This window comes from Pseudomonas sp. GW822-FHT03F08 (assembly GCF_058801265.1).
In genome coordinates, this window is sequence record NZ_JBXANC010000002.1 from 507,580 (window position 1) to 564,782 (window position 57,203).

At 61.9% G+C, this 57,203-nt stretch carries 54 protein-coding genes (2 of these 54 only partly in view); 26 read left to right on the plus strand and 28 right to left on the minus strand.

From position 1 onward, the window contains the following. Positions 1–526 carry the 3' portion of a LysR family transcriptional regulator gene (locus AC1RME_RS06090; RefSeq protein WP_176504868.1) on the plus strand. The gene continues 368 nt to the left of window position 1, outside the view, so only the last 526 of its 894 coding nucleotides appear in the window; its start codon lies off the left edge, out of view; its stop codon occupies positions 524–526. 5 nt (positions 527–531) lie between these two features. Here AC1RME_RS06090 and AC1RME_RS06095 read toward each other — a convergent pair whose 3' ends face one another. The 13 genes from AC1RME_RS06095 to AC1RME_RS06155 form a co-directional block, all read right to left on the minus strand. After that, on the minus strand, positions 532–1,137 hold the full coding sequence (locus AC1RME_RS06095; RefSeq protein WP_255261934.1) for a hypothetical protein: 606 nt from the start codon (positions 1,135–1,137) through the stop codon (positions 532–534). Continuing rightward, positions 1,127–2,002, minus strand: a complete 876-nt coding sequence (locus tag AC1RME_RS06100; protein ID WP_096821391.1) for an SDR family oxidoreductase — start codon at positions 2,000–2,002, stop codon at positions 1,127–1,129. The genes AC1RME_RS06095 and AC1RME_RS06100 overlap by 11 nt, the downstream gene beginning before the upstream one ends. A gap of 25 nt (positions 2,003–2,027) precedes the next feature. Beyond that, a complete protein-coding gene (locus tag AC1RME_RS06105) occupies positions 2,028–3,176 on the minus strand; it encodes an acetyl-CoA C-acetyltransferase (RefSeq protein WP_493090753.1) in 1,149 nt (382 codons plus the stop codon). Positions 3,177–3,200: 24 nt separating this feature from the next. Next, complete coding sequence (locus tag AC1RME_RS06110) at positions 3,201–4,256, minus strand: acyl-CoA dehydrogenase family protein (protein WP_493090755.1); 1,056 nt, start codon at positions 4,254–4,256, stop codon at positions 3,201–3,203. Positions 4,257–4,266: 10 nt separating this feature from the next. After that, positions 4,267–5,433: an acyl-CoA dehydrogenase family protein gene (locus AC1RME_RS06115; protein WP_493090760.1), complete on the minus strand. Its 1,167-nt coding sequence runs from the start codon at positions 5,431–5,433 to the stop codon at positions 4,267–4,269. Between the two features lie 10 nt (positions 5,434–5,443). Beyond that, the gene (locus AC1RME_RS06120; RefSeq protein ID WP_493070933.1) at positions 5,444–6,199 is read right to left on the minus strand and encodes an enoyl-CoA hydratase family protein; all 756 of its coding nucleotides are present in this window, start codon (positions 6,197–6,199) and stop codon (positions 5,444–5,446) included. A gap of 11 nt (positions 6,200–6,210) precedes the next feature. Beyond that, positions 6,211–7,278, minus strand: coding sequence for an NAD(P)H-dependent flavin oxidoreductase (locus tag AC1RME_RS06125; RefSeq protein ID WP_493090765.1), 1,068 nt, complete (start codon positions 7,276–7,278; stop codon positions 6,211–6,213). Between the two features lie 2 nt (positions 7,279–7,280). Then, entirely contained in the window at positions 7,281–8,153 is an 873-nt protein-coding gene (locus AC1RME_RS06130) for an enoyl-CoA hydratase (protein WP_192558007.1), read from the minus strand. A 24-nt stretch (positions 8,154–8,177) separates the two neighbouring features. Then, positions 8,178–8,972 carry a CoA-transferase subunit beta gene (locus AC1RME_RS06135; RefSeq protein WP_493090767.1) on the minus strand — a complete coding sequence of 265 codons (795 nt, stop codon included), beginning with the start codon at positions 8,970–8,972 and terminating at the stop codon, positions 8,178–8,180. Between the two features lie 12 nt (positions 8,973–8,984). Then, a complete protein-coding gene (locus AC1RME_RS06140) occupies positions 8,985–9,866 on the minus strand; it encodes a CoA transferase subunit A (RefSeq protein WP_493090769.1) in 882 nt (293 codons plus the stop codon). Between the two features lie 11 nt (positions 9,867–9,877). Continuing rightward, positions 9,878–10,774, minus strand: a complete 897-nt coding sequence (locus AC1RME_RS06145) for a VOC family protein (protein WP_192558010.1) — start codon at positions 10,772–10,774, stop codon at positions 9,878–9,880. Between the two features lie 225 nt (positions 10,775–10,999). After that, a complete protein-coding gene (locus tag AC1RME_RS06150; RefSeq protein ID WP_007951369.1) occupies positions 11,000–12,121 on the minus strand; it encodes an LLM class flavin-dependent oxidoreductase in 1,122 nt (373 codons plus the stop codon). A gap of 124 nt (positions 12,122–12,245) precedes the next feature. Further along, complete coding sequence (locus tag AC1RME_RS06155) at positions 12,246–13,430, minus strand: acyl-CoA dehydrogenase family protein (protein WP_493090772.1); 1,185 nt, start codon at positions 13,428–13,430, stop codon at positions 12,246–12,248. A gap of 257 nt (positions 13,431–13,687) precedes the next feature. On the opposite strand from AC1RME_RS06155, the gene AC1RME_RS06160 reads away from it, so the two are divergent. From AC1RME_RS06160 to AC1RME_RS06185, 6 genes are all read left to right on the plus strand, one after another. Then, positions 13,688–14,203 (plus strand): flavin reductase family protein, encoded by a 516-nt coding sequence (locus AC1RME_RS06160; protein WP_096821402.1) that lies wholly within the window; start codon positions 13,688–13,690, stop codon positions 14,201–14,203. 9 nt (positions 14,204–14,212) lie between these two features. After that, positions 14,213–15,892: an FAD-binding protein gene (locus tag AC1RME_RS06165; protein WP_493090774.1), complete on the plus strand. Its 1,680-nt coding sequence runs from the start codon at positions 14,213–14,215 to the stop codon at positions 15,890–15,892. After that, a complete protein-coding gene (locus tag AC1RME_RS06170; protein WP_085709911.1) occupies positions 15,880–16,635 on the plus strand; it encodes a glucose 1-dehydrogenase in 756 nt (251 codons plus the stop codon). Before AC1RME_RS06165 ends, AC1RME_RS06170 begins: the two co-directional genes overlap by 13 nt. A 13-nt stretch (positions 16,636–16,648) precedes the next feature. Next, entirely contained in the window at positions 16,649–17,734 is a 1,086-nt protein-coding gene (locus AC1RME_RS06175) for a ferredoxin--NADP reductase (protein ID WP_096821404.1), read from the plus strand. A gap of 100 nt (positions 17,735–17,834) precedes the next feature. Next, positions 17,835–18,581 carry an SDR family NAD(P)-dependent oxidoreductase gene (locus AC1RME_RS06180; RefSeq protein ID WP_096821405.1) on the plus strand — a complete coding sequence of 249 codons (747 nt, stop codon included), beginning with the start codon at positions 17,835–17,837 and terminating at the stop codon, positions 18,579–18,581. A 69-nt stretch (positions 18,582–18,650) separates the two neighbouring features. Next, positions 18,651–20,222: a FadD3 family acyl-CoA ligase gene (locus AC1RME_RS06185; protein WP_493090777.1), complete on the plus strand. Its 1,572-nt coding sequence runs from the start codon at positions 18,651–18,653 to the stop codon at positions 20,220–20,222. Positions 20,223–20,261: 39 nt separating this feature from the next. Here the strand turns inward: AC1RME_RS06185 and AC1RME_RS06190 are convergent, their stop codons facing one another. Both AC1RME_RS06190 and AC1RME_RS06195 read right to left on the minus strand, forming a co-directional pair. Then, a complete protein-coding gene (locus AC1RME_RS06190; RefSeq protein ID WP_096821407.1) occupies positions 20,262–21,131 on the minus strand; it encodes an SDR family NAD(P)-dependent oxidoreductase in 870 nt (289 codons plus the stop codon). Next, the gene (locus AC1RME_RS06195) at positions 21,128–22,873 is read right to left on the minus strand and encodes an FAD-dependent oxidoreductase (RefSeq protein ID WP_096821408.1); all 1,746 of its coding nucleotides are present in this window, start codon (positions 22,871–22,873) and stop codon (positions 21,128–21,130) included. The genes AC1RME_RS06190 and AC1RME_RS06195 overlap by 4 nt, the downstream gene beginning before the upstream one ends. A 261-nt stretch (positions 22,874–23,134) precedes the next feature. On the opposite strand from AC1RME_RS06195, the gene AC1RME_RS06200 reads away from it, so the two are divergent. The 3 genes from AC1RME_RS06200 (at position 23,135) to surE (ending at position 27,142) form a co-directional block, all read left to right on the plus strand. Further along, positions 23,135–24,712 carry a DUF1302 domain-containing protein gene (locus tag AC1RME_RS06200; RefSeq protein ID WP_493090780.1) on the plus strand — a complete coding sequence of 526 codons (1,578 nt, stop codon included), beginning with the start codon at positions 23,135–23,137 and terminating at the stop codon, positions 24,710–24,712. A gap of 23 nt (positions 24,713–24,735) precedes the next feature. Beyond that, complete coding sequence (locus AC1RME_RS06205; protein WP_493070952.1) at positions 24,736–26,115, plus strand: DUF1329 domain-containing protein; 1,380 nt, start codon at positions 24,736–24,738, stop codon at positions 26,113–26,115. 76 nt (positions 26,116–26,191) lie between these two features. Beyond that, positions 26,192–27,142 (plus strand): 5'/3'-nucleotidase SurE, encoded by a 951-nt coding sequence (surE, locus tag AC1RME_RS06210; RefSeq protein WP_096821411.1) that lies wholly within the window; start codon positions 26,192–26,194, stop codon positions 27,140–27,142. A gap of 47 nt (positions 27,143–27,189) precedes the next feature. On the opposite strand, the gene ribB is transcribed toward surE, so the two are convergent. From ribB to AC1RME_RS06225, 3 genes are read right to left on the minus strand one after another with little or no spacing between them, the layout of a single operon-like run. Next, complete coding sequence (gene ribB / locus AC1RME_RS06215; RefSeq protein ID WP_096821412.1) at positions 27,190–28,302, minus strand: 3,4-dihydroxy-2-butanone-4-phosphate synthase; 1,113 nt, start codon at positions 28,300–28,302, stop codon at positions 27,190–27,192. After that, a complete protein-coding gene (gene lipP1 / locus AC1RME_RS06220; RefSeq protein WP_096821413.1) occupies positions 28,299–29,225 on the minus strand; it encodes a LipP1 family hormone-sensitive lipase in 927 nt (308 codons plus the stop codon). Before lipP1 ends, ribB begins: the two co-directional genes overlap by 4 nt. Further along, positions 29,212–30,051, minus strand: coding sequence for an SDR family NAD(P)-dependent oxidoreductase (locus tag AC1RME_RS06225; RefSeq protein WP_493090783.1), 840 nt, complete (start codon positions 30,049–30,051; stop codon positions 29,212–29,214). Before AC1RME_RS06225 ends, lipP1 begins: the two co-directional genes overlap by 14 nt. Before the next feature lie 144 nt (positions 30,052–30,195). Here AC1RME_RS06225 and AC1RME_RS06230 point away from each other — a divergent pair, with 144 nt between their 5' ends. From AC1RME_RS06230 to AC1RME_RS06240, 3 genes are all read left to right on the plus strand, one after another. Further along, entirely contained in the window at positions 30,196–31,239 is a 1,044-nt protein-coding gene (locus AC1RME_RS06230) for a 3-ketosteroid-9-alpha-monooxygenase, oxygenase component (RefSeq protein WP_096821415.1), read from the plus strand. A gap of 132 nt (positions 31,240–31,371) precedes the next feature. Next, entirely contained in the window at positions 31,372–32,502 is a 1,131-nt protein-coding gene (locus tag AC1RME_RS06235; RefSeq protein WP_007951349.1) for a helix-turn-helix transcriptional regulator, read from the plus strand. A gap of 129 nt (positions 32,503–32,631) precedes the next feature. Then, a complete protein-coding gene (locus AC1RME_RS06240) occupies positions 32,632–32,799 on the plus strand; it encodes a hypothetical protein (RefSeq protein WP_176504869.1) in 168 nt (55 codons plus the stop codon). A 67-nt stretch (positions 32,800–32,866) separates the two neighbouring features. Here the strand turns inward: AC1RME_RS06240 and dmpG are convergent, their stop codons facing one another. The 4 genes from dmpG to AC1RME_RS06260 are packed head-to-tail and all read right to left on the minus strand — an operon-like array spanning position 32,867 to position 36,472. After that, entirely contained in the window at positions 32,867–33,901 is a 1,035-nt protein-coding gene (dmpG, locus tag AC1RME_RS06245; protein WP_096821416.1) for a 4-hydroxy-2-oxovalerate aldolase, read from the minus strand. Continuing rightward, positions 33,885–34,823 carry an acetaldehyde dehydrogenase (acetylating) gene (locus AC1RME_RS06250; protein ID WP_096821417.1) on the minus strand — a complete coding sequence of 313 codons (939 nt, stop codon included), beginning with the start codon at positions 34,821–34,823 and terminating at the stop codon, positions 33,885–33,887. The genes dmpG and AC1RME_RS06250 overlap by 17 nt, the downstream gene beginning before the upstream one ends. Positions 34,824–34,841: 18 nt before the next feature. Continuing rightward, positions 34,842–35,633: a fumarylacetoacetate hydrolase family protein gene (locus AC1RME_RS06255; protein ID WP_096821418.1), complete on the minus strand. Its 792-nt coding sequence runs from the start codon at positions 35,631–35,633 to the stop codon at positions 34,842–34,844. Then, positions 35,630–36,472, minus strand: a complete 843-nt coding sequence (locus AC1RME_RS06260) for an alpha/beta fold hydrolase (RefSeq protein ID WP_096821419.1) — start codon at positions 36,470–36,472, stop codon at positions 35,630–35,632. Before AC1RME_RS06260 ends, AC1RME_RS06255 begins: the two co-directional genes overlap by 4 nt. 162 nt (positions 36,473–36,634) lie before the next feature. Here AC1RME_RS06260 and AC1RME_RS06265 point away from each other — a divergent pair, with 162 nt between their 5' ends. Further along, a complete protein-coding gene (locus AC1RME_RS06265) occupies positions 36,635–37,408 on the plus strand; it encodes an SDR family oxidoreductase (RefSeq protein WP_096821420.1) in 774 nt (257 codons plus the stop codon). A 24-nt stretch (positions 37,409–37,432) separates the two neighbouring features. Next, positions 37,433–37,888, plus strand: a complete 456-nt coding sequence (locus AC1RME_RS06270) for an SRPBCC family protein (RefSeq protein ID WP_096821421.1) — start codon at positions 37,433–37,435, stop codon at positions 37,886–37,888. Between the two features lie 42 nt (positions 37,889–37,930). On the opposite strand, the gene AC1RME_RS06275 is transcribed toward AC1RME_RS06270, so the two are convergent. Genes AC1RME_RS06275 through AC1RME_RS06300 form a run of 6 tightly spaced genes read right to left on the minus strand, consistent with a single transcriptional unit; the run spans position 37,931 to position 43,163 of the window. Further along, the gene (locus AC1RME_RS06275) at positions 37,931–38,314 is read right to left on the minus strand and encodes a steroid Delta-isomerase (RefSeq protein ID WP_096821422.1); all 384 of its coding nucleotides are present in this window, start codon (positions 38,312–38,314) and stop codon (positions 37,931–37,933) included. Then, complete coding sequence (locus AC1RME_RS06280; RefSeq protein ID WP_096821423.1) at positions 38,315–39,517, minus strand: acetyl-CoA C-acyltransferase; 1,203 nt, start codon at positions 39,515–39,517, stop codon at positions 38,315–38,317. Continuing rightward, on the minus strand, positions 39,514–40,002 hold the full coding sequence (locus AC1RME_RS06285; RefSeq protein WP_096821424.1) for a MaoC family dehydratase: 489 nt from the start codon (positions 40,000–40,002) through the stop codon (positions 39,514–39,516). Before AC1RME_RS06285 ends, AC1RME_RS06280 begins: the two co-directional genes overlap by 4 nt. A gap of 1 nt (position 40,003) precedes the next feature. Beyond that, positions 40,004–40,786 (minus strand): SDR family oxidoreductase, encoded by a 783-nt coding sequence (locus tag AC1RME_RS06290; RefSeq protein WP_096821425.1) that lies wholly within the window; start codon positions 40,784–40,786, stop codon positions 40,004–40,006. A gap of 14 nt (positions 40,787–40,800) precedes the next feature. Continuing rightward, the gene (locus AC1RME_RS06295) at positions 40,801–41,994 is read right to left on the minus strand and encodes an acyl-CoA dehydrogenase family protein (protein WP_096821426.1); all 1,194 of its coding nucleotides are present in this window, start codon (positions 41,992–41,994) and stop codon (positions 40,801–40,803) included. Further along, positions 41,991–43,163 carry an acyl-CoA dehydrogenase family protein gene (locus tag AC1RME_RS06300; protein ID WP_096821427.1) on the minus strand — a complete coding sequence of 391 codons (1,173 nt, stop codon included), beginning with the start codon at positions 43,161–43,163 and terminating at the stop codon, positions 41,991–41,993. The genes AC1RME_RS06295 and AC1RME_RS06300 overlap by 4 nt, the downstream gene beginning before the upstream one ends. 636 nt (positions 43,164–43,799) lie before the next feature. On the opposite strand from AC1RME_RS06300, the gene AC1RME_RS06305 reads away from it, so the two are divergent. From AC1RME_RS06305 to AC1RME_RS06355, 11 genes are all read left to right on the plus strand, one after another. Beyond that, positions 43,800–45,674, plus strand: a complete 1,875-nt coding sequence (locus AC1RME_RS06305; protein ID WP_096821428.1) for a 3-dehydroquinate synthase — start codon at positions 43,800–43,802, stop codon at positions 45,672–45,674. After that, complete coding sequence (locus AC1RME_RS06310) at positions 45,671–46,561, plus strand: UbiA family prenyltransferase (RefSeq protein WP_096821429.1); 891 nt, start codon at positions 45,671–45,673, stop codon at positions 46,559–46,561. Before AC1RME_RS06305 ends, AC1RME_RS06310 begins: the two co-directional genes overlap by 4 nt. Beyond that, positions 46,558–47,313, plus strand: coding sequence for an EboA domain-containing protein (locus AC1RME_RS06315; RefSeq protein WP_096821430.1), 756 nt, complete (start codon positions 46,558–46,560; stop codon positions 47,311–47,313). Before AC1RME_RS06310 ends, AC1RME_RS06315 begins: the two co-directional genes overlap by 4 nt. 36 nt (positions 47,314–47,349) lie before the next feature. Further along, positions 47,350–48,234: a TatD family hydrolase gene (locus tag AC1RME_RS06320; protein WP_096821431.1), complete on the plus strand. Its 885-nt coding sequence runs from the start codon at positions 47,350–47,352 to the stop codon at positions 48,232–48,234. Beyond that, entirely contained in the window at positions 48,231–49,463 is a 1,233-nt protein-coding gene (gene eboE, locus AC1RME_RS06325) for a metabolite traffic protein EboE (protein WP_096821432.1), read from the plus strand. Before AC1RME_RS06320 ends, eboE begins: the two co-directional genes overlap by 4 nt. Then, positions 49,453–50,898, plus strand: coding sequence for an alkaline phosphatase family protein (locus tag AC1RME_RS06330; protein WP_096821433.1), 1,446 nt, complete (start codon positions 49,453–49,455; stop codon positions 50,896–50,898). The genes eboE and AC1RME_RS06330 overlap by 11 nt, the downstream gene beginning before the upstream one ends. Continuing rightward, the gene (locus tag AC1RME_RS06335; protein WP_096821434.1) at positions 50,877–52,019 is read left to right on the plus strand and encodes a hypothetical protein; all 1,143 of its coding nucleotides are present in this window, start codon (positions 50,877–50,879) and stop codon (positions 52,017–52,019) included. Before AC1RME_RS06330 ends, AC1RME_RS06335 begins: the two co-directional genes overlap by 22 nt. A gap of 10 nt (positions 52,020–52,029) precedes the next feature. After that, entirely contained in the window at positions 52,030–54,399 is a 2,370-nt protein-coding gene (locus AC1RME_RS06340; protein WP_493070986.1) for a hypothetical protein, read from the plus strand. 76 nt (positions 54,400–54,475) lie between these two features. After that, positions 54,476–55,396, plus strand: coding sequence for a hypothetical protein (locus AC1RME_RS06345; RefSeq protein ID WP_096821436.1), 921 nt, complete (start codon positions 54,476–54,478; stop codon positions 55,394–55,396). Positions 55,397–55,415: 19 nt separating this feature from the next. Further along, a complete protein-coding gene (locus AC1RME_RS06350; protein WP_096821437.1) occupies positions 55,416–56,708 on the plus strand; it encodes a hypothetical protein in 1,293 nt (430 codons plus the stop codon). 3 nt (positions 56,709–56,711) lie between these two features. Next, positions 56,712–57,203, plus strand: the 5' end (the start) of a protein-coding gene (locus AC1RME_RS06355; RefSeq protein ID WP_096821438.1) for a hypothetical protein. It continues 1,326 nt past the right edge of the window; the window shows 492 of its 1,818 coding nt (coding positions 1–492); the start codon lies at positions 56,712–56,714; its stop codon lies beyond the right edge, outside the window.

The following is a 57,203-nucleotide window of genomic DNA, read 5'->3' on the forward strand; positions in this document are numbered from 1 at the left end:
ACTGCAATTGCGTGAGCAAGGAGGCCAGGCTCTGGAAGAGGCCGTTCGCAAGGGCGAGATAGAACTGGCGATCAGTCTGCGACCCGACGGAGACGACCTGGCCTGGCTGCCGATTTGTGAGGAACCACTGGTTGTCGTCCTGCCACCTCGCCACCCACTCGCCAACCGCCATCGACTGACACTGCCGGATTTGGCGCATCACCCATGGGTGCAGTTGCAGGGCGCCTCGATTCTCAATCACCGCATCAAGCTCTGCTGCCCTGCTGTAGACGTCAGTTGCCTACAGGCAGCCAAAAGCGACAACCTGGCTTTTTGCTTGTCATTGGTGGCCGCGAACGCAGGCCTGCTGGTATTGCCCCGACTATTGGCGCAACACCACATCCCGCCCGGTGTGGAAATCGTTCCGCTCGAATGCGCGGAACTGGAATGGCAACTCGTCGCCATCTGGCGCAAGAACGCGCAGCTGTCGGTCGCGGCACAGCAATGGCTTGAATTGTTGGCCCCCACTGACGCACAGAAGTCGTAACCTTCTTATTTCAGCTTTCTTCCAGCGTAATGAAAGATCGCCACGGAGAAATCCTTCAGCGCCAACGTCCACACGCCCAAAAGCGCGCTGAGCACCAAAAAAGTGAAGTACTGATGAAAATCGGTATACGGCGCTTTTTTGGTGGTCAGTCCTACCAATCCCGCCGTCACTACGGCCATCGCAAAATAGCCGATGCAACTGAAAAATAGATACCAAACGTCTTTGGTTCTTACCGTGGGCGTCCAACTGTCGGAAGATTCGGAAAAGAAAGCTGCCCAGACCAGATCGAACAAGCTCGCGTAGATAAAGCACACACCCAGACGCCCCCACAAATCGGCGCCCAAGTTGATCGAGGCCCAGGAATAGAAGCGATCGAACGAAACACCCACCCCGTGCAAAACATCGAGGTAGGGATACAGCGCAAGCCCTCCTGCGAGATACAAAACCAGATAGGCGATAGTCCGCATGCCAATTCCTTTCTGCTGGGTCTCCATTGAACAACCGGCGGCATCAAGAACCTCGCAGGGATACGACCCTGCTGCATGCACAACGATAGCAGCTGAAAAGTGCCCCACACTTAGCCTTCCTGCCGCCCGAATCTCAGCTGCCATATACCTTCGCGGCAGGCACCGCCCGATTCAGCAATTGCTCGACAGCCCCGCCGACCTCGTCTACCGCCCAACGACCTTGTCTGTCCAGCTCCGGCCCCCGACGCCAGCCATCGGCAATCGACAACTTGCCACCCTCCACTTCAAACATCTGCCCATTCACCGCTGTGGATTCCTGTGAACCCAGCCAGACCACCAATGGCGCTACGTTCTCCGGCGCAAAGTAGTCGAACCCCTCCTCCGGTTTCTTCATGACGTCGGCAAACACTCCCTCGGTCATGCCGGTGCGCGCCGCCGGGGCCAGGGCGTTGACGGTAATGCCATAGCGCCCGAGCTCTGCTGCTTGCACCAGCGTCAGCGCGGCAATCCCGGCCTTGGCTGCCGCGTAGTTGGACTGGCCGATAGACCCCTGCAACCCGGCACCAGAGCTGGTATTGATGATCCGCGCACTCACGGTCTGGCCACCCTTTACCTGCTCACGCCAGTAACGCGCCGCGTGGCTTGAGATGCAAAAATGCCCTTTGAGGTGCACGGCCATCACGGCATCCCAATCGGCTTCAGTCAGGCTGGTGAACATACGATCACGACAGATGCCGGCGTTGTTGACCACCACATCCAGCCCACCAAAAGTCTCGATCGCCTGGCGCACGATCAGCGCCGCATCGTCATAGCGGGTGATGTCGTTGCTGTTGGCCACCGCCATGCCGCCCTGCGACTCGATGGCATTCACCACCGCCAGTGCGGCCTCACGATTGATGTCGTTGACCACCACTTTCGCGCCCTCGGCGGCGAACGCCAGCGCATACGCCCTTCCCAGCCCGCCCCCGGCACCGCTGATGATCACGACGCGGTTTTTACAGATCTGCATGGTCCTGCTCCCGTCAAAACTTCATTCACAACCGTTCGATGATCGTCACGTTGGCCTGCCCGCCGCCTTCGCACATGGTCTGCAAACCGAAGCGACCACCGCTGCGTTCCAGCTCATGCAACAGGCTGCACATCAAGCGAGTGCCGGTGGCGCCCAATGGATGGCCGAGGGCAATCGCGCCGCCGTTGACGTTGGTCTGTTCGTGGGGATAGCCGGTCTCTTTCAGCCAGGCCATGGCGACGGAGGCAAAGGCTTCGTTGATCTCGACTCGATCGATGTCCTCCAGCTTCATGCCCGCTCGCTTCAACGCATAAGCAGTGGCCGGAATCGGCGCCGTCAGCATCCAGATCGGGTCCTCGGCGCGTACGCTGAGGTGATGGATACGCGCGCGCGGTGTTAGCCCGTAGCGCTTGAGCGCCGCTTCGGAAACGATCAGCATCGCGCTCGCCGCATCACAGGTCTGGCTGGACACCGCAGCCGTCACCCGGTCGCAGCCAAACAGAAACTCCAGCTCGGCCATTTTCTCGAGACTGGTGTGGCGCGGCGTTTCGTCGTGAACAACGTCGGCCAGGGGTACGATTTCCCGCAGGAATCGCCCCTGCTCGATGGCGCGCAATGCCCGCTGATGAGACTCCAGTGAATACGCTTCCAGCTGCTCGCGGGACAATCCCCACTTTTCGGCAATCATCTGCGCCGAACGAAATTGCGTCGGCGGTTGCGCACCGTAGCGCCGTACCCAGCCTTCAGAGCCGCTGAACGGGTCACTGAAACCCAAAGGCTCAGCCGCGATCATGGCCGAAGAAATCGGGATCTGCGTCATGGTCTGCACGCCGCCGGCGATAACCACGTCCTGGGTGCCGCTCATCACCGCTTGCGCGGCAAAGTGCACCGCTTGCTGGGACGAGCCGCACTGGCGATCAATCGTGGTGCCGGGGACGGACTGCGACAACCCGGCAGCCAGCCAACTGGTCCGCGCAATGTCCCCGGCCAACGGGCCGATCGTATCAACGCAGCCAAAGATCACGTCGTCGTAATCCTCATCGGGGATGCCGTTGCGTTCGACCAGCGTACGCAACACGTGGGCGCCCAGATCGGCCGCATGAATATGACTCAAACCACCCTTGCGCCGGCCCGTAGGCGTACGCAGGGCGTCGACAATATAAGCTTCAGGCATGATTTTTCTCGGTAAGTGTTGCCGTCAGAACGTCTGGCCGGCACCCAGTGCGCAACGACCGTTGAACAAGGCTGCGCGGATGCGTTCTTTGTGGAAACCGCGATCGCCCCAGACCTTGTCCAGCGCCCAGGCGCGTTTCATGAACAGGTGCAGATCGACTTCCCACGTGTAACCCATGGCGCCGTGGGCCTGAATGGTGTTTTTCGCCGCCAGCATGGCGGCTTCCGAGGTCGCCAGTTTGGCGTGGGAAACCAGCACCGAGCGGTTCGGCTGTTGCTCGGCGACGGCATAGGCAGCGCGATACAACGGCCCCTTGGCGAATTCAATCTGCACCGCGACATTCGCCATCAGATGCTTGACCGCCTGAAACGAGCCCACCGGTTTGCCGAACTGTTTGCGCTCGAAGGTGTAGTCCACCGCAAGATCGACCATGCGTTTGGCCAGCCCCAACAGCTGTGCGGCACTGCCCAGCGCGCCGCGATCAACCGCCTCCGCCCACAGTCGCTGCCCCTGTTCTCCGGAGGCCACGCAGGTCGCAGGTGACGGACTCCAAGAGACCTGAAATAACTGGCGAGCCGGGTCGACCGACACATTGCGGGTCAACTGCACCGCGCCCGGTTCGACCGCATGCACCTCATCGCCATGGGCCAGCAACAGCAGATCGGCGACATGGGCATCGCTGACCAGCGGGTTGCCCGGTTCGGCGACTGCCAGTCGTGCGCGGCCTTCTGCGATACGTCCGAGCCAGTCCTGCTTGAGCGCCGCGTGGTGCTCATCCAGAGCGGCAAGCAATGGCACACCGATCAGCATCGTCTCCACCAGCGGCTCGGGCAGTCCGGCATACCCGCATTCCTGGGCGAGCAGCACGAAGTCCAGCTCGTTCATGCCCATTCCGCCATTTGCTTCGGGAACGGTCAGTGCAGTCAGCCCCAGCTCGACCAATTGCGCCCACAGCTCATCGCTGCGCCCGCTCTCGGTCTGCCAGAGTTCGCGAATGCATTCCGGTGTCACCTCGTTGATCAGAAAATGCCTGACGTTGTCCTGGAACAGCAGTTGGTCGCGGCTGAAATTAAAGTCCATGGTCTCTTCCTCAAGCACGCGGCATGCCGAGCATGCGTTCGGCAATGATGTTGCGCTGGATCTCGTTGGTGCCGGCGTAGATCGGCCCGGCCTGGGCAAACAGAAAACCTTCCAGCCAGTGGCCGGCATCGCCCGCCGCCGGGGCTTCGGGCAACAGCTCGCCACGCAGGCCGAGAATGCTCATGGCGGTGTCATGCATGCGCTGATCGAGTTCCGACCAGAAGATTTTGTTGGTCGAGGATTCCGGCCCGATCTTGCTGCCCTGTACCAGTTGCGACGCGGTCCGATAGGTGTTGAGGGTGTAGGCCTCGGCGTCCAGCCAGGCGCGCATCACCGCCTCGCCAATCGCCGGGTCGCGGTCGGCCTGCTCGCGATTGGCCTGATACAACTGCACCAGACGCCGGGCGGTTTCCTGAAAGCGTGCGGGCGAGCGCAGCAGCAAACCGCGCTCGAAACCGGCGGTGGACATCGCCACGTGCCAGCCCATGCCCTCGCCGCCCAGTGCGTTTTCCACCGGTACCCTGACGTCGTCGAAGAAGATTTCGGCGAACCCGGGCAAGCCGTTGAGCTGAGGAATCGGCCGCACCGTGATTCCCGGCATGTCCAGCGGCAGAAGAATGAACGTCAGGCCCTGATGACGTTGCGAGTTCGGGTCAGTGCGGAAGATCCCGAACACCCAATCGGCCCACACGGCGCGGGTCGACCAGGTCTTCTGGCCGTTGATGACGTAGTGGTCGCCAACCCGTTCGGCCCGTGAGCGGATCGCCGCCATGTCGGAGCCCGCCCCCGGCTCGGACCACGCCTGGGCCCAGATATCTTCACCGGTGGCCATGCGCGGCAGAAAGCGCGCTTTCTGTACGTCGCTGCCGTACTCCATCAGCGTCGGGCCGAGCAGGAAGATGCCGTTCTGGTTGACCCGTGCAGGCGCTTCGGCGCGGTAATACTCCTCCTCGAAAATCAACCACTCGATCAAGTCGCAACCGCGACCGCCCAACTCGACCGGCCAGGTGACCATGCCCCAGCGCCCGTCGTTGAGGCGGTTTTCCCAGGCCCGGTGTTGAGCAAAACCTTGTTCGGTGTCGAATGATTGCAGCGGCTCGCGAGGCACGTTGGCCGTCAGCCACGCCCGCGCTTCGGCGCGAAAGGCCTGTTGGGCCAGGGTATAGGTCAGATCCATGAGAGAGCCTTCAGCCGTTGAAGTGAGCATCACGTTTCTCGATGAACGAGTCGCGTGCTTCCTGTGAGTCCAGTGAGCGATAGGCCTCAAGCGTGAAGCCCTGCTCCCAGCGATACTTGTCTTCCAGATTGCCGTCCTCGATGCCGTTCAGCGCTTCCTTGGCGAGGCTGATCATGGCCGGGCTCTTGGCGGCGATGGTGCGGGCGATCTGCAACGCGGCTTCGCGCAAGTCTTCGCGCTTGACCACGCGCTCCACCGCTCCGAGACGCCAGGCTTCCGCCGCATTGATGGCTTCGCCGGTGAAATACATGTGCCGAACCTTCTGCACCGGGAACAGGCGCTGCAAATGCGCACCACCACCCATGGCGCCGCGATCGACTTCGGGCACGCCGAAAGTGGCGCATTCGGAGGCCAGGACAATGTCGGCGGCGCCGCACAGACCGATGCCCCCGCCAAGTACAAAGCCGTGCACCGCCACGATCACCGGTTTCGGGTTGCGGTGAATGGCCTTGAAGCTGTCGTAGTTGCCCTTGTTGACCGCCACGATCAGGTTGCCGTTGGCAGCCAGTTCCTTGATGTCGACCCCGGCGCAGAAGCCGCGACCTTCGGCGCGAATCACGATGACCCGCACGCGCTTGTCGCTCCCAAGCCCTTCGATTTCTCGGGCGATTTCGGCCCAGGTACTGCAATTGAAGGCGTTGACCGGCGGCTGGTTGAACACCAGTTCGGCAATGCCGTTATCGATATTGACGCTGAATGGATGCATGTTTTTTCCTTTCACGACACGCGACGACAGAGTTCGTCCAGACGCAATTCCGCGTCACGAACGATCTGCTCGATCAATTGGGCACAGCTGGGCAGGCTGTCGATGGAGGCCGCGACCTGACCCGAAGGCAACACGCCTTCGGCCGGCAGCCCGTCGACCATGGCTTTCTGGATGACCATCGGCGCGTTGGCGGCCATGATGCTTTGCGCAGCGGTCAGGTCTCCGCTGCTGCGCATCTTCAGTGCACTGGAGAACAACTGACTCAAGCTCATGCCGCTGAGGCGGCGGTAAGCCAGACCGCTGCGCACCGCCAGCCACCAGCGCTTGAACACGCCGCTGGTTTCCAGTTGGTCGAGCAATTCGTTGCGGATCATGCGTTGCGGCATGCCGTCGATGGCGCGGCTGACGATGATCGCCGCCGGGTCTTTGATCGCCAGGTAACGCGCCAGGGTCTGCGCCGGCACCGGGCTTTCGGCACACATCAGAAACCGCGTCCCCATGGCGATGCCTTCGGCGCCGTAGGCCAGGGCCGACACCAGTCCTCTGCCGTCCTTGAATCCACCGGCCGCCACCACCGGGACCGACACTGCATTGACCACTTGATCGAGCAGCAACGCCGTCGGCACCGAGCCGGTATGCCCCCCGCCCTCGCCGCCCTGTACGGTGACGGCATCCGCGCCCATTTCCACGGCTTTCTGCGCGTGTTTCAAGGCGCCAACCGTGGGAATGCACACGACACCGGCATTCTTCAGGCGCTGGATCATCTGTTTGCCCGGGGAACGGCTGTAACTGACCGCTCGCACCTTATGGCGCAGCACCAACTCGACGATGTCGTCGGCGTTGGGCTGGTACATATGGAAATTGACCCCGAACGGCTGGTCCGTCAGGCGCCGGGTTTCGAGGATCGCGGCCTCCATGTGCTGCGGTTCGATGGTGGCGCCGGCCAGAAAACCGAAGGCGCCGGCGTTGCTCGTGGCCGCGACCAGTTTCGGGTCAGCCACCCAGCCCATCGCGGTCTGGATGATCGGATAACGGCAACCGAGCAACTCGGTCAGCCGGGTATTCAATGAGATCGCCATGTTCACGCCCCACCCGTCGAGCGTTGCGAACTGGCCATGGCCTTGGCGTCGTAGCCGCCGAGCCGGTCGCCGGACACCAGTTCATTGTGGGCATGGGCGAAGTGGTGCAGGCCGAAGACCATGTCCATGGTCGCGCGCTTGCCCATCAGGTCTTCGGCGTTGTTGACCGCCTGCTTGCTCAATTGCAGGCCCAGGCGCGGCATCTGGGCGATGCGCCCGGCGATATCGAGGGTTTCCTGTTCCAGGGATTCGCGAGCCACCACCCGGTTGAGCATGCCCATCTGATAGGCGCGCGGCGCCGGCATGCGTTCGCCGAGGAACAGAAACTCCTTGGCGATGCGCGGGTTGAGTTCATGCGCGTGGGCAAAATACTCGACCCCGGGAATGCCCATGCGCACCACCGGATCGGCAAAGTACGCATCCTCACTGGCGACAATCAGGTCGCAGACCCAGGCCAGCATCAGTCCGCCGGCAATGCACGCGCCCTGCACCATGGCGATGGTCGGCTTGGGCATTTCGCGCCAGCGCCGGCACATGCCCAGATAGACTTCCTGCTCCCGGGCGTAGAGAAACTCGCCACCGGGCTTGTTGGTGTGGTCATACCAGAGGCTCGCGCGGTCGAACGTCTTATCGACGTCCCGCCCCGGCGTGCCGATGTCATGCCCGGCGGAAAAGTGCTTGCCGGCCCCGCGCAGCACGATGACTTTCACCTCGTCATCATCGCAGGCACGGCGAAACGCCGCGTCCAGCGCGTAGGTCATCTGCGAGTTCTGGGCATTGTGATACTCGGGGCGATTCATGGTGACCAGCGCCACCGCCCCGCGCACTTCGTAGAGCACCACGTCGGCGGCATTATTATCGTTATGTTCAGCCATCACTTTTCTCCGAAACGGTGCGACTCAGCGCTGGCCCGGCGGGTTGTCTTTGAGCTGGCTGGCGCGCAGGTTGTGCGGGTCCAGACGCTCGATCAGTTGCAACTGCGCGGCGGTGGGCGACGTTGTGGTCGGGCAATCCTGTGGCACATGCAGCTCGAATCCGGTGTTGTCCTGTACCTGTTCCACGGTCACGCCGGGGTGCAGCGAACGAATCCGCACTTGTCGTTGCGGGCCGAGAAAATCCAGCACGCACAGATCCGTGACGATCAGGCGGATATCGATTTCATCCAGCGACCAGCCCCGGGCCAGGCGCGCCGGGTTGTAGCCGACCGAGGCGACCATATCGACCTCGCCTTCGACGAACACCCGACGGTTATGGCTGGGCACGCAAAAGGAGTTGGCATGGCTGATCGAGTTGCCGGGAAAGCCCCGCACACCGAGCATTTGCGCCTTGGGTTTGGCGTAGTCACCGATGCAGGAAATGTTGGCCTGACCGAAGCGATCGATTTGCGTCGGGCCCACCAGGGCATGGCGCTTGCCGCTCCAGACGTTGTCGAAAATCCGCGAGAAGCCCATCCAGCTGTCGCGCTTTGGTTCGTAGCCGTTGCGTGCACCCAACGGCACTGGCTCGGCGACCATGTACGCCTCGGAATCGGTCATCAGCAGCTGAGGATTGCTGGTCAGCATGCTCAATGAAGCGGCCAGGCGCGGAATCACCCCGATCCCGGTGGCGAGCACTTCGCCGTCATCGCGCCAGGCTTCGGAAGCCGCGCAGATCATCAGCTCGGCGAGGCTGTAAGTCGTTGCAGAAGTCGTCATATCAAGGCTCGCTTAGTAGACCGGCAGAGGGAGCTGGCGGATGGCGTCCAGGCCGCCGACCTTGTCCAGATACTGTTCGTGGGTGCAGTCGACATAGTCGCGGACGTAGTCCTGCCAACCTTCGCCGGCCTGGGCCGAAGCGTTGTAGGCCTTGAAATGCGCGACATCGAAGCCGTACAGCGGCGCACAGGAAGACGGGTGCGCACCGCCCGGCACGTGCGCCACGGCAGTGGTCAGGTTGCGTTCCCAGAACACTTGATGCGCCCGCGCCGGATCGGCATGGAAGTAGTCGCTGTCGACCAGTTCGTCGCACGTCACATAGCTGTGGGTCGCCGCCCGGACGAGCAAGTCGTCCATGTAGTGATCGGGGCCGCTGATCTGGCAGACACCGCGTACATCGGCGCGGTCGACGTGAATCAGCGCCGCATCGAGCTTGAGTGCCGGCATGGCGACCCATTGCTTGTTGTCGGCATAGGGCGAGTCGATCAACTTGATCTGCGGGTTGTGCCGCAGCACGTCGGTGCCCAGCCCCACGGCCGTGGGAATGAACGGCACTTTCATGGCGGCAGCACGCAGGCCGAGCAACAGCATGCCTTCGTCGATTTCCATCACTTGCAGCGCCGCGTCCTGACGCGCCTTGCGGAAGTACGGTTCGAGTGGAATGAAATCCAGCGACACGAAGGCAAACACCAGTTTGCGGACCTTGCCGGTCGCGCAGAGCATGCCGACATCCGCGCCGCCGTAGGCGACCACGGTCAGGTCTTTGAGGTCGGAGCGCAGGATCTCGCGCACCAGCGCCATGGGTTTGCGCCGGGGGCCCCAGCCGCCGATGCCTATGGTCATGCCGTCACGCAGTTGGCCGACCATTTCGGCCGTGGTCATTCGCTTGTCCATCGTCATAGTCCTCATTGGCGACCGACACTGAAGTCATGGCCCCAGTGGCTGACCACGGTGCTTTCGAACGGGGTGTGCAGCTCCCAGTCGACCACCAGGCCATCGCAGCCGTACTCCAGGTCAAACCCGGACGGGGTCTTGATATAGAACGAGATCATCTGGTCGTTGGTGTGCTGACCGAGGGTGGCGGACATCTTCACGCCGTTGGCCTGCACTCGGTCGAGGGCCCGGCCGACTTCATCCAGGGCGTTGACCTCGACCATCATGTGCACGCAGCCGTGGGGCATCGGGCACTCGAAAATCGCCAGTGAATGGTGGCGACCGTTATTGCAATGCAGGAAGTGAATGCGTTTTTGCGGTTCGGCCGGGTCCGGTGTGAAGCGGACTTTCATCAGGTCCGACAGGCCGAAGCCGAGCACCTGCTCATAGAAATCCCGGCAACGGTCGAAGCTCGGCGCCGGCAGTACTACATGGCCCATGCCCAGTTCGTTGGTGACGAAGCCCTTTACGCCGACCGGCGAAACGAAGCGCGCGAAGTCCTGCAACGGGCCCCAGAACAATTCGTGGCGGTTGCCATCCGGATCGCTGAAGTGCACCAGTTCCTGGACTTTGCGGTCCCGAGCCTGAGCCTCTGTGCCACGGGTGACTTGCACATCGGCGCGCTCCAGCTCGCTGACAGCCTGCTCGAGCGCCGCTTTGCCTGACACTTCCCAACCACAGGCGCCGAAGCCGTTTTCGGTGCTTTTCTCCACCAGAATCCGGTGGTGGCGCTCGTCCATTTTCAGGTACAGGCGCTCATCGTCATCGCTGCCGGCGACCATCATGCCGAGCACCTGACTTGCGTACTGCCGCCACTGCGCCAGATCGCTGGATAACAGGGTGACGTAACCCAGACCACGGATATCCATGGATGCACTCCTCGTTGTTCTCAGGCCGAGCCGCCCGGCGGCGATGGCCGGGAAGACTGTATTGGGGCCTATTCAAACGGGTTCGCCGGGGGGAAACATCGTCCAATGGGACTAGCGCAGACCCGGAATACAGGCATAAAAAAACGGGCCTTGGGGACCCGTTGGAAATGGGGACTGGATTCCGTTCCAGGCCTTAAGTGCGATCAACAGCAGGTATCAGCCCACTTACTTTTTGCGGAAATGCGGAATCACCTTCTCGCCAATGTTCTTCAACGTCTCCAGCTGCGCCCACTGCGGTACGGTGCCCATCTGGCAGATGAACAGGATTTCGTCGGCGCCGGCGTCGATCAGTCGCTGCACGTAGCCGATGCAATCCTCGACGGTGCCGTAGGCATGGTTGGGGTTCATCATGGCCATGGTCGGGTCGGAGAAATCGACGCTGACCTCTTCCGAGGCAAAACGCGACTTGATCACGCTCTGCCCGTTGCCATCGACGAAAGTGTCGTCCTTCCACTTTTCCGGGTCCGGACGCTCGCCGCCGCCGTACCAGTAACCCAGAGACTCCATGAAATAGCGCTGGCCACGGATGCCGATACGCCGCGCTTCTTCGTTGTTTTCCAGCACGATCGCCGGGCACAGCGCCGCGATATGACGGTTGGGACGGAAGCCCACCTGGTGTTTCACGTCACGGTTGTCCCAGGCCTGGTGATAGACCTCGACCTTCTTGGCGATTTCTTCCGGCCCGCCAAAACCCAGCACCAGCGCGCCCATGCCACGGCTGCCGGCCTTTTTCAGCGAGTCGGTGTTGGTGCAAGCCAGGTACATCGGCGGGTGCGGATCCTGGTAAGGCTTGGGATGGATCGGCCGTTTCGGAATCTGCACGAAGTCGCCCTGGTGCTCGATTTCGTCGAACACGAACATTTTCGGGATCAGATACATCATCTCGTCGATCTGCGGCTGCAACGTCGTCAGGTCATAGCCGAAGGTGCCGGCCTCCTGCTGGGTGCCGCCCTTGCCGACACCGAAATGCACCCGGCCCTTGGACAGCAGGTCGAGAGTAGCGATGCGTTCGGCGACTTTCACCGGGTGGTTCATCGCCGGTGGCAGGCAGACCACGCCGTGGCCGATGCCGATCCGCTCGGTCTTGCCGGCGACGAACGCCAGCATGGTTTCCGGCGCGGACATGTGCGAGTAGTTGCTCAGTGCCGTGTGCTCCACGCACCAGAACGTATCGAAGCCCAGTTTGTCGGCCAGCACGGCCTGTTCGACGGTGTCTTCGAAAATCTTGCGATCGCCTTCACGGCTGGAATCCACCGTCTGGGCTTCGTAAATCAGGGAAAATTTCATGGTTGATCCTTGTACTTGTTGGATGCGCAGCCGGCGCCGGAGAACCACGCCTTCGCGCTAATGCTCGGGCATCCTCGAGGCGCTCGAATCCTGCAAACGGACTAGCCGATTCAGCGCAGTGCGGTCAGAGGAAAAAGTCGTTGCTGTCCTGGCCCATGCTCACGGCGCCGAGGTTCCAGGCGTACTTCGCCGGGCTGTTGGCAACGTGGGCGCGACCGGTGTGAATGTCGCGGAACGCGCGGTTGATCGGGTGGCTGCGGAAGATCGTCGAGGCGCCGCTGTTGAACATCAGCTCGCCCACCGCTTTCGCGCATTTGTCGGCTACCCGTGCGGAGTCGTAACGCATCTTCACCCGCTCGGGCATGCTCAGCGGCTCGGCTTTTTGCGCCCGTTCCAGCATCAAGGCGAAGTTGCGATAGAGCACGGTCTTGCATTCGTCGACGCAGACCATGGCGTCGGCCAGCGCCGATTGCGCGGCCGGGTCCTGGACCATCTTGCGTCCGTCGTTGACCCCGACCCGTGCGCGGTTGTGTTCGACAAACTGATCCACCGCGCCTTGCAGCGCACCGATGGCCGCCGACGACACCGCCCGCACGAAAATCTGCCCGAACGGCAGGCGAAACAGCGGTGCGGTGTTCACCGCATTTCCGGGGCTGTTCTGCATGAAACCGTCGAACGCCCGATGGGTGCGGTACTCGGGGACGAAGGCGTTCTCGACCAGGATGTCGTGAGAGCCGGTGGCTTCGAGCCCCATGACATTCCAGTTATCGAGGATTTGGTAGTCACTGCGCGGCACCAGGAACGTCCGGTAATCCGGCGCACCACCGGCCTCTTCCGCCGGCACCAAGGCCCCGAGAAATGCCCATTCGCAATGCTTGCTGCCGGACGAAAAGCCCCAGCGCCCGCTGAGCCTGAAACCGCCCTCCACCCGTTCGACCTTGCCCACCGGCATATAGGAAGAAGAGATCAGCACGCTGGAGTCGTCGCCCCAGACATCCTGCGCCGCACGGTCATCGAACAGCGCCATCTGCCAGTTATGAATCGCCACAACGCCAAGCACCCAGGCCGAAGACATGCAGCCCTCGGCGAGGGTCATCTGCACTTCGAAGAAGTCCTTGGGTTCCAGCTCGTAGCCTTCCCAGCGTGCCGGCTGCAGGATGCGAAAGAACCCCGCTTCCTGAAAATCCTTCAGGGTCTCTTCCGGCAACTGGCCGGTTTGCGCGGCGTTCAGGGCGCGCTCACGCAGAATCGGTACCAGCTCGCGGGCACGCTGGCTCAGACGCTGGCGAATCAGGTCTTGGTTGAGCATTTTTATTGTTCTCCATTGTTCACCCCGTCCGCCGGGGCGCGCGTGCAGCGAGGCACGTGCCGCACTTGCGGTGCCTGCCTCCTGTGCGGCATTCAAACAATGTGAAAAGTGCCGGGCATCCCTCAAACGGACCATGTCGGCAATGATCCGAAGCACGTACGCAGACCGCCCAAAGGCCTAGTCCCCTCGGACGATGCTGCGCAGGCACGCCAGCGCAAAAATCCATCGCACTCCAGTACAACCACAGGACGAGTGCGATGAACGACGTCAATCTGAAAGCCGACATGCTCCAGGCCATGCGCCGTCTGGCCAAGTCAGTCACCATCATCAGTACCAGCAACGGCTCCGAGCGTTTCGCCATGGCCGCCACGGCGGTGGATTCCCTCAGCACCGAGCCGCCGTCGCTGCTGATCTGTGTGAACAAGACCGCCTCTTCCCACGCGGCACTGGCCACCGGCGCGGACTTCTGCGTGAACATCCTCGGCGTCGAACAACAAGGTCTGGCCCATCGCTGCAGCGGTTCGATCAAAGGCGAGGCGCGCTTCGACCAGGGCAACTGGCTGACCAGTCCCGGCGGCATTCCGTATCTGAGTGACGCTCAGTCAGCGATCCTCTGCCGTCAGGACGGCCACTTCAGCTATGGCACCCACACCGTGTTCATCGGGCGTATCCTGCAAATCCACACCAGCGACACCATCACCCCGCTGGTCTACCTCGACGGCAGCTACACCACCACCGCCAACCCGGCATCTGCCTTCGCTGCTGCGGGCTGAGGCCGGGCCATGGACGCTCAACAACAGTTGTCGCCATTGCGTGTGAACAGCGCCGATCAGTTGGACTGGGACGATCGCTGTGATTTGCTGGTGGTCGGTTTTGGCGGTGCCGGAGCCTGCGCGGCGATTGAAGCGGCCAGTCGCGGCTTGTCGGTGTTGGCACTGGACCGGTTCGCAGGCGGTGGTGCCACGGCCATCAGCGGCGGCGTCGTGTATGCCGGGGGCGGCACGCCGTATCAGCGTCAGGCCGGATACGAAGACAGCCGCGACGCGATGTTCAACTACTTGCGCCAGGAAGTCGGCGAGGCCGTGAGCCCGCAGACCCTGCGCGAATTCTGCGAAGGCAGTTGCGAGCAACTGGCCTGGCTCGAACGCCAGGGCGTGGCGTTCGAATCCAGCGTGCCGCCGCACAAGACGTCCTACCCGAGTGACCAGTTTTACCTTTACTACTCCGGCAACGAAGCCGTCCCCGCCTATGCCGCGATCGCCAAACCGGCACCGCGCGGCCATCGCACCAAAGGCCCCGGCCTGTCGGGCGCGAGCCTGTTCGCCCCGTTGAAAGCCAGCGCCTTGCGCCTTGGGGCACGCCTGCGCAGCCAATGCGAAGTCCGGCGTCTGGTGATCGATGCCAATGACCGCGTGGTGGGTGTCGAAGCCTGGCAGTTGCCGACCGGCAGTCGCGCAGCCCGGCAACATGCCCGATTGTCACGCTGGGCCACCGCGATTCACATGTACGCGCCGGCAGTGGCGGATCGGTTGCGCAATCGCTTGCGGCGCATTGAACTCGCCAGTGCCGAACGCCAGTTGATTCGCGCCGACCAAGCCGTGTTGCTGAGCAGCGGCGGTTTTATCTTCAACCGTGAATGGGTCGGTCAGCATGCGCCGCGTTATCTGCCCGGTTTGCCGCTGGGGACCACCGGTTGCAACGGCAGCGGCATCGCCCTGGGCCAGAGTGCCGGCGGTCGCGTTGCGCGCATGGACAAAGTCAGCGCCTGGCGTTTCATCAACCCGCCGCTGGCCTGGGCCCGAGGCCTGATCGTCAATGCCCGTGGCGAGCGTTACGCCAACGAAGAAATCTACGGCGCCACCCTCGGCCACTCGATGGTGGAAGAACAGGACGGCCGCGCCATCCTGATTCTCGACCGGGCATTGGTACGCGAAGCGCTGCGCCAGGTCGGCCCGGGCAAAGTCTGGGCCTTCCAGCGGTTGCCGGTGCTACTCAATCTGCTGTTCAACGCCAAACGCAGTCGCAACCTTGCCGATCTGGCAAAGCGCTGCGGATTACCGCCCGAAAACCTGCAACGCACCGTAAATACTTACAGTCGCGCCGCTCGCGGAGACACTGTCGATCCGTTCGGCAAGTCGCACGCCATGCTCGCCGACATGGATCAGGGCCCGTGGTACGCCCTCGACCTGTCCTTCGCCAGCCGCCTCTTCCCCTGCCCCGTCATCACCCTCGGCGGGCTGAAGGTCTGCGAAACCAGCGGTCAGGTGCTGAACCACGCCGACCAGCCGATTGCCGGCCTGTACAGCGCCGGGCGCAACGCGGTCGGGGTCGCTTCAAATCTGTATGTCTCGGGCCTGTCCCTGGCCGATTGCATTTATTCCGGCCGCCGTGCCGCCACCCATGTGGCCGAACAACTTGCTGCTCAAACCACACGCTCAGGAGAACAACAATGCAACGTGTAGAAGGCAAAGTCTGCATCATCACCGGCGCCGCCAGCGGCATCGGTCGCGAAGACGCTCTGCTGCTGGCCCGCGAAGGCGCCAAGGTCGTGCTGACCGATCTCAACGACAGCGCCGGCCGGGAAGTGGCCGCGCAAATCGGTAGCAACGCACTGTTCATCCGTCACGACATCGCCAGCGAAAGCGACTGGCAGAACGTTATCAAAACCACCCTGGAACATTTCGGCCGCCTCGACGTGCTGGTCAACAACGCTGCGATTCTGGCGTTGGGCAGCATCGAAGACACCACACTGGAGCTGTGGCAGAAGGTGCAGAAAATCAACGGCGACGGCTACTTCCTCGGCTGCAAGTACGCGATCCAGGCCATGAAGGAAACCGGCGGTGGTTCGATCATCAACATGTCGTCGGTGGCGGCGCTGGGCGCGATGCCGATGTTCTGTGCCTACTCGGCATCCAAAGGCGCGGTGGCGGCGATGACTCGCTCGATTGCCTTGCACTGCAAGCAACAGGGTTACCGCATTCGCTGCAACAGCGTGCACCCGGACGGCGTCAACACGCCGATGACCCAGGCCCTCACCGGTGGTGTGGCGATCAATCAGCAAGATCTCGACCAAGACCCGATGAACCGCATGTGCGCGCCGGCCGACATTGCCAATGTGGTGCTGTTCCTCGCCACCGACGAGTCGCGTTTCGTCAACGGTGCCGAGATCCGCGTCGACAACGCCCAACTGATCAGCGGGCTCTGAGGCCGAGGTGAGCATGGGCACGCAACAACAGAACCTGACACCGGCCCAGGCCACAGCGGCCAGCTACGCCTTGCAAGTGTGCGCGGTGATCGACGAAACCGCCGATGCGCGCTCGCTGGTGCTGGACATACCGTCAGACCTGCGTGAGCGCTTTGGCTACAGACCGGGGCAGTTCCTGACGTTTCGTGTGCCCTGTGCCGGCAAGCTGCTGACCCGCTGCTATTCCATGGCCAGTTCGCCGTTGACCGATGAGCAACCCAAAGTCACGGTGAAACGGGTCGAGGGCGGCCGGGTGTCGAACCGAATGAACGAGGTGCAGGTCGGTGACTGGCTGGACGTACTGCCGCCGGCCGGGCATTTTTGCCTTGATGAGCATCAACCGGATGACGACAAACCCCTGGTGCTGTTCGGCGGCGGGTCTGGCATCACCCCGGTGTTTTCCATTCTGAAATCGACGCTGCAACGCAGCCGGCGGCCGATCAAGTTGATCTACGCCAATCGCGATGAGGCATCGGTGATTTTCAAGGATGAGCTGCGGCAACTGGCGCAGTCCCATCCGGAACAACTGCAAGTGGTACACGCGCTCGACTCGGTGCAAGGCTTCCTGACCACCGCCCAAGTGCGCCATTTGCTGAAAGGTTCTGCCGGCGGCGATTACTTCATCTGCGGCCCGGGCCCGTTCATGGACACCGTCGAACGGACCTTGCTGGAACTCGGAGAAGCGGCTGAACGCATCCACGTCGAACGCTTCGTCTCCCCGCCCGATCCCGACGAACTGCTGGCTGAAGAAGCCGCCGCCCGGCAAGCCTCTCTTGGCTCGCGCTGCGAATCGCTGGTGATCGTGCTTGACGGTCAACAGCACGAAATTGCCTGTCAGCCCGGCGACACACTGCTGCAAAGCTGCAAGGCCGCCGGCCTCGACGTTCCTTCGTCTTGCGAAGAAGGTTTTTGCGGCGCCTGCATGTGCGTCGTCGAGGAAGGCGAAACGCACATGGCCCGCAACGACGTGCTCAGCCCCAGAGAACTGGCCGAAGGCTGGACCCTGGCCTGCCAAAGCCGCCCGAACGGCGCACGGGTGCGCTTGAAGTTCCCGGATTGAGCGCCGGTCGAGAATAGTCTCAACGGACGATCTCCCGGGCGCGATCTGCAGTTAGACTCGGCCAGCCCATTGGCCCGAAAACAATAAAAGAGGTGCAGTTATGGCTCGTTTGCAAAACAAGGTCGCGGTGGTTACCGGCGGCGCATCGGGGATCGGTCTGGCCTGCGTGCGGCGCTTTGCCGCCGAAGGCGCGCAGGTTGTCGGCCTGGACATCGGCAATGCCCCGGAGGATTTTCCGGGCCTGTTCATGACGCTGGATGTGCGCGATGAAGCGCAGGTGCAACAGGTCATGCAGGAAGTCATCAACCATTTCGGTCACATCGACGTGCTGGTCAACGCGGCGGGTGTGGCCGACCAGGGCAGCGTCACCCAGACCAGCACCGCCAACTGGCAGCGGGTGCTGGACATCAACCTGACCGGCAGCATGCTCACCAGCAAGTACGCGCTGGCATCGATGGAACCCCGGCGCAGCGGTTCGATCATTAATATCGGCTCGATCTTCGGCCTCCAGGGTTGCGACGGCAACGTTGCGTACAACGTGTCCAAGGGCGGCATCAACCAACTGACGCGCTCGATGGCGATCGACTTCGGTTACGCCAATATTCGCGTCAACGGTTTGTGTCCCGGCCTGATCGAAACCCCGATGACCAGCATGGTCCGCGAGCACGAAGCCTTCCACGCCTTCTTCGCCTCGCAACACATGCTCAATCGCTCCGGGCAGCCGGAAGAAGTGGCCAACGTCGCCCTGTTCCTGGCCTCAGACGAAGCGTCCTTTGTCAGTGGCCAGATGATTGCCGTGGACGGCGGTTTCTCCGCCGGCCGCCGCTTCGCCCCGCCCGCCGTCTGATTTTCCTTGCCGGGCGCCTGCCCGGCACACCCCTTTCTTCCGCACCTGTCCTCTGGCCGAGGAGGCCCCATGCTGCCTGTCGAAAACGCACTGACCATCGTCCAACTGTTCGCCAACGCTGCCCGCAATTATGGCGACCGCCCGGCCATTGAGGATGACGGACGCTCGATCAGCTACCGGCAACTCGATCAACTGCGCGGCCAGGCTGCCCGGGCACTATTGGCGTTGAACGTCCAGCCTGGCGACCGCGTGGCGATCTGGGCACCGAATATCTGGGAATGGATTGTCGCCGCCGGTGCACTGCAAAGCGTCGGCGCCGCGCTGGTGCCGCTCAATACGCGCATGAAAGGCAGCGAGGCGGGTTTCATCCTGCGTCAGAGCGGCGCCTGCGTGCTGTTTGCCATCGGCGAGTTCCTGGGCGCCGACTATCCGCGCATGCTCGCCGCCGAAGACCTGCCGGCGCTGCGCCACATCGTCTCGTTGCGCAGCAGCGAACCGGGCACGCTGGGCTGGGACGCGTTCCTGGCGCTGGCCAGCGACGTGTCGCCGGAAGCTCTTCAATCACGCGAACTGGCGCTCGGCCCGCAAGATCTCTCCGACCTGCTGTTCACCTCGGGCACCACAGGCAAACCCAAAGGCGTGATGAGCAATCACGGGCAAACCCTGCGGGTGGTGCGCGACTGGAGTGAGGTGGTCGGTTTGCACGAGGGCGATCGCTACCTGATCGTCAATCCGTTCTTCCATTCGTTCGGTTACAAGGCCGGCTGGCTGGCGGCGCTGATGCGCGGCTGCACCATCGTGCCGCAGCAGGTCTTCGACGTGCAGGCGGTGCTCGAATGCGTGCAGCGCGAGCGAATTACCGTGCTGCCCGGCCCGCCGACCCTCTATCAATCCTTGCTCGCCCATCCGCAGCGCGATGCATTCGACTTGACGTCCTTGCGCATTGCGGTCACCGGGGCTGCGACGATTCCGGTGGAGATGATCCGCCGCATGCGTGATGAACTGGGTTTCGCCACCATCGTCACTGCGTACGGCCTGACCGAAACCTGCGGTTTTGCCACGATCTGTCGGCCGGGGGACTCACTGGAATTGCTCTCGTCCACCAGCGGCCGGGCCATGCCGGGGATGGAAGTGCGCTGCATTGGCGCCAACGGTCGCAGCCAGCCGGTGAACGTCCCCGGCGAAATCCAGGTACGGGGCTACAACCTGATGCAGGGTTATTTCAATGATCCGCAAGCCAGTCAGGAAGTCCTCGATGCCGACGGCTGGCTGCACACCGGTGATATCGGCGTGCTCGACGAACAGGGTTACCTGCGCATCACCGATCGCCTGAAGGACATGTTCATCACCGGCGGTTTCAACGTCTATCCGGCGGAAATCGAACACTGCCTGCTGGGTTATCCCGGCGTGGCGCAGGTGGCGGTGATCGGCATTCCGGACGAGCGTCTGGGCGAAGTGGCCATGGCCTTTCTGCTGCCGGCGCCGGGGGTCGAGATCGAGCAGGCCCGATTCCTCGCCTGGTGCCGTGAGCAGATGGCCAACTACAAGGTGCCGCGCCGGGTGCAGGTGCTGGAGAGCATGCCGCTGAACGCGGCGGGGAAAGTGACCAAGAATGTGTTGCGGGAGTGGGCGTTGAGCTGAGCTCTTTCCTCCAGTGGGAGCCCACTGGAGGAATGACCTTCAAATCACCCGGGCCGGATGCTGTTGGCGCGGGTCGCCCAGCAGGGCGCGATGGGATGGCGGCTGACGGCCGCCGTCTTCGCTGATGCCGTAACCGGCAGCGATTTCGGCAGTGATCAGCGTCTGCCCCGAGAGCGCCATCAACTGCGGATCATTGAGCAAGGCATGAATCACCCGGCCATTGAATTGCGGGGTTTCGGCGTGCGCCAGAAAAGCCTTGTACTGCTCGCCATGCTGTTCGCCGGCAATCCGCGTGCGCTCGGTCAACTGCGGCCCGAGCCACAGCGATAACGCCGCCACGCCACGGCCCTCGAAATCGATGGCCATGTCCGCCGCCAGTTTGTCGCAACCGGCCTTTTGCGCACCGTACGCCGGGCCGTGCATGTAGCAGCCGCCGCCAAACGACGAAGTAAAGCAGATAAGTCCCTGCGCGCTGTTCAACAACAGCGGTGCGGCGTGGTAGCTGGCGATGTACGCCGAGCGCAGGCCGACGTCGAGGATGCGCACCAGGTCCAGCGGCTTTTCCCAGAACGGCCCCGATTCGATCAACTGGTCATGAATGAACGCGGCATTGTTTACCAGCAGATCCAGCCGTCCGCATTCACGTTCTATCTGGGCGAACAGCGCCGCCACCTGCCCATCGTCGGCATGATCGCAAACCACCGCGACGCCCTCTCCGCCCGCCGCTGTAATTGCGGCGGCCGTGTCGTCCAGCGAGCTGTTCAAGGCCTGTCCATATAGATGCGCGCCTGCAGATTCCGGCGCACGCCCGGTGACGTAAACCCGCATGCCTGCCGCACCGAGTGCCAGGGCTATGCCCTGGCCGACGCCGCGACTGGCGCCGGTCACTACCGCCACTTGCCGATTCATTTGACGCTCCCGAACTGACTGATCACCGAGCCGCTTTTCTGGCTCTGACGATGGATGTGGTTGGCCGCCAGATAACCGAAGGTCATCGCCGGACCGATGGTGGAACCGGCCCCCGGGTAGGTGCGGCCCATCATCGACGCCGCGCTGTTGCCGATGGCGTACAGGCCCTTGATCGGTTTGCCGTCCTCGTGCAAGACCCGGGCGTGAACGTCGGTGAGCAAACCGCCCTTGGTGCCGATGTCGCCGGCATCAATGCGCACGGCGTAGAACGGCCCTTTGAACAACGGCGCCAGACACGGATTGGGCTGCACGTTCGGGTCACCGTAGTAGCGATCGAACAGCGATTCACCCTTGTGAAAGTCTTCGTCGTAGCCGCGCACCGCCATGCCGTTGAAGCGCTGCACCGTGCGCAGCAGCCCGGCCGCATCGACGCCGATGTTCTCCGCCAGGGCCTGCAGATCCGGTGCCTTGAAAAAGTAATCACGCAAGTGCTCGGGCAGTTGCCAGTCGCGCTGGGCATACCCTGGCAACAGCGCGCCGCAGGGGTATTTGCGGCGAAACTCGGCATCGAACACCATCCAGCACGGCACACTGACGGCGCCTTCGCGGTTGTTGGCGTACATCGCGTAAACGATGTCGGTGTACGGCGCGGCTTCGTTGACGAAACGTTCGCCCGCCGAGTTGACCAGTACGCAACCGGGCAACGTCCGCTCGACGAACATCGCCCGTTGTTTTTCCTCGCCGCGAACGTTGGTTGTCGGCGCCCACCAGCTGTGCTCCATCAGCGCCGTGCGTGCGCCGATGGCCTGGCCTGCACGAATGCCGTCGCCGGTATTATGCGGCGGCGTGGCACTCCAGGTAGTCAGCGAGGGTTGCGGCAGATACTGGGTGCGCATCGTCTGATTCCGTTCAAAACCACCAGCGGCGATGATCACGCCGTAGCGCGCCTTGACGTTCAGACGTTGCCCCTCGCGGCAGACCCGCGCACCGCCGACCCGGTCGCCGACAATCAGCAGTTCTTCCAGCCCACAGTTGAGCCACAGCGATTTGCCGCGATCCAGTAAGGAACAGCGCAAGGCCCCGATCAAGGCATTGCCCAAGGTCAGGTAACGATCCCGCTTCGACAGCCGCCGCCCCTCGCGGTCGCGCCAGTAACGCCACATGACCTTCAGCGTCAGGCGCAACCAGCCGGGGCCACGGCACAGCAGCACCTGCGCCTCTTTCATGGTCATCGCCATGCGTCCCATCATCAACGTGCCGGGGGATGGCGCACGCATGCGCAGAAACTCCTCACCCAGCTCGGCGGCGTCAAACGGTTGCGGGTCCATCGAGCGATAGCCGGGTTTGCCGCCTTCGACTTCCGGGTAGTAATCGGCGTAGCGCGCTTGTGCCTCGAAGCGCACGCGGGTCTTTTGTTCGAGGTATTCGACCATCGCCTTGCCTTGCTCGACATAGGCTTCGATGCGCCCGTCGTCGATCTCGCCGTGGGTCACCGCGCGAATATAGGCAATCGCTTCGGCGGCGCTGTCGCTGCCCCCCAGGGCCTCGATCCGGTGATTGCCGGGGATCCAGATCCCGCCGCCGGACACCGCCGAGGTGCCGCCGTACTCGTTGCTCTTTTCGATCAGCAACACGTTCAGTCCCAGGTCGTGAGCGCGCAGCGCCGCGGTCATCCCGCCCGCTCCGGAACCCACCACCAGCACATCGCAGCACTCATCCCATTTGATCTCGGCAGCTTTCATGCGATCACCCTTGCTCAGCGCCCTCAAGGCAAAAACCGCCGGCCGGATCTTCGTCCGGCGCGGTCGGTCTCGGGATTGTTGGGCGCGTGTGCCGGGTGGTCATCGTCCGATGGGACTAAGGGTCACGCACCCCGCTCCCGTGCAAATCGCTTAGTCCGCTTGGACGATGTTGCGCCCGGTGCGTGACCGCATAGTCGCCCACGGCACCACTCCCCCCCTGAAATGCAGGTCGGGCAGGTCTGACCTGGGCATGAGGACGACATGATAAAAACAATAATCGCCCCACAATCGCTACACCCTCGCGTACAGCTGGCCGTGTTGTTGCTGGCCGGTGGACTGGGCAGCCAGGCCAGCGCGATGACCTTCCAGCCGAGCGAGAATCTGAGCGTCGACTGGGACACCACGCTGACCTACAGCCTCGCCTGGCGGACCGAGGCACGCGATCACAAACTGACGGCCAACGCCGACGCCAATGACGGCGACAATGCGTTTTCCAAAGGCAGCCTGATCAACAACCGCGCCGGTTTCCTCACCGAAGCCAACATCAAATGGCAGGACGATTACGGCGTGTTCGTACGAGCCACGGGCTTCTACGACAACGTCTACGATCAGGACAACGACAACAACACCGGCACCTCGAACTGTTTTGCCGGTGGTCATTGCAACCGGCCGGACCGTTTCTCCCAGGACACCATCGATCAGCACCGCAACGAACTGCGCATGCTCGATTACTACGCCTACGGCACCTGGGATCTGGGCGGGCACAACCTCAATGCGCGGCTGGGTAATCAGGTGGTCAGCTGGGGTGAAAGCCTGTTCTATCCCGGCATTTCGGCGGCGCAGAGCCCGGTGGACGCGACCAAGTCGACCACGCCGGGGGTCGAGGTCAAGGAAATCCTCCTGCCGGTCGGGCAACTGTTCACCCAGTTCAGCCTGACCGACAGCCTCGATATCCAGGCCTACTACCAATACAAATGGGAAAAGACCCAGTTGTTCGGGGTCGGCAGCTACTTCTCCACCACCGACTACATCGACGAGGGCGGCTACAACGACGCCAGCGGTTTCGTGACGCGTCTGGCCAACGACAAACCGAGCAATCAGGGCCAGTACGGTGTGGCCTTCACCTACGCCGCCGAGTCGCTGAACAACACCGAGTTCGGCATTTACTACTCGCGTTATCACGACAAGACGCCGTCGCTGGACTTCCAGTCCGAACTCGGTCGCTACCGTGCGGTGTACTTCGACAACATCGACCTGTTCGGCGCCAGTTTCTCCACGGTGATCGGCGATGTCAGCTGGGCCGGTGAAGTCAGCTACCGCGACGGTGCGCCGGTGATGGTCAACAACGGCTTCTCCAGCGCGGTACGCGGCAAGACCATGCAAGCGCAGTCGTCGATGATCTACGTGCTCGGCCCGACCTCGTTCGCCGACAACACCACCCTGACCGGCGAAGTCGTCTACAACACCGTGATCAGCAACGACAAGTCGCAGCCCGTAACACTGGCGCCTGGCTTCACGCTGCCGGGCACCGAAAGCCTGGTCTACGACCGCGAAGCCTGGGGTTACACCGCGCAGGTCAGCTTCGATTACAACGACGTGTTCAGCGGCTGGGACATGTCAGTGCCGATCACCTACAGCACCGCTGCCCACGGCGACAGCTCGATTGTCGGCTCGATCAACCAGGGCGAAGGCGACGACCGCGCCAGCATCGGCAGCTCGTGGCGCTACCTGGGCAACTTCACCGTCGAAGCCCGTTACAACGCCTACCTGGGCAATGCCAACAACAGCCCGTTGGCCGACCGCGACAACGTCGCCCTCAACTTCAAATACCGGTTCTGATTCCCCTGTCGGAGGAGCACAGCATGTCTCGATTCACCCAAACGTTATTGAGCACGGCGCTGACTGTCGGCCTGCTCGGCAGTGGCCTGACCTACGCCAAGGTCAGCCCCGAAGAGGCCGCGCGACTGGGCCAGGACCTGACCCCGATGGGCGCCGAAAAGGCTGGCAACGCCGACGGCAGCATTCCGGCCTGGAGCGGCAAGTGGCGTGGTCTGCCACCGGGTCTGAAGTTTTCGGGGCCCGGCACGCCGTACCCGGACCCGTACGCGGCGGAAAAACCGCTGTTCATCATCGATTCGAAGAACATGGACAAGTACGCCGAGAACCTGTCCGACGGTGAGAAAGCGCTGCTCAAGCGCTACCCGGAAACATTCAAGATCCCGGTGTACCCGAGCCATCGCGACTTCCGCGCCGATCAGCGTCTGGAAGACCTGATCAAGAAAAACGCGGTGACCGCCGAACTCGACAACGACAACAACGACACCAAGAACGCCTGGGGCGCCTCGCCGTTTCCGATTCCGAAAAACGGCAGCGAGTTGATGTTCAACCACACCCTGCAAGGACGCGCCAACACCGAAGAGGCCAACTATGGCCAGGCGGTGGTGTACGCCAACAAGGAAAAAGTGCTTGAAGAGGTCAACTACAAGATCTTCTCGATCTGGTCCAGCCCGGACAAGAACCTCGACAGCGCCAACGGCATCCTGACCAACTTCCTGATCACCACCCTGGAACCGGTGCGCAAGAAAGGCGAGATCGTCGTCGGTCACGAGTTCATCAACCCGACAGCCTCGCCGCGTCAGGCCTGGCAGTACAGCCCCGGCCAGCGCCGCGTTCGTCGCGCCCCCACCGTCGGCTATGACTCGCCGACCGGCGCCGGCGGCTTCCGGGTGTACGACGAAGACCGCTTGTTCAACGGTGCGCCGGACCGCTACAACTGGACCATCGTCGGCAAAAAGGAACTCTACATTCCGTACCACAACTACAAGATCGACGACCCGAGCGTGACGGCCGACCAGATCCTGTCGACCACCGGTCACGTCGATCCGCAGTACATGCGCTACGAAAAACACCGAGTCTGGGTGTTGCAGGCAACGCTCAAGGAAGGCGCCCGCCACGTCTACGCCAAACGTGTGTTGTACCTCGACGAAGACACCTGGTCCGCGACCATGGCCGACAACTACGATGCCCGTGGCCAGTTGTGGCGTACCAACATGCAGACCTCGGTCTATGCCTACGACATTGAGCGCTACCACGCACGCCTCGGCATCTACCATGACCTGATCGCCGGCTCTTATCTGGTTGACCGTCTGCTGGTCGATCAAAAGCCTGCGAAGCTCAATGCCACCGCCTTCTCCGAAGACGAATTCACCCCTGGCAACCTGCGCAAACTCGGTACCCGCTGAACCCATGACGCCCTGACCGATTCATTCGGTCGGGGCGTTGTGCTTTTTTCAATCTGCACCTTTACGGAAACTGCCCATGAATAAACTGCTCACTGCGGCCCTCGCCGTGGCCGGCCTCGGTTTGTCGACGCAGGCCAGCGCCCTGAACATTTTGCTGACCAACGACGACGGCTGCCGCGCCCCCGGCATCGACGCGATGTATCGCGCACTGACCGCCGCCGGGCACACCGTCACCCTGGTCGGCCCGTTGAACGACAGCAGCGGCATCAGCGCCGCCAGCGTCGTGGTGCCAGGCGAGGCCTTGGCGGTGACCGAGCTTGCGCCCGGCAGATTCTGCGTCGGCCCGCCCGATGGCTACACCCCGCCGACCGGCAAGACCTCGGCCATCGGCACGCCGGTGGATGCGGTCAACGTGGGGCTGGATGTGCTGCTCAAGGACACGCCACCGGATCTGGTGGTGTCCGGCATCAACTTCGGTGAGAACGTCGGCCCGCTGACGCAGATGTCCGGGACGTTGAATGCGGCGGTTCGGGCCATGTTCAAAGGCGTTCCGGCCGTGGCAGTGTCGACGGCCATCGACATGGACCTGATCATGCGCGACCAACAGGCCGGCTACCGCAAGACCCTGGGCGCCATGGACGACACCGCGAAGTTTGCGGTGAAGGTCATCGAACAGGCCCATCAGAACTGCGCTAAACACAGCTGCAAACTGAATGTGCTCGGGTTGCCGGGCGTTAACGGGCTGAACCTCAACTACCCGGCGTTGCCTGCCAATCAAGTCAAAGGCGTGAGTTTTGCCCCGATCGGCAATTGGGACCGGGTGAACTTCACCTCACAGCGCGGCGCCGACGGTACGGTTCACGTCAACCTGGTCGCGCCACCGCCCCCCACGGCCACTCAGCAACAGGCCGATGCGTATCAGCTATGGCAAGGGCATGCAGTGATTACGGTGATCGCCGGCAATATGAGCGCGCCGCAGGCGGTGCAGGATCAGGCGAAGAAAATGCTCAAAAGCGTCCAGCCTTGAAACGACACAACCCCTGCAGGTCATCACCCGCAGGGGTTGAACGGTTTTCAGACGGCGGATTGGAACGGGATGAACTCAGTGACTTCGAGATCGAACCCCGACACCGCTTTGTAGGGCACTGGAGAACTCATCAGGCGCATCTTGCGCACGTTCTGATCACGCAGTATCTGCGCGCCGATGCCCAGCGTACGGTGCGGAAAATGCGGCGGGCGGGATTTGCCGCCGCTGCGCTGACGCAATTGCTCGAGCACACCTTCAGCAGTTTCTTTCTGCGCCAATAACACCAGCACACCGCATTCGGCCGCCGCGATGCACGCCAGCGAACGTTCAAGGGTCCATTGCTGCGGACCACCTTCGCTTTCACAGCCCAGGGCATCGCGCAGGGTTTCGATGCCTTGCACCCGCACCAGCACCGGTTGAGCGCTGTCGATACGGCCTTTGACCAGCGCCAGATGCAGCGCGCCTTGATAAGTGTCCTGATACGCCGTCACCTGGAACTCGCCGTGGCGGGTCAGCAAGGGATACGCCTCGCCGCGTTCGATCGTGCCTTCGTGAAGGATGCGGTAGTGAATCAGCTCGGCGATGCTGCCGATGCGCAGGCCATGGCGGCGGGCGAATTCGTGCAACTGCTCGCCACGGGCCAGTTCGCCGTCCTCGTCGAGAATGCCCACCAGTGTCGCCGCCGGTTGCAGGCCCGCGAGGCGGGTCAGGTCGCATGCCGCCTCGACATGCCCGGCCCGCTGCATGACGCCACCTGGCAAAGCCTGCACCGGAAAGATATGTCCCGGTTGCACCAGATCCGCCGGGACACTGGCCGGGTCGACTGCCACCTGAATCGAGCGCGCCCGATCGGCAGCACTGATCCCCGTGGACACACCGGTTGCGGCCTCGATCGAACGGGTAAACCCCACGCCATGCTGCGCCCGCGAATGGGGCACCATCAGGTCCAGCCCCAGCTCGCGGCAGCGCTGCTCGGTCAGTGCCAGGCAGATCAAGCCGCGCGCCTGTACTGCCATGAAGGTTACCGCCTCGGCCCCGACCCGTTCGGCGGCCATCAGCAGTGAGCCTTCAGCGTTGTTTTCGTCATCGGTGATGACCACCATCTGTCCCGCCGCGATGGCTTCGAGCAGTTGCGGCACACTGTCGAACGCCAGACTCATTGCAGCGCCTCGCGCAGGTCGGCGGCCGCTTCGGACAACACCTGGGCGGCACCTTCGACAAACGGCGCCATGCTGATGAAACCGTGAATCATCCCTTCACAGCGCTGCACGCGCACGGGCACTTCGGCTGCACGCAAGCGCTCGGCGAACGCCTCGCCTTCGTCACGCAGCGGATCGAATTCGGCGGTGATCAGGGTCGTCGGCGGCAAATGCGCCACGCTTCCGGCACGCAATGGCGAAGCCAGCGGATCATCACCCTGCCCGTCTTCCTGCAAATACTGCTGCCAGAACCAGTTCATCATGGCGCCGGTAAGGAAGAAACCATCGGCAAATTCCCGGTAGGAATGGCTGTCGCAACGGGCGTCGGTGACGGGATAGAACAGGCATTGATAGCGGATCTTCGGCCCCTGCCGTTGCACCGCCAACTGACTGACCGCCAATGCCAGATTGCCCCCGGCGCTGTCCCCCGCCACCGCGAGCCGGCTGTCATCGACGCCCAGTTGCGCCGCGTGTTCCACCAGCCAGCAGGTCGCTCGGTAGCAATCCAGCGGCGCCGCCGGGAACGGGTGTTCCGGCGCCAGGCGATAAGCCACCGACACCACCACGGCGTCGGTCAGGTGGGCCAGCGAGCGGCACAGGTTGTCGTGAGTGTCGAGGTTACCGACGACAAAACCGCCGCCATGGAAATACACCAGCAACGGCAGATTGCCCTCTTTCGACGGCCGATACAGACGCGCATCCAGTTCGCCAATCGCACCCTCGACCCGCAAGTTGCGCACTTCGATCATCGGCACGCCCGGTATCGCCGGCTGCATGTTGTCGCAGAACTGCCGATAGTGCGCGGCATCGAGCTGACTGTAATCGGGTGCCGGCAGGTCGCTGAATTGCTGGAGTATCAGCGCGATCTGTTTATCGAGCGGCATGGGCATCTTCCTCTACATCGGACATTTTGAATTGTGGGTTGGACTCTTCCAGGATGCTCTGCACCCGTTGCTGCAGGGCCACTTTGAAGCCTTTGTGGGGAAAGACCCAGAAGCGCTTTTCGGCGATGGCGGCGAACACCTGTTCTGCGAGTACCGCAGGCGTCATGCCTTGACGGATGCTGCTGTCGAGCAATTGGCTGAAGGACGAACCGGCGCCGTCGACCACTTGGTTGGACGCCATGATTTCACTGACCACCGGCCCCGGACACACGACAGAAACCGACACAGGTGCACCGAGCAGGGTCAATTCGTAGTGCAGGGTTTCAGACAGCGCGACCACCGCCTGCTTGGTCACGTTGTAAGGCGCCATCAACGGGCTGCTGAGCAGACCGGCCAGTGACGCGGTGTTGATCACATGGGCCGCGCGGCCCTGACGCAGAAACAACGGCACGAAACAGCGAATGCCGTTGATGACCCCGCAAAGATTGACGTCGAGCATGCGCTGCCACTGCTGCGCGGTGATTTCCCAGCTGTGGCCGGTCTGCATCACCCCGGCATTGTTGAACAACAGATCGACCCCGCCAAACTGATCGAGGGCGACATCGCGCAAGCGCTCCACCTGTTCCAGATCGCCGACATCGGTGACACAGGCGACGGCCTGCGCTCCGCCGCTTCGCAGTTCAGCGCAGAGGGTTTCCAGCCGCGCCGCATCGAGATCGGCCAGCACCAGGCGCATCCCCAACTTGGCCGCATGCTCGGCCAGCCCCCGGCCGATGCCACTGCCGGCACCGGTAATGACCGCGACCGGCCCTGATTGCTCTTTCATTGCCTGCTCCTGACAAAAAGTCCGATGGCGTCAGTAGAGCGGGCGCCGGTCGGCCGGCCATCGTCCATTCAGACGATGCCCGCTTCTACAGGGGCGGCAGAATCTCTAGCAAGCTCAAACCCGTGAACCTGGGAGAATAACAAGATGAGTACCCTGCACCGTATCGAAGCCAAACTGCTGGAAGACCGCTACGCACGCGGCTGGCACTGCCTGGGCCTGGCCGCCCGCTACCGCGACGGCAAGGCCCACCGTCTGGACGTGTTCGGCACCCGGCTGGTGGCGTTTCAGGGCGAGGACGGCGAGCTGCACATTCTCGACGGTTATTGCCCGCACATGGGCGCCGACCTCAGCACCGGTTGCATCGAAGGCAATTCGATTCGCTGCCCTTTCCACGCCTGGCGCTGGGGCTCCGACGGCGTTTGCGATGACATTCCCTACGCCAAGCGCATTCCGCCACGGGCCAAGCTCAAGAGCTGGCCGCTGATGGAGGAAAACCATCTGCTGTTCGTCTGGAACGACCCCGAAGGCAACCCGCCGCTGCCCGAGCAACGCATCCCGCGCATTGACGCCTGCTTCAGCGACGAATGGGCCGAGTGGGAGGTCGCTGAATTGCAGATCGACACCAACTGCCGCGAACTGATCGACAACGTCGCCGACATGGCGCACTTCGGCACGGTACACGGCGCGCCGGTCGAGGCCTTCAGCAACGTGTTCGAAGGCCACCTCGCCACGCAGATCATGAGCGCCCGCAGCGAGCGGCTGTCCGGCGACAGCGCGTTGAGCACCGTGGCGACTTATTACGGGCCGGCCTACCAGATCACCGAAATGACCGGTGCCATGAACGGTCAGCCGATCCACTCGATCCTGCTCAACTGCCATGTGCCGATCGACCTCGACAGCTTCACCCTGCGCTACGGCGTGCTGGTGAAAAAGATCCCGGGCTTGAGCGAAGAACAGAATCAGGCAATGGCCAAGGCCTATGTGCAACAGGCCCAGGAAGCCTTTTACGAAGACGTGTCGATCTGGCACAGCAAGACCCGCGTCGATAACCCGTTGCTCTGCGATGGCGATGGCCCGGTCTATCAATTGCGGCGCTGGTACGAGCAGTTCTACACCGACGTCGGTCTGCTTTCAGCGGATGTGCAGGACCAGAAAGAGTTCATCGTGCGGGCCCGCGAACAGGCCTGATCACGGGGCTGTCGCAATTTTGCGCCTGGCCGGCCGCCGCCGGTCAGGCCTCGTGCCCGGGCGTTGCAAGTGGTCGATACAGGCGCTTATTCTCGGGCACCGCAAACCACTAATAATAAGAACGGGTTTCCCATGCAGCAGAGCCTCAGCCTCGACACGTTCAGCGATCTCATCGGCAACCTGTATCAGGGGCCGCTGGAAACCATTCCCTGGGCGACCTTTCTCAACCAGCTCAACGTCTACCTGAAAAGCAAATACGTGACCTTCATCCTGCGGCCGCCCAGCACCCATGTGGACGGACTGATGGTCAACACCACCGGCACCTCGACCGAGGCGGTCGCTTCGTACAACACGCACTTTTTCACCCTCGACCCCTTCGTCGGCCTGCCCAACCGCCAGGTGGTGACCCTCGCCGAATTCGTCTCCAGCGATGACTGGCAGAAATCGGAGTTCTACAAGAACTTCCTCGAAGCGGTGGACGTGTTCCATATCCTCGGCGCCGACATCAACACCTGCGACGGCGCCCAGTGCCGGATCCGCATCAGTCGCGGCCGGGATGACAAGCCTTTTGGCGACGAAGAGAAAACCCTGCTGGCGCATTTCATTCCGCACCTCGAGCGCTCGATCAAGGTTCACATGCAGCTCAATCGCATCGAGGTCGAACGCAACCTCTACGCCGGCGCGGTGAATCAGATGGCGGTCGGCACGATCATCCTCGACGAAGCCGGCAAAGTGCTGCAGACCAACCAGGTGGCCGACCGGCTGATCCAGGAAAAGGACGGCATCAAACTGGTCAACGATGGCCTGCAGGTCGGTACGGACCGCGACACGCAAGAGTTTCGCCGCTTGGTCAAACAGTCGCTGCTCTCGCAGAAAAGCAGCAACCCGTCGATGGTCGAGGCGCTGCGCGTGCAACGGCCGTCCGGGCGGGCTGACTTGGGCATCATCGTGCGCTCGGTGCCGCTGTCGGAGTGGAGCGAAGGCAAACAGTGCCCGACCGTGGTGATTTTCATCAGCGACCCGGAGCAACAGTCCACCGCGCCCCAGGAAATCGTCCGCGCCCTGTTTGACTTCACACCGGCCGAGACCCAACTGGCCATGTTGCTGGCCAACGGGCTGACCCTCGACGAAGCCTCGGAAGAACTGGGCATCAGCCGCAACACGGCGCGCGCCCACCTGCGCTCGACCTTCTCCAAGACCGGCGTAACCCGCCAGACCATGCTCGTGCGCCTGATCCTGCGCAGTGTGGCCACCCTCGGCTGACACCCTTCCCGCGCCATCGTCCGCCCGGGCGATGGCTTATTTGCCTGACTAGTCCATTCAGACGAAGCCGAATATCTCGCGCCGCCCTACCTTGCCTCTACAACAATAAAAAACCGTATGAGGCCCGCGATGCGTAATTCCACCTGCGCCCTGCTCCTGATCGTCTGCGTCGGCAGTTCCGTCAGCCTGTGTCAGTTGTTCAGAAACGAAGCCTATCGACCGAGCACTGCGCTCCTCGGTTGTTCGAGCACGGCGGTCAACTGCTACCCGCCGCTGGTGCGCAATCTGCTCCCATAAATCTGCCCCCATAAAAAAACACCGGCCTCTGCAAGCAGCGCCGGTGTTTTTTGTTATCTGCCGAGGATCAGGTCGGCAGGAAGCCGCGCGCCCGGGACAGGGTCAGCGCCAGGTCTTCGATCATGTCTTCCTGACCGCCAACGGTGCCACGCCGCCCCAACTCCACCAGCAGTTCGCGGGCGGCCACCAGGTACTTCTTCTCGGCCCGTTTGGCGAACAGCAGGAACGAGCTGTAGACCCCGGCATAGCCCAGCGTCAGCGCATCGCGGTCGAGGCGGATCGGCTGGTCCATCATCGGCACGATCAGGTCTTCGGCGACGTCCATGATCCCGTACAGATTGACGCCGCTTTCAACGCCCATCCGCTCCAGCACCGCAACGAACACTTCCAGCGGCGTGTTGCCCGCACCGGCCCCAAGACCCGCCGCCGAACCGTCGATACGCGCTGCGCCCGCCTCGATCGCGGCCAGGGAGTTGGCAATCGACATGCCCAGGTTGTGGTGGCCGTGAAAGCCCACTTCGGTCGCCGCGTTCAAGCCTGCGCGCAACACGCCGATTTTCTCGCTGACCTCGTCCGGGAGCATGTAGCCCGCCGAGTCGGTGCAGTAAATGCAGTTGGCGCCATAACTCTCCATCAACCGCGCCTGTTCCAGCAGTTTTTCTGCGCTGACCATGTGGGCCATCATCAGGAAACCGACGGTGTCGAGGCCCATTTTCGCGGACATGCCGATGTGCTGGCCGGAGACGTCGGCCTCGGTGCAGTGGGTGGCGACGCGGATGGTCGAAACCCCGTGCTCATGGGCCATGCGCAGATGATCGAGGGTACCGATGCCGGGCAACAGCAGCGCCGAGACTTTCGCCTGGCGCAGGCGCGGAATCACCGCCGAAAAGTATTCCTCGTCGCTGTGGGCCGGCATCCCGTAATTCAGCGACGCACCGCCCAGGCCGTCGCCATGGGTGATTTCGATCAGCGGCACGCCGGCTGCATCAAGGCCGGTGGCTACGGCGATCATCTGGTCCAGGCTGATCTGATGCTGTTTGGCGTGCATGCCGTCGCGCAGGCTCATGTCGTGCAGACGAACGCGTTTACCTTGCAGATTCATGGTCATTCTCCACTTTACGGGCGGGCAGTTGCAGGGCGCCCTTGTGGGCTTCTTCGGCGAACATTTCGGCAGTGCGCAGGCCGGCGGCGGTCATGATGTCGAGGTTGCCGGCGGACTTGGGCAGAAAATCCCCGAGGCCTTCCACCTCGATGAAAATCGACACCTTGCGGCCATCGAACACCGGGCCGTTGATCAACTTGTAGCCGGGCACATAACGCTGCACTTCCTCGACCATCTGCAGCACCGAGGCGCGAATCCGCTGCTGATCCGGCTCGTCGTCCGTCAGGCAATGAATGGTGTCGCGCATCATCAGCGGCGGCTCGGCCGGGTTGATGACGATAATCGCCTTGCCGCGACGGGCGCCGCCGATCTTCTCGACCGCGCCGGCCGTGGTCCGGGTGAACTCGTCGATGTTCTGCCGAGTGCCCGGCCCGACGGAGCCGGACGAAACCGTGGCGACAATCTCGCCGTAACTGACCGATTGCACCCGCGACACCGCCGCGACCATCGGGATGGTTGCCTGACCACCGCAGGTGACCATGTTGACGTTCATTGCCAGCGACGCCGCGTGTTCCTTGAGGTTGACCGGCGGCACGCAGAACGGGCCGATGGCCGCCGGCGTGAGGTCGATCATGATCACCCCGAGCTCGTTGAGCTTGCGGCTGTTCTGCTCGTGGACGTAGGCCGAGGTCGCATCGAAAGCGATACGAATATCATCGTCGAGCACATGGGGCAGCAGCCCGTCCACGCCGCCGGCGGTTGTTTTCACTCCCAGTTCACGGGCGCGCTTGAGGCCCTCGGACTCGGGGTCGACGCCGACCATCCACACGGGTTCGATCCATTCGGACCGACACATTTTCATCAGCAGGTCAGTGCCAATGTTTCCCGGGCCGATAATGGCCGCTCTGAGTTTCTTGTTCATCCGGTTAAACCCCACGGGTCAGGCGCAGAAAGACACCCGGGCAGAGCCCAGGCCATCGATGGTCAGAGAAAAGCGGTCGCCCGCACGGGCAGGCTCAAGCGGAACCAGAGAGCCTGAGAGAATGAGCTCCCCGGCCTTGAACGGAATGCCGAAGGCACCCAGGGTGTTGGCCAGCCACGCGACCGCCGTCAACGGGTTGCCCTGTACGGCCGAGCCCAGACCTTCGCTCAGCGGTTCGTCGTTCTTGAATACGCGCATGTGCAGATTCGGCAGGTCCAGCGCACGAGGATCGGCTTGCACATCGCCGAGCACAAACACACCGCACGAGGCGTTATCGGCGACGGTGTCCTGAATGCGGATACGCCAGTCGTGGATCCGCGAGTCGACGATCTCGAAGCACGGCGTGACGTATTCGGTCGCCGCCATCACGTCGGCTTCGGTCACGCCGGGGCCGATCAGGTCGTGCTTGAGCCTGAACGCGATCTCGCCCTCGGCACGGGGCTGGATCAGCCGGTTGGCCGACAGGGAGATCTGCGCGTCATTGGCAAACGACATCTGCCGGGTGATGAAGCCGAAATCCGGCTGATGCACGTTGAGCATTCGCTGGACCGCTGCCGACGTCACGCCGATCTTCTTGCCGACGATTTGGTCACCGGCCGCGATCCGACGCTCGATGCAATAGAGCGAAACGTGGTAGGCGTCTTCGATACTGATCGACGGCCAGCGCTCGGTCAGCGGGGCCACGGTGTTGCCCTGCAACAGTGCCTGATACAACTCTTCGCCGAACTGGCGACGCAATGCCGCGCTCATCGCTGACCTTCCTGAAAGAAGAACAGGCATTCGCGATTGAACAGCTCGCGGTACTCGACCATCACCCAATGCCCGCACTCGCTGAGCAGCACAAACCGGATGTTCTGGCAGTGCTGCATCATCGTTTGCGCACCCGACACCGGGCAGAATTTATCGTCCATGCCCCAGAACCCAAGGATCGGGCACTGCAACTCCTTCAGGCGCTCGGTCATGTTCGGCACTTGCATGGTCGACAGCACGCAGACCGGTTGCTCGCGTACCACGGCGACCCGCTCATTGACCGTTTCGGCGCTGATCAACGATTCGTCGAACAATTGCAGGGTCAACAAACGGCGCATGCCGTCCGCGTCGTGCAGTTCGCCTCGGGCAAATGCCGCGCCCATTTTCTGGATGCCTTCCATCTGCAGGTAATACTGCTCCTTTTCCATCAGCCCGCCCGGCGCCATCAATACCAGTCGGCTGACCCGCTGCGGCTGGTCCAGGGCCAGTTTGATGGCGATGGCACCGCCCAATGAGTTGCCCACCAACACGCAGCGCTGGATATCCAGGGCATCGAGCAGACCGCTCAGGGCGGTGACGAAAAAGTCCAGGGTGTAGAGGGTGTCCGGCTTGTCGGACGCGCCATAACCCGGCAGGTCAGGCACGATGACGCGATAACCGGCAGTGACGAACAGCGGGTAGTTCTGTTTGAAATTGCTGTGGCCACTGGCCCCGGGCCCGCTGCCGTGGATGAACACCACCGTCTCGCCGCTGCCGGCGCCCTGCCCGCCGACGTCCAAGTAATGCAGCCGCAACCCCTGCGGCAGCGTAACGAAGTGCCCTTGCGCCATTGCGCTCATAAGGTGTGCTCCCGGCTATTGTTGTGCCCGGATTATTTGCGCAGGCCAGGCAGGCAACATCGTCCGACAGGACTAGCTGCCCTAGTCTTTTCGGACGTTGGCCGCCGGGGGCCGCACACCTAGCATCGAGGGCATTGATCTTTGACAGAACGAGGCTTTTCCATGATGGATGCGCTGGATTTTCGCGGCAAAGTGGTGCTGGTCACCGGGGGCGGCAAAGGGGCTGGTCGGGGCATAAGCCAGCGTTTTCTCGACGGCGGCGCCGAAGTGGTGATCTGTGGTCGCGAGGCTCCGGAATCACTGCCTTCTGGCGCAGGACGCGAAGCGGTTTTCCTGCCGTGTGATCTGCGTGATGTCGAGCAGTCGGGTCGGCTGATCGAAACTATCGTCGAGCGTTTTGGCCGGCTCGATGTGCTGGTCAACAATGCCGGCGGCTCGCCCAATGCCGACGCGGCCAGCGCCTCGCCGCGTTTCAGCGAAGCGATCATTCGCCTGAACCTGCTGGCGCCGCTGAATCTTTGTCAGCAGGCCAATCGGGTGATGCAGGCGCAGGACGGCGGCGGTGCGATCATCAATATCTGTAGCGTCAGCGCGGTTCGTCCGTCCCCGGGCACGGCAGCTTATGGTGCGGCCAAGGCCGGATTGTTGAACCTGACCCGCTCGCTGGCCGTGGAATGGGCGCCGAAAGTGCGGGTCAACGCGGTCACGGCCGGGCTGATCCTTACCGAACAGGCCGCCCTGCATTACGGCGATGACGCAGGTATTGCCCGTGTTGCCGCTACCATTCCGCTACAACGCCTGGCGGCGCCGGAAGACATCGGCGACACCTGTCTGTACCTCGCTTCCCCTCTGGCGCGCTATGTCAGCGGCGCGGACATCACCGTGCACGGCGGTGGCGAACGCCCGGCGTTTCTCGACGCTGCCCAGCCCCACTAAATCTTAAAAAGAAGGAAATCCAGCATGCCGGCGATTGCCTGCCACAGCGTTCTGCTCGAACTGACCCCGCCCGCCGCCTGGGCCAAACTGCGGGATCTGTGCCTTGCACCCCATTACGTGCCGGGGCTCACCGGCTGCCAGCTCCACCCCGGGCCCGTCGAAGGCCTTGGCGCCAGTCGCCGGGTGTTTCGCAAGGGTGGTCAGTGGCTGGATGAAAGCGTGGTGCAATGGCAGGACGGGGTCGGTTTTGTCCTGGTGCTGCACAAGGCGAGCGCCGGCGCGCCCTTCCCGTTTCGCGAAGCCAGCTTCAGTTATGCCTTGCAGCGCGAGGGTGAATTCAGCCGCATGACCACCCAGATGCACTACAGCCTGCGCGGTGGCAGGCTGATGGAAAAACTGCTGGGCAAGGCGTTCGACAAGGTCGTGCAGCAGATTGCCGAGAATCTCAAGGTCTATTACGAAAACGGCGTCGCGCGATAAATCCGGTTGCAGGCTGCGATGTTCCGCAGCCTGCAACCCAAATCAGGACTGCGGGCCGATATTGGCTTCGCTCCAATAGGCTTTCATCGAGCGGATCTTGCCGTCGTCATCGAACGCCATCACGTCGATCACATGCAGCGAGCAAGGTTGTCCCGCCCACTGCATGTCGACCCGGAACGGCATCGCCCCACAACCGTTCAACGTCGCACGCACCGGGCCGGTCAACGTGGCCGACACCTTGCTCGCGCCCAGGCCCTGGCGGTAGAAACGCTCGATATCCGCGAGGCCCTGAATGGGCGGCTGACCGACCGGGTCCTCAACCGTCGCATCCTCACCGTACAGCGCAAGAATCCCGTCGATGTCGCCGGCGTCCACCAATTCTACGTAGCGGGCCATGGTGGTTTGAATCTGCTGTGCACTGATCATTCAGAGCACCTCGAACAGTGCTGCAGCGCCCATGCCGCCGCCGATGCACATGCTCACCACGACGTAACGCAAACCACGGCGCTGACCTTCGATCAAGGCGTGGCCGACCATCCGCGCACCGGACATGCCGAACGGATGCCCCAGCGCAATCGCCCCGCCGTTGACGTTCAACCGCTCCTGAGGAATGCCCAGCGTGTCGCGGCAATACAGCACCTGACAGGCAAACGCTTCGTTCAGCTCCCACAGACCGATGTGGTCCATGGTCAGGCCCTGACGCTTGAGCAGCTTCGGAATGGCGTAGATCGGGCCAATGCCCATTTCATCGGAGTTGCAACCCGCGACGGCCATCCCACGATAAATCCCCAAGGGCTCCAGCCCGCGTTTCTCGGCCAGTTTGGCGCTCATCAACACCGAGGCCGACGCGCCGTCGGACAGCTGCGAGGCGTTACCGGCGGTGATGAAACGGCCCTTCTCGGTCCATTCGCCGCCGGCCCAGACCGGTTCCAGTGCGGCGAGATTTTCGCGGGTGGTGTCGACGCGGTTGCACTCGTCGCGTTGCAGGCTGAGGGTTTCGAAGCGGGTTTCGCCCGTGGCCTTGTCAAAAATTGCCTTGCGGCTGGTCATCGGCGCCAGTTCCCGGTCGAACAACCCGGCACTCTGGGCCAGCGCGGTACGTACCTGACTCTGGTAGCTGTACTCGTCCTGTTCCTCGCGGCTGATGCCGTAGCGGGCGGCGACGATCTCGGCGGTTTCAATCATCGGAATGTAAGCGTGCGGATCGCGTTCGAGCACCGCCCCGGACTGGTTGCGATAGAGGTTCTTGTGCTTGTTCTGCACCAGCGAAATCGATTCCAGGCCACCGGCCACCGCGATGTCGATTTCGTCGCACATGATGCTTTTGGCGGCCATGGCGATGCTCATCAGCCCCGAGGAACATTGGCGTTCGACGGCCATGCCCGACACGGAAAACGGTAAACCGGCGGCAATCGCGCACTGTCGGCCGAGGTTATAGGACTGCGTGCCCTGCTGCGCCGCCGCGCCGATGATCACGTCGTCCACTTCACCGGGCTCGATGCCGGCCCGGCGCACGGCTTCGCGCACCACATGGCCACCGAGCAGCGGCGCTTCGGTGTCGTTGAATGCACCGCGAAAGGCTTTGCCGATCGGGGTACGGGCGGTCGAAACGATGACGGCTTCTTTCATGCGGGACTCCTCGAAAGTGCTGCTGAATCTTGCGGGTAGTAGCGGCTGATGGTGTCGACCACACAGCCGGGGCGCTCTTCGCCGTCGATCTCGACGCTGACGCGGATGGTCGCCTGGATGCCGCCCTTGACCTCGTCGACGGCCATCAACTGCGCACGACCGCGCACACGGGCGCCCACCGGCACCACCGTGGGGAAACGCACGCGCTCGCAGCCATAGTTGACGCCCATGGCGATGCCGCGAACCTCGACGATCTGCGGCAGAAACAGGTTGACCAGCGACAGGCTCAGGTAACCGTGGGCGATGCAGCCGCCAAAGGGTCCGCTGGCGGCCTTGAGCGGATCGACGTGAATCCACTGATGATCGCCCGTGGCATCCGCGAACTGATTGATCCGGTCTTGCGCCAGCAACAGCCAGTCGCTGACGCCCAACTCTTCTCCCACTGCATCGCGCAGGGCGAAAGGCGTGTCGAAAATACGCGGCATGTCACGCCCTCTGGCTGGAGACCGACAACACTTCGCCGGTCATGTAGGAGCTGTAGTCGCTGGCCAGGAACATCATCACATTGGCCACTTCCCAGACTTCGGCGGCGCGGCCGAAGGCTTCGTTGGCCGCCAGTTGATCGAGTACGGCCTGCGGCGCGGATTTGCGCAGGAAATCGTGCAAGGCAATGCTCGGGCTCACCGCGTTGATGCGGATCCCGTAGTCGGCGGCCTCGACCGCTGCGCAGCGGGTCAACGCCATGACTCCGGCCTTGGCAGCGGCGTAGTGCGCCTGCTCTTTCTGCGCTCGCCAGCCGAGCACCGACGCGTTGTTGACGATGACCCCGGCGCGGCGCTCCATCATCTTCGGCAGCATGGCGCGGGTCATGCGCATGGTGCCGGTCAGCGTCACATCGAGGACTCGGCTCCACTGCTCATCGGTCATCTCCACCAGCAACGCCGAACCGCCGAGACCGGCGTTGTTGATCAGCACATCGACGCCTTCAAGGTCACGCTCGGCGCAGGCAATCAACTGTTGCACCTGGGCTTCATCGGCAACGTTGCAGACTTGCCCGAAAACCTGCTGCAGACCGGTGGCTTCGCGGATTTTCATCACCGCCTCGGTCAAACGCCCTTCATGGATATCGCTGATCATCAAGGCGCGACAGCCTTCCTCGGCAGCCCGCTGCGCGGCGGAAAAACCGATACCGGCGCCGGCCGCTGCGGTGATCAGTACAGACTTGCCACGCAGCAGGCCGTGGCCTGCAACATAGTGAGGAACAGACATGGAAAACTCCTTGATCACACAGAAAGGCGTGGCTCTTTGGGCATGCCCAGGGCACGCTCGGCGATGATGTTGCGCTGGATCTCGTTGCTGCCGCCGTAGAGGGTGTCGGCGCGGCTGAACAGGTAAAGCGATTGCAGACGCGTGAGCTGGTAAGGCGCGGCTTCGAGCAGTTCGGCGTCGGCGCCGAGGACGTCCATCGCCAGCTTGCCGAGGCTGGCGTGCCACGTAGACCAGAACAGCTTGTAGATGGTGGCTTCCTTGCGCAGCGAACCGTCCTGCGCCCCCGACAGCATGCGCAGCGAGTTGTAGCGCATGATCCGCAGACCGCTCCAGGCCTGGGCCAGACGCTGGCGCAGGACCGGATCGCGCGCGGCGCCATTGGCCCGGGCGATGCCGATGATCTCGTTCAACTCATTGTGAAACTGCATCTGCTGGCCGAGTGTCGACACCCCGCGCTCGAAACCGAGCAGCGCCATGGCGATCTTCCAGCCCTCGCCGGGCAAGCCGACGATGTTCGCTGCATCAGTACGAGCGTCGTCGAAGAACACTTCATTGAATTCCGAGGTGCCGGTCAGTTGCTCGATCGGTCGTACCGTGATTTCGGCCTGCGCCATCGGCACCAGCAGGAACGACAGGCCGCGATGGCCGACACTGCCGGGCTCGGTGCGGGCCAGCACGAAGCACCAGTCCGATTCATGGGCCAGCGAAGTCCAGACTTTCTGCCCGTTGATGATCCAGCTGCTGCCGTCCTGATCCAGCGTGGCCCGGGTCTTGACGTTGGCGAGGTCCGACCCGGCGCCCGGTTCCGAATAACCCTGGCACCAGAACGCCGTGCCGCTGACGATGCCCGGCAAAAAGCGCTGTTGCTGTTCGGCGCTGCCGAAAGCGGCGATGGTCGGGCCGGCCAAGCCTTCGCCGATATGGCCCATGCGTCCCGGGCCGCCAGCGCGGGCGTACTCTTCGTGGAAAATCACTTGCTGGCTGATCGACAGGCCACGGCCACCGTGCTCCGGGGCCCAGCCCACGCAGGTCCAGCCGCCCTCGGCGAGTTTGCGTTCCCAGGCTTTGCGCTCCTCGGGGAACATGTGTTCATCGCCGGGGCCGCCACGAAAACGCAGGGCTTCGAACTCACCGCTGAGGTTGACGCGCAACCAGTCGGCCACTTCCTGACGGAAGTGTTCATCGTGTTCGCTGAAACTGATTTTCATAGCTGCTCCCCCAGAATCGCCTCGGCGATACGCTCCAGATGCCAGGCCGGCAGCCCGAGAAAACTCTCGCTGGCGCGGGCGCGTTTGAAATAGAGGTGCACGTCGTATTCCCAGGTGAACCCGACCCCGCCGTGTAATTGAATGGCTTCCGAGGCGCAGTGAAAGAAGGTGTCCGAACACTGCGCCTTGGCCAGCGCAGCCGCCGTCGGCAACTCGCCGGCTACCTGCGAATCGCCTTCGGGATCGAGCACTTCCTGGGCGACGCAGGCCGCGTAATAACTGGCCGAACGCGCACATTCCACTTGCAGCATCATGTCGGCGGCACGGTGTTTGAGCGCTTGGAAACTGGCGATCGGTCGGCCGAACTGCTGGCGCTCCTGCATGTAGGCAACGCTCAGATCCAGCACCTGTTGCGCGCCACCGGTCTGTTCGCAGGCCAGGGCGATGCAGGCCAGTTGCAGTGCGCACTCAAGGTGCGGCCAGCCCTTGCCGAATTCGCCGAGCAGGCATTGAGCGTCGAAGTACACGCCGTTGAGTCGAATCCGTGCCTGACGGCGGGTCTGGTCCATGGTCGGCAACATCTGCCGGTCGATCCCGGGTTGATCGGCGTCTACAGCGAACAGGCTGATGCCTTCCTCGCCAACAGATCCGGGCAGCCGCGCAGCGATGATCAGCAGGTCAGCGCCATGCCCGTCGAGCACGTGATTGAAGGTGCCGTTGAGCACAAAACCGTCGCCCTCCTTCACCACCGTGGCCTGCACGTCTTCGGCGGCCCGGCCGTTGGCACTGCTGAATGCCAATGCGGCAGTGACGCTGCCATCGGCAATCAACGGCAGCCAGCGCTGCTTTTGTTGATCGTCAGCGGCCAGCATCAGCGCCGGAGTAGCCATGCAGGCAGTTGCAAAGAAAGGGGAACACAGCAAGCGCCGGCCCATCTGTTCCAGCAGAATCCCCAACTCAACAAAACCGAGCCCCAGACCGCCATAGGCTTCGGGAATATGAATCGCGGGCCAGTACATCTCGCTGCACAGACGCTGCCACAGCGCCTCGTCGAAACCCCGTTCACTGACCATCGCCGCGCGCACGGCGGCAGAATCCGAGACATCTGCCAGAAAACTTTCGGCCGATTCACGGATCATTTCCTGTTCGTCGCTGAATGCAAACTCCATCGCGGCGCCTTCTACTCGTCTGGCGGAGCACCCGTGAAGTGGTGCTCCTTTGAGTAGCGAGTCTGGTCCGGGCGATGCGCGACAGAATCGTCAGGCTTGCCTAGTCCGAATGGAGGTTGTCGAAAGATTTGAACAAATCGGCTTTCATTCGGATCTTTCTTTCAGTGTGTACTTACAAGCTTAAAGATAACTAACCCAGCAAATCGCTCAACTATCGAGAACACTTATAGCCGGCCGCAATAACTCAAATAACAAAAAATAATGCCACATAGCCATCACCTAAGTAGCTTGCTAATCAAACCAGTTGAAACAGTTTCTCATTACGCTGAAAAAACAATATTTAAACTACATCAATAAAATTTCTCATCGCCTTGAATAGATTGGAGAACTTTTCGAATAACGGCTGACACCCTGCCACACGCCAACACCCACTAAACACCTCCTGAAAAAGCCCCTCTCTCAATCGACTTGCAAAACCACAACAACCGTCTAGGTTCATGAATATCTTCAAAGGCACGATCAACTGAACAATAAAAACAGCCTACCTGGCCGGAGATTTCATTCCCCTGAAATAATTCAGACTCTGCTTTAGTTGCTGAACGGAACTCAGTCATAACCATTCAAGAGGGATGCTTGATGAAGCACAGCCGTTGGTATCGTGCGCTCTCGAAAAAGGCGCCAGCCGAACATTTTTGGCTGTCACTGTTTTGCTTTGCGGGTCTTGTGATCGCCAGCTTCGTGTTGTTCGAACAGCAGATCCAGGACTTCCTCACTCATCTCGACCTGTACCTTCCGTCTTCCCCCACCCAGCAACTCAACCTGGCGCTTTTGCTGATCGCCCTGTTGGCGCTGGACGTTGTGCTGCCCGTACCTTCCAGCGTGGTCGCGCTTCTGGCCGTGGCCATGCTGGGCAGTGTCGGCGGTTATCTGGTGATTTTCATTGGCCTGTGTCTGGGTGCCGGGTTGGGTTATGCATTGGGGGCCGGTTATTTCCGTATGCTGTCCAGCCGCCTCGGTCTGCATCAGCGCAAGCCTGGGCAACTGGCGTATCGGCTGGGTACGCTGTCGTTGATCTGCCTGCGCGGCGTGCCGGTATTGGCTGAAACCTCTGTGGTGGCGGCCGGCATGCAACGCTATCCGCTACGGGCGTTTCTGCTGGTGACTACCCTGGCCAACGCCGGTCTGGCACTGGCCTACAGCGCCATCGGCACGTTCCTCGTCGAAGAGAACGCGCTGCTGGTGACCATCCTCGCCAGCATGGTGTTGCCGGGGCTTTTCATCGCCGGCTACAGCCTGTTCAAGACCTTGCGCAAACGCGGCGCCGAGCAAGCACTGCGCGGGCGTTTCGAGGTCAGTTACGACTACCCGGTGGTGTTCACCGATCACCTGTTCGATCCGCTCAACCCTTGTCTGCATCAACAACTCACCGCCCGGCAAAACGGCCGGGTGACGGTGATGGTGTTCGCCGATGAACAACTGCTGAAAAGCGCTCCGCAACTGCTGGAACAGATCGATAGTTACTTTGCCGCGCATGCCGCGGACCTGCATTTGCAGGCGCCGCCGATTGCCGTTCCAGCCGGGGAGCTGAGCAAGGATTCACAGGTGTTGCAGCAGCTCTACACTGACATGCTGAAACATGGACTGGACCGGCATTGTTATGTCCTGGCCCTTGGCGGCGGTGCGGTACTGGATTCCGTGGGCTACGCCTGCGCTACCTTCCACCGTGGCATCCGGCTGATCCGCGTGCCAAGCACCGTGCTGGCCCAGAACGACGCCGGCATCGGGGTGAAAAACGGCATCAATGCCTTCGGCCAGAAAAATCTGCTCGGGGCCTTCTACCCTGCCACGGCCGTGATCAATGACTTCCAGTTGTTGACCAGCCTGACCCGCCGCGACCAGATCGCCGGGCTGGCCGAGGCGGTAAAAGTCGCGCTGATCAAGGACCAGGCGTTCTTCGAATGGATGGAGCAACAGGCCGACGCCCTCGCCCGCTTCGATCACCCGGCCAGCCGTTATGCGATTCGCCGCTGCGCCGAACTGCACCTGGCGCACATCACCGGCGCCGGCGATCCCTTTGAGCGCGGCAACGGGCGGCCTCTGGATTACGGGCACTGGGCCGCGCACAAACTGGAAAACCTCAGCCATCACCGGTTGCGCCATGGCGAAGCGGTCGCGGTGGGCATGGCCCTCGACGGGCTCTACGCCAATGCCCTCGGGCTGTTGAGCGATGTCGACAGTGAGCGGGTGATGAGTCTGTTGACCAAGCTCGGTTTCAACCTGTGCCCGCCGGAACTGACCCTCAAAGATGCGCAAGGTCGCTCACCCGTGTTGCTCGGGCTGGAGGAGTTCCGCCAACACCTCGGCGGACAACTCTCGATCCCGATGCTCAGCGGAATCGGCCAGTCGGTGGACCTGCATGAAATCGACGACGCGCAAATGGAACAGGCGCTGCAGAAGTTGTCCGCCCGCATCGCTCCGGCTCTCGACCTGAGCGAGGGCTTTGCGAAATGAGCCAGACCCCGCAAAGCCTCAAAACCTGGTTGACGCTTGGCCGTGTCTCCAACCTGCCCACGGTGTGGACCAACACCCTGGCCGCCGCCCTGTTGGCCAGCAGCGCCGGTGCCCTGGCGCCGCCCTCGTGGCTGGTGTGGATTCTGCTGCTGTTCACCCTGTCGCTGCTGTATCTGGCCGGCATGTTGCTCAACGATCTGCTGGACGCCGACTGGGACCAGCAACACCACAATCCCCGGCCCATCACCCTGGGTCTGGTGAGCCGCCAGCAAGTGCGCCTCGCCACCGTGTTGTTGCTGACACTGGCGGCCGCCTCGGTGCTGGGCCTGAGCCAATTGATCGATCAGCCGCATTGGTTGCTGGCCAGCATCACCCTCTTGGTGGGCTGCATCATCGGCTACAACGTGCTGCACAAAAAATACGCCCACAGCGTCTGGTTGATGGGCGCCTGCCGCTCGGCGCTGTACCTCACGGCGGCGGCCAGTCTGGCGGTGCCACCGGAGCCGATCTGGCTCTGTGCGATCTTGCTGGGTGTCTACATCACCGGGCTGACCTATCTGGCCCGCAATGAGCACAACAATGAGTTGCTCAGTCGCTTGCCCCTGATCCTGATGCTGAGCCCGCTCGCGTTGGCGATCTACTCCGACAACCTGTGGTTCTGGCCGGTGCTGCTGCTCTGGCTCGGCTGGCTGGGCTGGCACTACTGGCGAAACTTGGCCAACCCGCAGCATCGAAAGGTCCGCGCTTTTATCGGCGCCGGCCTGGCAGCGCTGCCACTGTTCGATGCGTTGGTGATGGCCGTGGCCAACCAGCCGTTGGGCAGCCTGCTGTGTGTCCTGGTGTTTTTCCTGCTCCCACACTTTCAGCGCTGGATCAAACCGACATGAACATGGACGTCACTGCGCCGCCAACGGCGGCCCTCGGCATGCGCCACGATTGCCTCGCCGAACACCTTCAGGTCTTGACCCGGCAACTCGATGACACCGAGCTGCACTGGTGGCGTCAGGCACAGGCGCAACTGGCCCGGCAGCCGGACGCCAATACTGCGGCGCTCTTGAGCGGCCAGTGCAAGCGGCATCTGCGTGACCGTGCACTGCCCGACAACCACTGGAGCCTGATCCAACTGGCTCGCGCGTTGTTGCTGGCGCAGGTCCTTGAACTGTCCTCTGAGGGCGGACAATTGTCCTTGCTGCGCCAGCTTTTTCTCTGGGGCGACGATCAGGAAAAGATCGCCACCCTCAAAGCCTTCGACTGGCTCGACAGCCACGGGGTGTGCGTCGAACTGGCGTTGCAGGCCGGACGTACCAGCAACAGCCAGGTGTTTGCCGCCCTCGCCCTCGACACCCTTTACCCGTCGCGTCATTACCCGGAACGGGCCTTCCACCAACTGGTGCTGAAAGCGCTGGGCATGGGGCTCGATGTCCGACGCCTGATCGGCCTGCCGCAGCGACGCAGCGTCACCCTCAATCAATTGGCCCTCGACCTGCTGGAAGAACAGCTCGCCGCTGATCGAACCGTGTCCACCGGATTGCCCCTGGCGATTGCCTTCGACCAGCTCAGCCAGGCGCAACACCAGCGACTGGCCGACCTGAACCAACAGCAACGCTTGCCGCCGGAATGGCGCAGCCATCTGAACTGATGCCCAACGATTCCTTTCCCTTGACGAGGATTCACCATGCCCAAGTACTTTGATCCGCATATTCATATGGTCAGCCGCACCACCGACGACTACCAGAACATGGCCGCGGCCGGCATCACCGGAGTGATCGAACCGGCCTTCTGGCAGGGCCAGGCCAGGACCAGCGTCGGCAGCTTCATCGATTACTTCGACACCCTGTTGGGCTGGGAGCGCTTTCGCGCCAGCATGTTCGGCATCCATCATTTCTGCACCATCGGCCTCAATCCCAAGGAGGCCAATGACTTGTCGGTGGCCAATGAGGTGCTGGAGATTCTGCCGCGGTATCTGGTGAAGGACGGCGTGGTGGCGGTAGGCGAAATCGGCTACGACGACATCACGCCCGAGGAAGACCGCTTTCTCGCCGCGCAACTGGAACTGGCCAGACAGTTCAACCTGCCGGTGCTGGTGCACACGCCGCACCGCGACAAGATCGGCGGCACCAAACGGACGTTGGCAGTGATTCGCGAGGTGGGGATCAATGAGAACCTGGTGATCATCGACCACCTCAATGAACTGACCCTGCCGTTGGTACTGGACAGCGACTGCTGGCGCGGCCACTCGATCTACCCCAACACCAAAATGTCGGAACAGCGCATGGTCGCCCTGCTCCAGCAGTACGGCACCGAAAAAATGGTGGTCAACAGCGCCGCCGACTGGGGCATCAGCGACCCGCTCAAAGTGCCGAAAACCGGTCAGGCGATGTTGGCGGCCGGCTTCAGCGAGGCTCAGGTCGAGCAAGTGCTGTTCCACAACCCGGTGGATTTTTTCGCCCAGAGCGGTCAACTGGACAAAACCCTGATCAGCACCCCGCTGCCCATCGATCAGCGTCGGCAGTGGCAGGAAAACTCCGCCCTGCGGGGCCAGGAACCGGTGATCAAATGAATGCCGGCATGGGCTGGACGCCCGGGCAGATCGGCTATTGCAGCAATGTGCACCCGACCCGCGACTTGGCCGGGTTGCAGTCTTCGATCGAGCAGCACTTTCAGGGCGTGCGGACCCTGCGCGGGCTGCCGACGCAGGACAGCGGGCTGTGGATCAGCGCCCTCGCCGAGTCCAAGTTGCAGCAGAAAGCGGCGCGTTCGGCGTTCCTCAGCCTGCTGCAACACAGCGGGCTGCGGCTGACGTCGCTGAACGGGTTTCCCTACGGTCAGTTTCATGACCGTGCAGTGAAAGCCGAGGTCTACCTGCCGAGCTGGGCCGAGCCGAAACGCCTGGCGTACAGCCTCAATCTGGCGCACATCCTCGCGCAGGCCTTGCCGCCGGATTGTCATCAGGGCGTGATTTCCAGCGTGCCGCTGGGCTATGCCGCCAGTTGGAGCCCGACGCTGCAACAACGGGCCGAGTATCAACTTCGCGAACTCACGGCTTCACTGGCCCAGCTGCATCGGGAGACCGGCAAGAAGATCGTGTTCTGCCTGGAAATGGAACCGGACTGCGTGCTGGAAACCACTGACCAGGCCATCGCCTTCTTCCGCCGCTGGCAAACCACGGACCCGAACCATGCCTATCTGGCGCTGTGTTTTGATGTCTGCCACCAGGCGGTGATGTTCGAAGACTGCTATCAGTCGCTGGAAAAGCTGCGTCAGGCGCGGGTGCCCATTGGCAAGATCCAGCTGTCCAACGCCTTGATCTGTCGTCTGCCTTGCGATGACGACAAACGCCGCGAACAGATCCTCAAGACCTTGAGCGACTTCTGCGAAACCACCTACCTGCATCAAGTGAAGGCGCGCGATGCACTGGGTCAGCTGCAGGCCTGGGCGGATCTGCCCGCGGCCCTCGTCGAATGCGCCAAACACCCGCAGCGATACCCCGAGCTGAGGATTCATTTCCATATCCCGTTGTTCAGCGAACAGCTGTTGTTGCCCGAACTGAGCGGCAGCCAGATCGCCCTGTCGCAGACCTTCGATTTTCTCGCCAGCCATGAGGATTTCAGGCCGGTGCTGGAAGTGGAAACCTACAGTTGGGGCGTCCTGCCCGCGCAACTGCGGCCGACGACAGAGTCCGCCCAGCTTCAAGGAATTGCCGCAGAGCTGAAATGGGTCGAGGACCAGTTGCGGCAACGGCAATTGCTGCAACCACAAGCGCAGGAGGCGTACGCCGATGCGCTCTGATCATGCACGTCAACCGCTGCTGCTGATCAATGTGGTCGGGCTGACGCCATCGCTGCTGGGTGACGCGACGCCGCACATCAATGCCCTGCTGAAAACCGCCAAAATGGCCAGCCTGCAACCGGTGTTTCCGGCCGTCACGTCGTCGGTGCAGGCTTCGATCCTTACCGGGCGTCCACCGTCCGAGCACGGCATCGTCGGCAATGGCTGGTATTTTCGCGATCAGGCCGAAGTGCGTTTCTGGCTGCAACCCAACGCGCTGATCCAGGGTGAAAAGGTCTGGGAGACGCTCAAGCGCGAGTTGCCAGGGTTTCGCTGCAGCCAGTTGTTCTGGTGGTTCAACATGTACGCGGACGTGGATGCCGCTATCACCCCGCGCCCTCACTACCCGGCCGATGGCCGCAAGATGTTCGGTCTGTATTCGTCACCGGCTTCGTTGCACGAAACGATCGAACGGCAGATTGGCGAGTTTCCCTTTCCGGGTTTCTGGGGCCCGGCGGCGGGCATTGCATCGAGCCGCTGGATCGTCGATTGCGCCATTGCCGAATTTCAGATTGATCAGCCCGACCTGCAATTGATCTACCTGCCGCACCTCGATTACAGCCTTCAGCGTGTCGGGCCCGATCATCCGTCGATTGCCGACGAGGTTCGGGCCATCGACCAGGAAGTCGGTCGTCTACTGACCTTCGCCGAGGAACAGGGCGCGGCGGTGATGCTGCTGTCGGAATACGGGATCGAAGCGGTCAATCAATCGGTTTCGATCAACCGCCTGTTGCGTTCGGAAGGTTTGCTGGAGGTGCGCCAATCGCTGACCTGGGAATTGCTCGACCCCGGCGCCAGCGCAGCCTTTGCCGTGGCCGATCATCAAATCGCGCATGTCTACGTGAAACGGGCCCAGGACATCCCCCGCGTCAAAGCGCTGTTGCAGCGCCAGCCCGGTATCGAGCAGGTGCTGGACAAGGCCGAACAGCGGGCGTTTCAGCTGGATCACCCGCGCAGCGGCGAGCTGGTGGCCGTGGCCGCAGCCGGTTACTGGTTCGATTACTACTACTGGTTCGATGATCGCAAGGCGCCCGACTTTGCCCGCACCGTCGACATCCACCGCAAGCCGGGCTACGACCCGCTGGAACTGTTCATCGACCCGGCCATTCGTTTCCCGAAATTGAAAGTGGCGCGGCGCCTGCTGCAGAAGAAGCTCGGCTTTCGCTACTACATGGACCTGATTCCACTGGACACCGGACTGGTCCGTGGCAGTCACGGTCGCCTGCCCGAGCGCGAGGAAACCGGCCCGCTGCTCATCACCAATTGCGATCTGCCATTGCCGCAAACCCTTGCGGCAACGGCAGTGAAACAACTGCTCCTTCAGCATTTTCTGGGGCACTCATACACCCACTCGGCCAATGCCAAGGAGCTTCCATGCGGCGAGCCATTTCTATAACTGTTCTCAGTGCACTGGCCGGTTTGGCTCAGGCACAGGACACCACCCCTTTCGATTGCAGCCAGTTCCTGAAGTTTGGGAATGACATCCCCACGACCAAAGCAGCGTTCGAAAAGAACCCCGAGACCATGGCCTGGAACTGGTTCGTCTGTCTGAACCAATTCAGCCCCACCCAGGCCAGCAACCGGGTGTGGGAAACCATGAAGCCTTCGGACCAGGTTTACCTGCCCGATGGCGCTGCGCCCGGCGCCTACGCCAGTCCCGTGCCGCCTCCGACCGAGGTGATAACACAGGCCCGAACGCTGGGGATGGACCTGAACCGGACCTTCCACAACATCAATGCCACGCAACAGGTCGATGGCCTGGCGCTGCACATGGGCGGTGCCGTACCCGCGTCTCAGAAAGGCAACCCGGTGCGTTTTCAACTGCTGATGGGTCAGGACACCTTCGATTACATCGTGCAGCGTCAGGTCTACAACATGAACGGTCAGGCCGCGCTGCCGGATAACCTGGACTTCCCGGCCACCTCGTGGGAGTTGAAGGCGGCGTGGCTCTGGATCGGTTCGGACACGACCTATCGCCAAACCCTGGCCAACGACGGTTACTACATTGGCCAGGCCTACTTCCAGAAGGACGACGGCACCTATCAGGTCGGTTATGCGGCGTTGAGCGGGCTGCACGTGGTCAACAAACTGGATGACAACTGGGTCTGGACCACCTTCGAAAACATCAACAACAGCAAATACACCGTGACCAACGCGCCGACACCGACGCCGATGACCAACACCACCGGGCCGACCCCGGCCGCCAAACCGGTGAACGTCAGCTTCCAGGCCAGCAACCCGACGCTGTCGAAGTACGAATTGATCGGGGTCGAGTACCAGCCCGTCACTCAAGTGCTGGCCAACTCGCAGCTGGAGTCAGCGTTCCAGAACACCTCGTCCTGCCTGGCTTGCCATGGCACCGCCGCCTACTCGAACGACAAGGGCTACTTCAATTTCGCCCTCAAGCAAGGTGGCGGCATCGTCTACCCGACCACTCCGCTGCCGGCCTCCGACTTCGCAGGCTACAAAAAACTGGACTTTGTCTGGTCGCTGAAACGCGCCCAGTGGCAACGCTAAGGAGCATGACATGAGCGTATTGAACTTCCCCCGCATCTACCTCAACGGCCATATGTTCTGGAACCCGCCGACGGCCAACAACAACGATGTGCTGCCGCTCTATGACGCGGTGAAGATGGATATCAACTGGCCGTTTACCAGCTACTACGACATCACGCAGGAGAACGCGCCCACCACCCTGATGCCCTGGATCATTTCACCCGTGCAGCAGAATGATCTGCCGCCCTATGTGCAGCAGGTTCCGACCAACGGAAGCCCAAACACCTTCCCGTTCATACCCGCCGAATGGGACCTGTTTGGCGACAACGCCTGCGGGACGGTGAGTTACCAGAGTACCCGCTCGACCATTATTGGCGGCGAGTTGCAGGCCAACACCTACATTGCTCAGGACGCGCTGGTCGGCAGGGACTTCCAGCTGCTCGGCAATCCCTTTGGCAGTCAGAGCCCGACGGCCGCCCGCTTCGTCGATATCAGCCCGTGGCAGAACACCTTCACGGCGCTGTACTTCGACAAGCTGCAGCTGGGGGATGCCACCTGTGGCCTGACCCTGAACCGTCAATACCGGATGCTCGACCGCTTCCTGACGTTCAATTGGGCCGGTGACTTTGGCGGTCTGGCGTATGTCACCACCACCTGGCAGACCTGTTTTCCCCGGGACAATCTGGAATGGGTCATTGGCGATTCCGTCCTGCTGAGCAATCTCCAGCAACAGATGGAGGCTCAAAACGCTCAGGGCCTGATGTTCAGGTTCGCCACGTACCTCACCTGTTATGACAGGAACGGTGTGTTCAACGACTTCCCGTACATCAACACCCGCAACAATGACCCATCGGCGCTGGCCCGTATGACAGCGATGTATCAAAAGGGGCTGGACAACGTTTCCGATATTTTCTTCAACCCCGCCTACAACCGTACCGTAGCGACCCTGGGTCTGTGGTTCGACCACGAATACCCCACGGCGCCCGCCGGCCCGCGCCTGGTCACCGACCAGAAGATCATGGTCACTCGCCCCGGCATGTCTCAGCCGACAAGCACCAATCTGGGTGTGACATCGGCGCAGATCACCAACAACACGCTGTCGCTGGATCTGGCGAACACGTTTCCGTTCTATCCGCTGGACAAGAACGCCGATGTCCTGACTGCCGAGAAGTTCCAGGCCGGCGACTATAAGCTGGGCGTATCGCAGAACGGGAATTTCGTGCCGGTGGTCGACATCGGTTTCGATCAGTACCAACAGTCGGCATTCGACAAGCGCTCGGGCCTGCTGGATATCCCTCTCAACGCCACGCAAACGGCCACCTTGCAATCCGGTCCGCTGGAGTTGCAGCAACAGAACTCGACAGGATCCGTGAAGGCCGCCGTTCAGCAAGTCTGGACCGCCGAGGTGGTAGAAAGCGGCACCTTCGTCGACGTGAACGATCGCAAGACGCTGAACATCATGGTGCAGAAAAATGGTCAACCGGCCGCCAACACCACGCTCTGGGTGGTGGAATACGGCAACCCTTACAACGTGACCACCAGCGACTATTACCTGACGTTCAGAAACAACCCCGACTTCACGCTGTTCTACGACAACGCAGACCGCAACAAAAACACCGCCCACCTGCCACAGTTCAAGGGCGCGGCGCCTGTAGCGAACTACCTGGCCACCGGCAGCGGTCGTCGACTGGTCAATCTGGAAACCAAAGACAAACCGGTGGGCGTTCCGGTCAGTTATCAGTCATTCATGAATGGACCGAGCAAACCGATCACGGTCCCCCTGACCCCTTGCCTGGAGTTCGACGCCGGCGTCTACGTCAGTGGAACGCTGGATAACGATCAGACGGTGGAGTACTCCTACGTCGCCACCACCACCGACGCCAACGGCATCGCCCAGGTGAGTTTCAAGGCTCTGGCTCCGGGTTTCCCTACGCTGCGCTTCATCGTCAAGGAAGGCACAAGCGACCCGGTCATCCCGTTCAGCTTCGCGCTCAACAAGGCTCAGATCGACTTCCTCACCCCACTACGTGTCCTGCCTCTGGACATGCAGTTGCAACAGGACTTCGTCAATTACTGGAACGACATCTACAAGGACAAGAATGCGCCCGAAGCGATCTGGGATGACTTCATCTACCCAAGGGTGCTCAAGACCTTCTACTACCTGTACCCGATCATGAACAAGTTCATGCCGCTCAACTCCCGCACGCGGGTGGAAGGCGCTGTCGATCAGTTGATCCGGCTGATCAGCAAGGAGTACCAGGAAGAAAGCACCCTCGCGATGCCCATCACCCGCGACCTGTCGCAAAGCCGGCGCGCCGTGCTGGAGTTGTGGGCGCAGAAACTGGTCAAGCGCAACTTCCCGCCCATGCCACTCCATATGAGTGATTACGACAACCTCTGACCCACGCTGCTCAATCAGGAAAGATGAGCCACTGCGGGAGTTCGCTCCCGCCGTGCGCTTTGCCAAGGAGTGACCCATGAAAGTCAGCCTCTTGAATCGTCTGTTGCTGCTGATCCTGCTGTTCAGTCCGCCTGTATTTGCCCAGGACACCGGCGCCGTGTACTTCACCATGGGGGTGCACAACACCGAAGGGTGTAATGAGCAGAATGGCAACTGCATCGCCACGCGTCTTCCCGGCGAGCCCTCCGATCCGTTCTTCCCGGCGTTCTGGATCAGCAACTGGACCATGTACCGGGTGATGCACAACTACGAAAAGAACCCGCCACCCTACAGCAACCCACCTTCGACCCTGACGCCTGCGGACTACACCGTCTCTCGCGGAACCAGCTACTACGACACAACGTACATCCCGCCGGATGGCGACGGCTTCGGCGCGATGATGGAGCACTACGAGAAATACTGTTTGCCGATCTTCCCGATCAAGAACAACAACTACACCTGCTCGTTCGTGTCCCTGGGCAACAAGGCGTACTTCCTGACCTACCCGCAAGACCGCCCGAAAGACATGCCGGCCTGCTGCATGTTCTCTCCGATGAATCATCCGCCACGGCAGGACTTCATCGAACACCTGCCTTACAGCGCCGAGCGCAGCAAAAACCTCAACGGCAGCGTGCAGGCTTACGCCCTGGATCTCGATTCGCCACAAGGTCCGATCCTGTTCGGCTATGCCTTCTACAAAAAAATGTCGGGACAACCGCCCTATCGGCCACCGCAATCGTTCTTCTTTTCCGGCGATAGCAGCGTCGCCAACGCGCCGATCGTCAGCCAGAACTACACCGACTTTCACATCGCCAAACCGGACCCGGCAAAAACCTGGGCGCAGGTCGCCGCCATGTGCCCGTCGAACCCGCCGCCCTGCCAGTTGTTCGAGCCACCGGAATCGCAGAGCAATGGCCACAAGGCGCAGTGGAACAAACTCATGCAGCGTAAACCGTGATCAACGACGAAGGATCGCCATGAAAACCACATTCCGTTATTCCGTGATATTGCTGGGTCTGGCCAGCCTGCCGGTGCTGGCCAGGGAACAAGCCATGACATCGACGCAGGCCAGCCAGTTGAACTGCCAGCCGCCCAGTACTGCACCGGCCGCTACGGCCGGACAGGATCAGTTCGATCAGTACAGCTGGCAGATGTTCATCGCCTTGAGCTGGCCGGCAAAGAACGGGCAGCGCGGCAATCCCGACTGCACCAAACAGCCCGGTGCGGCCGGCTACACCGTCTGGCAGACCTACAAGACCGTTGGTGAAATCTTTCTGCCGAACGCCCGCAATCCGGGGCCGTGGAATTCCCCGCAAATCGCAAAAAGCTTCAACATCATCAACATCGCCTCGTTGAAAAACAGCGCTCAGGTGAACGCCGTCGATCAGGCGGTCGGCGGCTGGTTGATCGATCAGGCCCGGAACCCGACCTACTACGACATCTCGGCCAACGAGACTTCGTACAACTACATCGTGGGCAACAACTTCTATAACGCCGACGTCGTTTCCAAAGCCAACAACATCCAATTCCCCTGGGGCGTCATCGAGATCAAATCGAGCTGGCGCATTCTCACGCCTCGTGACAACGCCCGCCGTTACCTGACCATGATCGCGCGCGTGGCCAGGTTCAATGACCAAGGCGAGAAGATCGGGGTCAGCGAGGCGTTTCTGGGGTTGGTGGGTCTGCACATCATCACCAAGGCGAACGGTTATCCGCAGTGGATCTGGTCGACCTTCGAACAGGTCGATAACGTTCCGCCGAAGGTGCAGGTGAACGGTCAGTGGGTCGATCAGCCCGCGTCTGGCACGGCCTATTCCTACTTCAACGCTGCTGCGCCCGCCGCGACGCTCAACCAGTCGCCGTGCGACTGGCAGACTCAGGGCCCGCACCAGGTCTGCGTGCCCAAACCCGGCACCACGTTCCAGACCCCGAATCCGCTGAACCGGGTCACCCCGATCGCCGACATCACCAACCAGATCAACGCCAGTTACCAGGCCGACCCGGGGTTGCAAAAAAGCGTGTTGAAGTACTACCAGCTCATCACCACCCAGCGCCCGCTGATGCCTGACAACCCCGGCAACCCGCTGGGTCAGCCGACGCCGGCACTGTCGGCCAACGTGACCATGGAAAGCTACATCCAGCCCAACAGCAGCTGCATGAACTGTCACTCCATGGCGACACCAGTCAAGAGTCCTTACAAGTCCGATTACTCCTATCTGTTCAAATTCGCCAATTCGCCGCTCGGCAAAACCATCAAGGACGGGAAATAAATCATGAGCATCCTCAATGGCCCGCGACTGAATTTCTGGGGTGGTATCCGCACGGATGTCAGCCTGCCAAACAATTCACCCACCATTCCTTATAACGGCGATGACAACTGGCCGATCTTCGACCTGACCACCTCGACCCTCGCAGCGGGGGCCCAGTCTTACACCGACGATCAGTTGAACAACATGATCAATGCGCCCACGGGCGACTACTACACCGCCGGCGGCTGGAATCATTACGGGCAGCATGTCGTCGACATGCAAAACGCGCTGATCAGTTCCCAGGGCAGCCCCGGCAGCGTCAGTACCACCGGGGATATGGTGGGCCAGCCGGTCTATCTGCTGGGTTCTGTGGACCCGGTGACCGGACAAGGGCCGGTATCGGGCCCGATGATGGTGGATCTCGACCCCACCTCGACCACCACCACCCAGATATTTGTCGGTGGTCTGCAAATCGGTGGCAGTAACAACATCCAATTGCTGATTCGCGCCAATACG

Coding starts and splice junctions, on each gene's coding strand:
- AC1RME_RS06270 (WP_096821421.1), top strand. CDS start 37,433: ATGCCGGCGATTGCCTGCCACAGCGTTCTGCTCGAACTGACCCCGCCC.
- AC1RME_RS06180 (WP_096821405.1), top strand. CDS start 17,835: ATGGCTCGTTTGCAAAACAAGGTCGCGGTGGTTACCGGCGGCGCATCG.
- AC1RME_RS06315 (WP_096821430.1), top strand. CDS start 46,558: ATGAACATGGACGTCACTGCGCCGCCAACGGCGGCCCTCGGCATGCGC.
- AC1RME_RS06235 (WP_007951349.1), top strand. CDS start 31,372: ATGCAGCAGAGCCTCAGCCTCGACACGTTCAGCGATCTCATCGGCAAC.
- dmpG (WP_096821416.1), bottom strand. CDS start 33,901: ATGAATCTGCAAGGTAAACGCGTTCGTCTGCACGACATGAGCCTGCGC.
- surE (WP_096821411.1), top strand. CDS start 26,192: ATGAATAAACTGCTCACTGCGGCCCTCGCCGTGGCCGGCCTCGGTTTG.
- AC1RME_RS06105 (WP_493090753.1), bottom strand. CDS start 3,176: ATGCCTGAAGCTTATATTGTCGACGCCCTGCGTACGCCTACGGGCCGG.
- AC1RME_RS06265 (WP_096821420.1), top strand. CDS start 36,635: ATGATGGATGCGCTGGATTTTCGCGGCAAAGTGGTGCTGGTCACCGGG.
- AC1RME_RS06175 (WP_096821404.1), top strand. CDS start 16,649: ATGGGCACGCAACAACAGAACCTGACACCGGCCCAGGCCACAGCGGCC.
- AC1RME_RS06335 (WP_096821434.1), top strand. CDS start 50,877: ATGCGGCGAGCCATTTCTATAACTGTTCTCAGTGCACTGGCCGGTTTG.
- AC1RME_RS06310 (WP_096821429.1), top strand. CDS start 45,671: ATGAGCCAGACCCCGCAAAGCCTCAAAACCTGGTTGACGCTTGGCCGT.
- AC1RME_RS06160 (WP_096821402.1), top strand. CDS start 13,688: ATGAACGACGTCAATCTGAAAGCCGACATGCTCCAGGCCATGCGCCGT.
- AC1RME_RS06280 (WP_096821423.1), bottom strand. CDS start 39,517: ATGAAAGAAGCCGTCATCGTTTCGACCGCCCGTACCCCGATCGGCAAA.
- AC1RME_RS06290 (WP_096821425.1), bottom strand. CDS start 40,786: ATGTCTGTTCCTCACTATGTTGCAGGCCACGGCCTGCTGCGTGGCAAG.
- AC1RME_RS06165 (WP_493090774.1), top strand. CDS start 14,213: ATGGACGCTCAACAACAGTTGTCGCCATTGCGTGTGAACAGCGCCGAT.
- AC1RME_RS06190 (WP_096821407.1), bottom strand. CDS start 21,131: ATGAATCGGCAAGTGGCGGTAGTGACCGGCGCCAGTCGCGGCGTCGGC.
- AC1RME_RS06250 (WP_096821417.1), bottom strand. CDS start 34,823: ATGAACAAGAAACTCAGAGCGGCCATTATCGGCCCGGGAAACATTGGC.
- lipP1 (WP_096821413.1), bottom strand. CDS start 29,225: ATGCCGCTCGATAAACAGATCGCGCTGATACTCCAGCAATTCAGCGAC.
- AC1RME_RS06155 (WP_493090772.1), bottom strand. CDS start 13,430: ATGCTCAACCAAGACCTGATTCGCCAGCGTCTGAGCCAGCGTGCCCGC.
- AC1RME_RS06115 (WP_493090760.1), bottom strand. CDS start 5,433: ATGGATCTGACCTATACCCTGGCCCAACAGGCCTTTCGCGCCGAAGCG.
- AC1RME_RS06125 (WP_493090765.1), bottom strand. CDS start 7,278: ATGGCGATCTCATTGAATACCCGGCTGACCGAGTTGCTCGGTTGCCGT.
- AC1RME_RS06320 (WP_096821431.1), top strand. CDS start 47,350: ATGCCCAAGTACTTTGATCCGCATATTCATATGGTCAGCCGCACCACC.
- AC1RME_RS06260 (WP_096821419.1), bottom strand. CDS start 36,472: ATGAGCGCAATGGCGCAAGGGCACTTCGTTACGCTGCCGCAGGGGTTG.
- AC1RME_RS06340 (WP_493070986.1), top strand. CDS start 52,030: ATGAGCGTATTGAACTTCCCCCGCATCTACCTCAACGGCCATATGTTC.
- AC1RME_RS06200 (WP_493090780.1), top strand. CDS start 23,135: ATGATAAAAACAATAATCGCCCCACAATCGCTACACCCTCGCGTACAG.
- AC1RME_RS06110 (WP_493090755.1), bottom strand. CDS start 4,256: ATGGACTTTAATTTCAGCCGCGACCAACTGCTGTTCCAGGACAACGTC.
- ribB (WP_096821412.1), bottom strand. CDS start 28,302: ATGAGTCTGGCGTTCGACAGTGTGCCGCAACTGCTCGAAGCCATCGCG.
- AC1RME_RS06100 (WP_096821391.1), bottom strand. CDS start 2,002: ATGCAGATCTGTAAAAACCGCGTCGTGATCATCAGCGGTGCCGGGGGC.
- AC1RME_RS06345 (WP_096821436.1), top strand. CDS start 54,476: ATGAAAGTCAGCCTCTTGAATCGTCTGTTGCTGCTGATCCTGCTGTTC.
- AC1RME_RS06140 (WP_493090769.1), bottom strand. CDS start 9,866: ATGGACAAGCGAATGACCACGGCCGAAATGGTCGGCCAACTGCGTGAC.
- AC1RME_RS06295 (WP_096821426.1), bottom strand. CDS start 41,994: ATGAAAATCAGTTTCAGCGAACACGATGAACACTTCCGTCAGGAAGTG.
- AC1RME_RS06170 (WP_085709911.1), top strand. CDS start 15,880: ATGCAACGTGTAGAAGGCAAAGTCTGCATCATCACCGGCGCCGCCAGC.
- AC1RME_RS06195 (WP_096821408.1), bottom strand. CDS start 22,873: ATGAAAGCTGCCGAGATCAAATGGGATGAGTGCTGCGATGTGCTGGTG.
- AC1RME_RS06330 (WP_096821433.1), top strand. CDS start 49,453: ATGCGCTCTGATCATGCACGTCAACCGCTGCTGCTGATCAATGTGGTC.
- AC1RME_RS06300 (WP_096821427.1), bottom strand. CDS start 43,163: ATGGAGTTTGCATTCAGCGACGAACAGGAAATGATCCGTGAATCGGCC.
- AC1RME_RS06135 (WP_493090767.1), bottom strand. CDS start 8,972: ATGACGACTTCTGCAACGACTTACAGCCTCGCCGAGCTGATGATCTGC.
- AC1RME_RS06225 (WP_493090783.1), bottom strand. CDS start 30,051: ATGAAAGAGCAATCAGGGCCGGTCGCGGTCATTACCGGTGCCGGCAGT.
- AC1RME_RS06205 (WP_493070952.1), top strand. CDS start 24,736: ATGTCTCGATTCACCCAAACGTTATTGAGCACGGCGCTGACTGTCGGC.
- AC1RME_RS06255 (WP_096821418.1), bottom strand. CDS start 35,633: ATGAGCGCGGCATTGCGTCGCCAGTTCGGCGAAGAGTTGTATCAGGCA.
- AC1RME_RS06185 (WP_493090777.1), top strand. CDS start 18,651: ATGCTGCCTGTCGAAAACGCACTGACCATCGTCCAACTGTTCGCCAAC.
- AC1RME_RS06275 (WP_096821422.1), bottom strand. CDS start 38,314: ATGATCAGTGCACAGCAGATTCAAACCACCATGGCCCGCTACGTAGAA.
- AC1RME_RS06350 (WP_096821437.1), top strand. CDS start 55,416: ATGAAAACCACATTCCGTTATTCCGTGATATTGCTGGGTCTGGCCAGC.
- AC1RME_RS06095 (WP_255261934.1), bottom strand. CDS start 1,137: ATGGCAGCTGAGATTCGGGCGGCAGGAAGGCTAAGTGTGGGGCACTTT.
- AC1RME_RS06285 (WP_096821424.1), bottom strand. CDS start 40,002: ATGCCGCGTATTTTCGACACGCCTTTCGCCCTGCGCGATGCAGTGGGA.
- AC1RME_RS06150 (WP_007951369.1), bottom strand. CDS start 12,121: ATGAAATTTTCCCTGATTTACGAAGCCCAGACGGTGGATTCCAGCCGT.
- eboE (WP_096821432.1), top strand. CDS start 48,231: ATGAATGCCGGCATGGGCTGGACGCCCGGGCAGATCGGCTATTGCAGC.
- AC1RME_RS06130 (WP_192558007.1), bottom strand. CDS start 8,153: ATGGCTGAACATAACGATAATAATGCCGCCGACGTGGTGCTCTACGAA.
- AC1RME_RS06305 (WP_096821428.1), top strand. CDS start 43,800: ATGAAGCACAGCCGTTGGTATCGTGCGCTCTCGAAAAAGGCGCCAGCC.
- AC1RME_RS06240 (WP_176504869.1), top strand. CDS start 32,632: ATGCGTAATTCCACCTGCGCCCTGCTCCTGATCGTCTGCGTCGGCAGT.
- AC1RME_RS06120 (WP_493070933.1), bottom strand. CDS start 6,199: ATGCATCCATTCAGCGTCAATATCGATAACGGCATTGCCGAACTGGTG.
- AC1RME_RS06230 (WP_096821415.1), top strand. CDS start 30,196: ATGAGTACCCTGCACCGTATCGAAGCCAAACTGCTGGAAGACCGCTAC.
- AC1RME_RS06145 (WP_192558010.1), bottom strand. CDS start 10,774: ATGGATATCCGTGGTCTGGGTTACGTCACCCTGTTATCCAGCGATCTG.